We start from the raw sequence: 57671 nt of genomic DNA on the forward strand, positions 1-57671 counted from the left end.
GATTTTGAGCCAGTTTGCTTTTGGTATGAAGGTTGCCTTTGACGATGTAGCCCACAAGGGAATCCGTAACATCACACCAGAAGACGTAGCTGTAGCCCAAGACCTTGGCTATGTAGTGAAATTGGTTGGTTCTATCGAGGAAACTCCTTCAGGTATTGCTGCAGAAGTGACTCCAACCTTCCTTCCTAAAGCACATCCACTTGCCAGTGTGAATGGGGTAATGAACGCAGTCTTTGTGGAGTCTATCGGCATCGGTGAATCGATGTACTACGGACCAGGTGCGGGTCAAAAACCAACTGCAACAAGTGTTGTAGCAGACATTGTCCGTATCGTTCGTCGCTTGAATGATGGTACTATTGGTAAAGACTTCAACGAATATAGCCGTGAATTGGTCTTGGCTAATCCAGAAGATGTCAAAGCTAATTACTACTTCTCAATCTTGGCTCCAGACTCAAAAGGTCAGGTCTTGAAATTGGCTGAAATCTTTAATGCTCAAGATATTTCCTTCAAGCAAATCCTCCAAGATGGCAAAGAGGGTGACAAGGCGCGTGTAGTGATTATCACTCATAAGATTAATAAAGCACAACTTGAGAATGTTTCAGCTGAGTTGGCCAAAGCTTCAGAATTTGACCTCTTTAATACCTTCAAGGTGTTAGGAGAATAGGATGAAGATTATTGTACCTGCAACCAGTGCCAATATTGGGCCAGGTTTTGACTCGGTCGGTGTAGCTGTTACCAAGTATCTTCAAATTGAGGTCTGTGAAGAACGGGATGAGTGGTTGATTGAACACCAGATTGGTAAATGGATTCCCCATGACGAGCGTAATCTCTTGCTTAAGATTGCCTTGCAAATTGCACCTGACTTGCAACCGAGACGCTTGAAAATGACCAGTGATGTTCCCTTGGCGCGTGGTTTGGGTTCTTCTAGCTCGGTTATCGTTGCTGGGATTGAACTAGCTAACCAGCTGGGCAAGCTCAACTTATCTAACCACGACAAATTGCAGCTGGCGACCAAGATTGAAGGGCATCCTGACAATGTGGCTCCAGCTATCTATGGTAATCTTGTTGTTGCGAGCTCTGTTGACGGAGAAGTTTCTGCTATCGTAGCAGACTTCCCAGAGTGTGATTTTTTAGCTTATATTCCCAACTATGAACTGCGTACCCGAGACAGTCGTGGTGTCCTTCCTAAGAAATTGTCCTACAAGGAAGCTGTTGCAGCTAGTTCTATCGCCAATGTGGCCGTTGCAGCCTTGTTAGCAGGAGATATGGTGACTGCTGGGCAAGCAATCGAGGGGGACCTCTTCCATGAGCGCTATCGTCAAGACCTAGTGAGAGAATTTGCGACGATTAAGCAAGTAGCCAAAGAGAATAGTGCCTATGCAACCTATCTCTCTGGTGCCGGACCGACAGTTATGGTCTTGGCTTCTCACGACAAGATGCCGAAGATTAAGGCAGAATTGCAAAAGCAGTCTTTCAAAGGCAAACTTCATGATTTGAAAGTTGACACCCAAGGTGTCCGTGTCGAAACAAAGTAAAGAAATAGAAGATAGGATGGGGAAACTCTTGAACAGAGGGCTTCCTATCCTTTTTTTGAAAAAAAGTCTAGTTAAAAACTTGATAAAGGAGAAATAAAGATGTCAGAAATTTATCTAGCAGGTGGTTGTTTTTGGGGCCTAGAGGAGTATTTTTCACGAATTTCTGGAGTGCTAGCAACCAGTGTCGGCTACGCTAATGGCCAAGTCGAAACGACCAATTACCAGTTGCTCAAGGAAACAGACCATGCAGAGACTGTTCAAGTGATTTATGATGAGAAGGCAGTGTCACTCAGAGAGATTTTGCTTTATTATTTCCGTGTTATTGATCCCTTGTCTATTAACCAACAAGGGAATGACCGTGGTCGCCAATATCGAACGGGGATCTATTATCAGGATAAAGCAGACTTGCCAGCTATCTACACAGTGGTGCAGGAGCAGGAGCGTATGCTGGGTCGAAAGATTGCAGTAGAGGTGGAGAAACTTCGCCACTACATTTTAGCAGAAGACTATCATCAAGACTATCTCAAGAAAAATCCTTCAGGTTATTGTCATATCGATGTGACGGATGCTGAGAAGCCATTGATTGACGCCTCTAACTATGAAAAGCCTAGTCAAGAGGTGTTAAAGGAAAGCTTAACTGAAGAGTCTTATCGTGTTACGCAAGAAGCTGCTACAGAGGCTCCATTTAGTAATGCTTATGACCAAACTTTTGAAGAGGGAATTTATGTAGACATCACGACAGGGGAGCCACTCTTTTTTGCTAAGGATAAGTTTGCCTCAGGTTGTGGTTGGCCAAGTTTTAGTCGTCCGATTTCTAAGGAGTTGATTCACTATTACAAGGACCTGAGCCATGAAATGGAGCGAATCGAGGTTCGTTCTCGGTCAGGAAATGCTCACTTGGGTCATGTTTTCACAGATGGACCTCAGGAATTAGGTGGCCTGCGGTACTGTATTAATTCTGCATCCTTGCGCTTTGTAGCCAAGGATGAGATGGAAGAAGCAGGATATGGCTATCTATTACCTTACTTAAACAAATAATACTCTTCAAAAATCTCTTCAAACTACGTCAGCGTCAGCTTGGATTATATATGTGACTGACTTCGTCAGTTTTATCTACAACCTCAAAGCGTTGCTTTGAGCAACCTGCGGCTAGCTTCCTAGTTTGCTCTTTGATTTTCATTGAGTATAAAACTGAGAGGGTGGGCGCTTCCCACTTTCTTCATTTCCAGAATATGAATAGAAGAGATTTATGAAACATTTACTATCTTACTTCAAATCCTATATCAAGGAATCCATTTTAGCACCCTTGTTCAAGCTACTTGAAGCTGTTTTTGAGCTCTTGGTTCCCATGGTGATTGCTGGGATTGTTGACCAGTCCTTGCCCCAGAGAGATCAAGGGCATCTCTGGATGCAGATTGGCCTGCTCCTTATCTTTGCAGTGATTGGCGTTTTAGTAGCCTTGATTGCTCAATTTTATTCAGCAAAGGCAGCGGTAGGTTTTGCCAAAGAATTGACAGACGATCTTTATCGTCATATTCTTTCTTTACCCAAGGACAGCAGAGACCGTTTGACAACTTCTAGCTTGGTGACTCGCTTGACTTCGGATACCTACCAGATTCAGACTGGTATCAATCAATTCCTGCGTCTCTTTTTACGAGCGCCTATCATCGTTTTTGGTGCTATTTTTATGGCCTATCGCATCTCAGCTGAACTGACTTTCTGGTTCGTGGTCATGGTTTTCATTTTGACTCTTGTCATTGTAGGACTCTCTAGACTGGTCAATCCTCTCTACAGTGATCTCAGAAAGAAAACAGACCAACTGGTTCAAGAAACGCGCCAGCAATTACAAGGGATGCGAGTTATTCGTGCCTTTGGACAAGAAAAACGTGAATTACAGATTTTTCAAACCCTTAACCAAGTTTATGCTAGATTACAAGAGAAAACAGGTTTCTGGTCTAGTTTATTAACACCTCTGACCTATCTGATTGTGAATGGAACTCTCCTCGTCATCATCTGGCAGGGCTATATTTCGATTCAAGGAGGTTTACTCAGCCAAGGTGCTCTCATTGCCCTTATCAACTATCTCTTGCAGATCTTGGTGGAATTGGTCAAGCTAGCTATGTTGATCAATTCTCTCAATCAGTCCTATATCTCAGCTAAGCGAATCGAGGAAGTCTTTGCTCAAGCTCCAGAACACATCCATTCAGAGTTAGAACAAAAACAAGTTACCAGCAATCAGGTTTTACAAGTTCAAGAACTGACCTTTACCTATCCTGATGCAGCCCAGCCTTCTCTAAGAGATATTTCCTTTGATATGACTCAAGGGGAAACCCTTGGTATCATTGGGGGAACGGGTTCGGGTAAGTCAAGCTTGGTGCAAGTCTTACTTGGTCTTTATCCAACAGATAGAGGAAGCATTTCCCTTTATCGAGATGGATCTAGTCCTCGTAATTTGGAGGAATGGCGGTCATGGATTGCCTACGTGCCCCAAAAGGTCGAACTCTTTAAGGGAACTATTCGTTCCAACTTGACTCTGGGTTTTAATCGAGAGGTGTCTGACCAAGAACTCTGGCAGGCCTTGGAAATCGCGCAAGCTAAGGATTTTGTCAGTGAAAAGGAAGGACTCTTAGACGCCCTAGTTGAGGGAGGAGGGCGAAATTTCTCAGGCGGACAAAAACAAAGGCTGTCTATTGCACGTGCAGTCTTGCGCCAAGCTCCATTTCTCATCCTAGATGATGCGACCTCGGCCCTCGACACCATTACCGAGTCCAAGCTTTTGAAAGCTATCCGAGAAAATTTGCCAAATACAAGCTTAATCTTGATTTCTCAACGAACCTCAACTTTACAGATGGCAGACCAGATTCTCCTCTTGGAAAAAGGGGAGCTCCTAGCTGTTGGCAAGCACGAGGAATTGATGCAAACTAGTCAAGTCTATCGCGAAATCAATGCATCCCAACATGGAAAGGAGGACTAGCATGAAACGACAAACCGCAAATCAGACGCTCAAATGTTTGGCCATAGATTTAGCAAGCGATCCCTTCCTCCTTTTCCTAGCCTTTCTAGGAACTATTGCCCAAGTTGGCTTATCAATTTACCTACCTATCTTGATTGGACAGGTCATTGACCAAGTTCTAGTGGCTGGTTCTTCACCAGTTTTTTGGCAAATTTTCATCCAGATGATCTTGGTAGTCATAGGAAATACTCTGGTACAATGGGCCAATCCTCTCCTTTATAATCGTCTAATTTTCTCTTATACCAGAGACTTGCGAGAGCGAATCATTCATAAGCTCCATCGTTTACCGATTGCTTTTGTGGACCGGCAGGGCAGTGGAGAGATGGTCAGTCGTGTGACCACAGACATAGAACAGCTGGCAGCCGGCTTGACCATGATTTTCAATCAATTTTTCATTGGCGTTTTGATGATTTTGGTTAGTATTCTAGCCATGCTCCAAATTCACCTCCTCATGACCCTCTTGGTCTTGCTGTTGACGCCCCTGTCCATGGTGATTTCACGCTTTATTGCAAAACGGTCTTATCATCTCTTCCAGAAACAAACAGAGACCAGGGGGATTCAGACTCAGTTGATTGAAGAATCGCTTAGCCAGCAAACTATTATCCAGTCTTTCAATGCTCAGACAGAGTTTATCCAAAGACTGCACGAGGCGAATGCCAACTACTCAGGCTATTCTCAGTCAGCTATCTTTTATTCATCAACGGTTAATCCTTCGACTCGCTTTGTCAATGCGCTCATTTATGCCCTTCTTGCTGGAGTGGGAGCCTATCGTATCATGATGGGGTCCACCTTGACCATTGGGCGTTTAGTGACTTTTTTGAATTACGTCCAACAGTACACCAAGCCCTTTAATGATATTTCTTCAGTACTAGCTGAATTGCAAAGTGCTCTCGCTTGCGCAGAGCGCGTCTATGCTGTCTTAGAAAGTCCAGAGGTGGCTGAAACAGGTAAGGAAGTCTTGACCAGTGACCAAGTCAAGGGAGCCATTTCCTTTAAACAGGTCTCTTTTGGCTACAATCCTGAAAGGATCTTGATTAAGGATTTGTCTATCGATATTCCAGCTGGTAGTAAGGTGGCCATCGTTGGTCCGACAGGTGCTGGTAAATCAACCCTCATCAATCTCCTCATGCGTTTTTATCCCATCAACTCGGGAGATATCTTGCTAGACGGTCACTCGATTTATGACTATACCCGAGCATCATTGAGACAGCAGTTTGGCATGGTGCTCCAAGAAACCTGGCTCAAGCAAGGGACCATTCATGACAATATTGCCTTTGGCAAACCGGATGCCAGTCGAGAGCAGGTGATTGCTGCTGCAAAAGCAGCCAATGCCGACTTTTTCATCCAACAGTTACCCCAAGGCTATGATACCAAACTGGAAAATGCAGGTGAATCTCTCTCTGTCGGTCAGGCTCAGCTTTTGACCATCGCGCGTGTTTTTCTAGCTATTCCCAAAATTCTCATCCTAGACGAGGCGACTTCCTCTATCGATACACGGACAGAAGTGCTGGTACAGGATGCCTTTGCCAAACTCATGAAGGGGCGAACAAGCTTTATCATTGCCCACCGCTTGTCTACCATTCAGGATGCGGATCTGATTCTAGTCTTGGTGGATGGTGATATCGTGGAGCATGGCAATCATCAGGATCTCATGGCCCGAAAGGGCAAGTACTACCAAATGCAAAAAGCGGCAGCATTTAGCTCTGAATAAGTCATTCCTATCCATTTTAAAATATTAATGACACTAAAAGTTGCCTTCGGGTGACTTTTTTGTTACAATAGCTAGAAAAAATCAAGGCCTTAGAAGGAGAAAAATAATGAAAGTCTATCAGCATGTAAATATCGTGACTTGTGACCAAGATTTCCATGTGCATCTGGATGGTATCTTGGCTGTTAAGAATTCTCAAATCTTCTATGTTGGTCAAGAGAAGCAAGAGATTCTAGATCAAGCTGAGCAGATTATAGACTATCAGGGAGCCTGGATGATGCCTGGTTTGGTCAATTGTCACACCCATTCAGCTATGACAGGCTTGAGAGGGATCAGAGATGATAGCAATCTCCATGAATGGCTCAATGACTATATCTGGCCAGCAGAAGCAGGCTTTACTCCTGACATGACTACCAAGACGGTCAAAGAGGCTCTGACAGAGATGCTCCAGTCAGGAACAACAACCTTCAATGATATGTATAATCCCAATGGTGTGGATATTGAAAGAATTTATCAGGCAGTCAAGGCATCTAAGATGCGTTGTTATTTCTCACCGACCCTCTTTTCTTCAGAGACAGAAACGACTGCTGAGACTATAAGCAGAACACGATCCATTATAGAAGAAATCTTAGAATATAAAAATCCAAATTTCAAGGTTATGGTAGCACCCCATTCTCCATACAGTTGTAATCAAGACTTGCTGCAAGCGAGTTTAGACATGGCAAAAGAGCTGAATATTCCTATCCATATCCATGTAGCGGAGACCAAGGAGGAATCAGGAATTATCCTCAAACGATACGGTAAACGCCCCCTCGCCTTTCTAGAAGAACTAGGTTACTTAGATCATCCGTCTGTCTTTGCTCACGGGGTTGAACTAAACGAGAGAGAAATTGAACGCTTGGCAACTTCTCATGTGGCTATCGCCCACAATCCTATCAGTAATCTAAAACTGGCCTCAGGAATCGCTCCAATCATCCAACTCCAAAAAGCAGGAGTAGCAGTGGGAATTGCGACTGACTCGGTTGCTTCCAATAATAATCTAGATATGTTTGAGGAAGGACGGACCGCAGCTCTCTTACAGAAAATGAAGAGTGGAGATGCCAGCCAGTTTCCAATCGAGACAGCCCTTAAGGCACTGACAATCGAAGGGGCTAAGGTTCTAGGAATGGAAAAGCAGATAGGAAGTCTAGAAGTCGGCAAGCAGGCAGATTTTCTGGTTATTCAACCTAAGGGAAAAATCCATCTTCAACCTCAGGAAAATATGCTTTCTCACCTCGTATACGCAGTTAAATCCAGTGATGTTGATGATGTCTATATTGCAGGAGAGCAGGTTGTCAAGCAAGGCAAAGTTTTGACAGTAGAAATTTAAAAAAATTTTAAAAAAGTTTGCAAAAATCTTGCATTCTTTTTTTGTCTATGCTATACTTATATACGGTTTGAAAAAACTGCCTAAGACAGTAGGGGAGCTCGACTCGTAAAGATCCTACCGAGGACAAAACGTATCATGTAAAAAGAAGCGTATTGTACTTTCGTGTCTAGGTTTGGGCGCGTTTTTCTTTTGAAAAAATTCCCCAAGCAAAATAATTACGGAGGTGAACACACTAATGAGTGAAGCAATTATTGCTAAAAAAGCGGAACTAGTTGACGTGGTAGCTGAAAAAATGAAAGCTGCTGCATCTATCGTCGTTGTAGACGCTCGTGGTTTGACAGTTGATCAAGATACAGTTCTTCGTCGTGAGCTTCGTGGAAGCGAAGTTGAGTATAAAGTTATTAAAAACTCAATCTTGCGTCGTGCAGCTGAAAAAGCTGGTCTTGAAGAACTTGCATCAGTATTTGTTGGACCATCTGCAGTAGCATTTTCTAACGAAGATGTTATCGCACCAGCGAAAATCTTGAACGATTTTGCTAAAAACGCTGAAGCACTTGAAATCAAAGGTGGTGCAATCGAAGGCGCTGTCGCATCTAAAGAAGAAATCGTTGCTCTTGCAACTCTTCCAAACCGCGAAGGACTTCTTTCTATGCTCCTTTCTGTACTTCAAGCACCAGTGCGCAACGTTGCTTTTGCAGTCAAAGCGGTTGCAGAAAGCAAAGAAGACGCAGCTTAATCTTAAGCTACGCAGTGTAGCCTAGCTACGAAAAAAACTATTATAAAATTTAAAACTTATTTGGAGGAAATAACAATGGCATTGAACATTGAGAACATTATTACTGAAATTAAAGAAGCTTCAATCCTTGAATTGAACGACCTTGTAAAAGCTATCGAAGAAGAATTTGGTGTAACTGCAGCTGCTCCTGTAGCTGTAGCTGCAGCTGGTGCTGCTGACGCTGGTGCTGCTAAAGACTCATTTGACGTTGAATTGACAGCTGCTGGTGACAAAAAAGTTGGCGTTATCAAAGCTGTACGTGAAATCACTGGTCTTGGACTTAAAGAAGCTAAAGAACTTGTTGATGGTGCACCAGGTGTTATCAAAGAAGGCGTTCCAACTGCAGAGGCTGAAGAAATCAAAGCTAAATTGGAAGAAGCTGGAGCTTCAGTTACTCTTAAATAAGAGGCATATACCAATTAGAATTCGGAATACTATAGTATCAGCCTTTTAGAATCGTGAACACATTTTAGAAACTGATAAATTAATTTAGTTTCCTGCCAAAAACCCTACCAAAAATTAATTTGGCAGGGTTTTTCTTTTTAATAAAAATATTTTGGAGAACAGTTGAATATTGTTCTCCTTTTTTTATTTTCTGGAGGGAAAATGACAAAAGAATTACAATCATCACGCTATATCGTCATTTCATTTTTAGTACGTGAAATGGGAATTGACATTGTTGAAGCCATCTCTCTTATGGCTGAATTAGAAAAAAGTGGCTTGGTTCGCTTGGAATCAAATGGCGATTTAATACTCAAAGAACTTGGAGGAGAGCTATGAAACGAATTACCGCAAATCAATACCAAACTTCAGAACGGTATTATAAATTACCTAAAATTCTTTTTGAGGATGAGAAATATATGGATATGAAACTAGAAGTAAAGGTGGCTTATTCTATTTTAAAAGATCGTTTAGAATTATCTCTCAGTCGTGGTTGGATAGATGAAGAAGGCGCGGTCTATTTAGTATTTTCTAATTCTAAACTGATGAGGCTGTTAGGTTGTTCGAAGTCAAAATTACTGTCCATCAAAAAAACTCTTAAAGAATATGACTTAATTGATGAAGTTCAACAGTCTTCAAGTGAGAAAGGAAGACTAGCTAATAAGATTTATTTAGGGGAATTATCTTCTACCCCAGTAGGTAATTCAAACAGGCCTAGTGTTAAAAAAAGACTAGGGCAGGTTGAAAATCAAACGGCCCCCGTCTCACATTCAGCCCCTAGTGAGACTGAAGTTAGTGAGACTAAATATAGTGAGACTGATTCTTTATTTATTGAGGATGAGGAGGATAGGAATACTCAACCTATCTTGAAAAGAAAAGTAGAAAAGGTCACAAAATATGATCGAGATTATATTTGGGGATTGGTACAAGATCAATTTAGACGCGAAGGTTTTTCTGAAACAGCCAGTGAAATTGCTATGACTGATTTTGAGAAAATCTATCAGTATGCTCTAGATAATGTCCGCTTTGTTAGACGTGCGGAAGTGCTTGCTGAATTTGTGTTTAACGGCTTGTATTCTGTTTGGAATAACCGTGTTAGAAAAGGAGGTGGTTAAATGTCGCCAATCGAGTGGATATTAGTTATGCTCATTTTCATTTCAAGTGGTTTGACTCTTTGGACATTAATAGTCGATCAGAAAGGGGTAATCAAGAAATGAAATTTATTGATTTATTTTCAGGTATCGGTGGTTTTCGACTAGGAATGGAAAGTGTCGGACACGAGTGTATTGGATTTTGTGAGATTGATAAATTTGCTAGAGAATCTTATAAATCCATTTTTCAAACGGAAGGAGAAATAGAATTTCATGACATACGAAATGTTTCAGATGATGAATTTAAAAAACTTAGAGGGAAAGTCGATATCATCTGTGGGGGATTCCCTTGTCAAGCATTTTCAATCGCAGGAAGACGATTGGGATTTGAAGATACTAGAGGAACTTTGTTCTTTGAAATTGCTCGGGCGGCCAAACAAATCCAACCACGTTTTCTTTTTCTTGAAAATGTTAAAGGCCTACTCAATCACGATAAGGGACGGACGTTCACCACAATCCTTACCACACTTGATGAGTTGGGGTTTGATGTTGAGTGGCAGGTGCTTAACAGTAAGGATTTTGGCGTTCCCCAAAACAGAGAGAGGGTGTTTATTATCGGACATTCTAGAAAGAAAGGTACCAGACTCTTATTTCCTTTCAGACGAGAAGGTCAAGCAACTAACTCTGAGATTTTAAAAACATTAGGAAATTTGAATCCATCAAAAAGTGGAATGAGCGGTAAAGTTTATTATTCAGAAGGTCTTGCGCCAACCTTAGTTCGTGGGAAAGGAGAAGGATTTAAGATTGCGATTCCTTGTATGACACCAGACAGATTAGACAAGAGACAAAATGGTAGACGCTTTAAGGAAAATCAAGAGCCGATGTTTACTTTAAATACTCAGGATCGTCATGGCATTGTCGTTGTTGGAGATTTACCCACTAGCTTTAAGGAGACCGGTCGCGTCTATGGAAGTGAGGGCTTATCTCCAACACTGACTACGATGCAAGGAGGAGATAAAATTCCCAAAATACTGATTCCAGAACCAATCCAATTTTTAAAAGTCAGGGAAGCAACTAAAAAAGGATACGCTCAAGCAGAGATTGGAGATTCAATCAATTTGGAAAGACCAAGTTCTCAGTATCGGCGTGGTAGAGTTGGAAAAGGTATAGCGAATACGTTAACAACTAGTGGTCAAATGGGAGTAGTGGGTAGCTATGAAGGAGAAGATAAACAAGTTTATCATGTAGCTGGTGTCTTGATAGATGGACAATTTTACCGTCTGAGGATACGACGAATCACTCCTAAAGAGTGTTTTCGCTTGCAGGGCTTTCCTGATTGGGCTTTTGAAGCTGCGAGAAAAGTCTCTAGTAATAGTCAGCTCTATAAACAAGCTGGTAATAGTGTAACCGTTCCTGTGATTGCCGCGATCGCAAAGAAATTAAAAGAAATAGAGGAAAAAGATGAAAGCATTAAATAAAGAATCAATACTAGATTGTGATGAATTAGAAACAGAATTACATGATGCAGAAATCAAACAGCTGGATGAACAATTATTTTTGATGCCCAATTATCCATGTGAGTTTGAAGTAACATTTTTAGATGATTACCATAAAAAACACAACTACCCACTATTTTACGAGTCCTATCTTCAAAACGTTATGGAATTCCTTGAAAGTCAAGACATAAAGAATGGGGTTGATGCCTTTGTAGATGATAATCAGAATCTTGTTTTTGTTTTATATGGACAAGGCTATCGAGCCGAGGGAAAAGAAGGAATACTTACAACCCAAGTAACTGTAAAAGCTTATGATGAAGACAAGAAATCGATTAACTTCTCAAATTCATTAGATTCCTTAATCGTCTCAGAATATCAAATGGAACCGAATCTTTGGGAGGTCTCCCATGATTGATCTCTATCTAAGTAAAAATAGCCAAAGAAATCAACTTCTTTTGGATTTCTTTCAAAAGTATGGCATCGAGGTGTCTTGTCATTCGATTTCTGAAATGACAAAGGATAAATTAATTGAGATGATGAGCTATTCTTCAGATTGTTTTGAGTTTCTATCTCCCAATTTATTACGATTTAAGAACCGTGACAATCTAAGATTAACGGATTTCATTGAAATGATATTAAAAAATCCTGAACTATGCATCAGGCTTCCTCTTGCGGTTTCAAATAAGAGAGTTTATCCAAATCTGAATTTGGAAGAGGCTAGAGCTCTATTGCCAAGAGATACGAAACAATTGATTTACATGGCACAAACACATTATTTATCTAGTTAAAGGAGAAGCAATATGGCTGAACGATTTTGGGAGAACTTGTCCATTATTTTGGCTGAAAGAAATATTAGCTGGATTGAGTTAACCAGAAAAATGTTTGCGGGAGAGTTTCACTATCCAAGTGAATTGAATCGTTTGTATCAAAAAATACGCCACTACAAGATGGAACAACGAATGCCTCAAAGTCCATGGGTAGAAAGGATTGTGCAGGTATTAGATTTAGATTATGAAGATTTATTTCGGAGGTAACTATGAAAAGAATAATTCCAGTTTATATATTCCAACAAGTAAATGTCTTATTGGTATCCCTATACTTACTGAAATTGCTTTGTATTGGTGAGTTAACCATACTACAGATTCTCTATTGTGCGTCGCTCATTTCTTTTTTATGGATGTATGGCCAACGAAAACAAGTGGTCAAGGTCAATATGAAAACTAGGATGAAATGGCTTGGTATTGGATTCGTTAGCCTACTGATTATAAGCCTATGTTTTAGTCTGATTCATGCTCAAGGAACCACGAATCAAGCAAACTTAATTGGACTTCAACATCAGGTTCCTTGGTTTTCATTTTTATTGTTCTTAATCAATGCGAGTATGGTTGAAGAATTTCTGTATCGAGAAATTTTATGGAACCTGGTCAGAAAATTAGATATTCGAGTTGCTTTGACAAGTGTTTTATTTGCCTTAGTACATCATCCAGGAACCATTCTAGCTTGGTGTTTATATGTTTCACTTGGGATCTTTTTAGGGATGGTGCGCTATAAATCGGACTTATGGGGAAGTATGGGTCTACATTTGGTGTGGAACCTACTAGTTTATAGTTTGCTGCTTTTTTAGACAAACAAAGTATAAATTTCTAATTATCTTTTTATATTTTCTTAAATGCTCGTAAAGCCTTATTCTATGTGCTTTCGAGTATTTTTACTGTAGGAAGATACTTCACGTTTCTTTGCATATTTCCTCATGTCTTAGCTGTCAGAAGTGGTAAATAAGTAGTAAATTCATTTGTACTACTAAGCAACAAGACGCTCCTGTTGCTTCTCTTTATTCAAGCGTTTCATTTCTGCCATTGCAGAATCGAATGTTGCATGTGCGTAATAGTTCAGCGTCATGGCTATATTAGCATGTCCCATAATGTACTGTAATGCCTTTGGATTCATTCCTGCATTTGCATAGTTGGTACAGAATGTATGTCGCAAACTATGTGGAGTGATGTGTGGCAATTTATCCTCGTTATACTTATTGTATTTCTTAACAAGACCTTTCATCATGCCGTTGTAATCACTTGCCACTTTTGGATAGTTCTTTCTATTAAGAAAGAGGAAATCACTATATCCATCAATCTCAACACGCTTATCATTCTTTCGATTCGCTAACACTCGCTTAAATGCTTGATAGGCTTCTTCAACCATAGGAACTTGACGTTCGCCACTTTTGGTCTTTGGTGTTTCAATGTAGTACCCAATTTCAGTATCTCTCAATAGCTGATGGTCTATATTGACAAGACGATTCTCAAAATCTAAATCTGGAAGTGTCAAACCACCAAACTCTGAAATACGAAGACCTGTTTTTAAGAGTATCAGAATTTCATCATAATTTTTGCTGTAGGTTTTATCAGCTTTTGCAAAGGCTAACAGTTTTTCTTCCTGTTCTTCTGTTAGTACGGTCTTAGGGACAGTATCATCATCAAGAACTGCTTTCAGTTGAAAGTCAAATGGATTCTTCCGAACACAATCATCTTGTATAGCAATATAGAATGAAGCCTTTAAAGAACGTTTGTAGTTATTGATGGTTTGATAAGCATAACCATTTTCACTCATTCTAATAGCCCATTCTTTAGCGTCTGATGGCTTAATACTGTCAATACTTCTTACACCTAACTTGTCTTTCTTCAAAATATCCATAAGATATTTGCGTCCAGTTTCAGTGTTTTTTCTAACCTTTGGTCTTTGAGCGTTCTGTTTTGCGTAAAGCTGGCAGAGTGTCATTTTCTTTCCTACAACATCAATACCATCATGAATGTCTTTCTGTAACTCTGCGATTTTCTCTCTAAGTGAGATACAATCACGCTTTCCTGCTGGTACTCGGTCTGTAGCCACAAGTTTCCACGAGTAAACAAATTGCGGTTCTCCAAATGAATCTATATATTTGTATAAGTATCTTCCGTCTTTTCGTTGGCTCTCTCCAGTCTTTAAGATTCGACCTTTATTGTCACGTCTTTTTTCTGACATGGCATTTGCTCCTTTCCTTTATGGAAAGAGCCTTGATACGACTTAATACTATTTTATCATATACAAGACCCTTTGGCGACGCTAGATTGCGTCCAATGTATCTATAATTTTTTCAAATTGTTTTCGTTTAATCTGAATACGATTGCCATTCATAATCAGCCAATTTGCATTTTTATTTTCCTCTGCCAAGCGTCGTAGCTTGTTTTCGCCAATACGAAAATATTTTGACGCTTCTTCAATGGTTAGGGTATAACGTTCCCAAATAGGAATGTCAGTCTGCTTCATAAAATCCTCCTTTCCAAATCACTTATTTGGATTTCATAAAAGTTGTTTTACCAGCAATCGAACAGCTTTAGCAAAGCTCACGGGAGTTCCACCCCTGCATGGTTCTCATGTAGCCATACTCATTGCCTGCGACGGTTTTATCACGCTCGGACTATTGACTGTATGGGAGTATCATTATCACGATAAGAATGTCGTTGCAGGCAATCCTGCTAAAGATTGCTTCTCGGATCACTAACATGAATCGCTCGCTATCTTTATAAGATAGGTCATGGCGGTTAGTTCCGTTGGCTCTTTTCTTATCGAAACGTATTCGATTACTTTTATTCAGTTTTCAAAGAACAATGGCTCGTTAGCCTATCAAAACACATTGAAAGCTCAATATGCTTTGGTGGAATAACAAACCTCCCTGTTCGGGAAGCGTGGAATGGTTTAGCACGCTTCCACGAAAGGAGAGAGGATATTACTTAATTTCAAATGACAAAATCTTTGTAATCAGTCTGGTTTCCATTCTTCCACGTAAGACTTCATCAACGACCATACTTTGATTGCCATATTCATCTTTCATAAGTCGTAGGGAACGCTTCGTTATGTACCCTCTGTAATGATGTAGAATCTGGTTAATCGCTTCGGTATCGCCATCTGTTGCCTTTACAATGAGAGGAAAGGGAATCATAGGATATTGTGTTTTCATTCTTCAAATTCCTCCATAAACTTTTTAATTAAGGCTAGTCCACTGGTTCTATGCCGATAGACAGTAGAACGGTTCAATTTCAACAGGTCTGTAATTTCTGAATCGCTCATGTCCATAAAGTAAAACAGCAGTAGAATTTCACGTTTCTTGTCTGGCAACTCACGTAATGCTTCACTCAACAAATCATTTTCAACGCCTACTGATAACCCATTGAGTGTAAAAATCTGAAAGTCAGTTGAATAGTTATCTGTTGTCGCAAACTGGCTAACAAGATAATCGCCAACATCCGAAAAGGACACCTCACGCTTTGCAATCCTTGAAAGATAAAGCATATAATTCTTTCGCTCGTCTTCCATAGCACGTTTACAGATATAGTCAAACTGATTTTCTATTGTGGTCTGAAAAGAAGATGGTTTCATGTTTCTCACCCCCTTTCTGTCTAGGAAAGGAAGTGAGCCTTGCTCGTTTATCTCCTTTCACTCTTAGTCCCAATGTGAAAGGGGGATTTGTTGCATTACTGATAAATAAACTTTGTAAAAAAGTTCTGAATAGCCAAAAAAGCATATAAACAGATTTATTTCTCTGTTTACATGCTTCTGTTATTCTATCTATATGATTTATAAAACCACATTGGTGGACGTACTTATCTATTGCAGATAGACGACTTTTTTTGACAAGAACCCAATGTAAGGAAATTTATTGTATATGATGTACTTCATGGCGACGTTGACCTCCAACAAACCGCCATTTGGAAGTAATATACAATATTTTAACAGCGTAAATAGCACTACCATATAACGGTTTTTTTATTGGCGTTTAGTAGTGCTTTTTATTAAATATAAACCTATAAACCATATAACACGTTTTTCTATACCTGTTTTTAATTCAGTAGGAACAATAAAATGTATAGAGGTGGTCTACTATGCGTAAAAAAGAAGATAAATATGATTTTAGAGCCTTTGGTTTAGCCATTAAAGAAGCTCGATTGAAACGAGGTTTAACTCGTGAACAAGTGGGAGCATTGATTGAAATTGACCCACGGTACTTAACTAATATTGAAAATAAAGGGCAACACCCCAGCATACAAGTTCTTTATGACCTTGTATCGTTACTTCATGTTTCCGTTGATGAATTTTTCTTACCTGCTAATAACTTGGTAAAAAGCACCCGACGATTACAGATAGAGAAATACATGGATAGCTTTACAGACAAAGAACTATCCTTAATGGAATCTTTAGCCAGCGGTATCAACGAAGCAAGAAACATCGAAGACTAATTAAAAGAATCCATACATAACGGAAAGAGCCGATAAAATGAGATTGTATTAATCTCATTTTATCGGCTCTGCGTCTTTGCGTCTGGCTCTGTAATCACAGTTACTTTGAACTGCTTTATTTCAATTAAATTTTCTTGTCTGCATTTCGGACAATAGAGGGGGAATTTTTTTAATTCAGTATCTTCCCTTATCTTTAATCGTGTTTTATTTCCACATACAGGACATGTTGAGGCGGTAAGTTTGCTAGTCAAGGAGTAAAACGACGAAGATTAGCATTTACTTCCGCCCATGCGATAGCTGTCCGTGATTGACAAGTGCTAGCACGCAGACAGAACGGAGATAGCGAACCGCTGAGTGTGTCGCTCTGCTCGTAAAAGCTTAGAAACCTTTGAACGAAAGGGATAATGAAAGCCTTGATTGCAAGGCTTTTTGCTTTATGGTGGGTAAGTATCAGAGTGAGAAAATTTTTGGAATGAGTAGAAGTGATAGCTAGAAATTATCAGTTTCTATTTCCATTTACCCTGTGGGTACGTGTTTGTTTCCATTGACAAGGAGTTTGTGGGAATAGAAATGTACCCACCTTGTTTGAATCAAGTGAAGTGTAGTTGAAGGAAATCTGTTGAAAGCAATACTTCATTTTACCGAATAAGTAATAATTTAGGCAACTTCAAATCGATTAAAAAAAACTATTTTAAAGGTTAAGAGTAGACAAAAATTGTCCACTCTTTTTTGCAAACTCAATTTATCAATAAATGAAATGAGGGAATGTAAAATGAAATATTTTGAGGTTGAGTTAGAAAATCCTGATGAATTTTTAAAACTACAAACAGAAGATTTTGTGAAAGCTAATCGCTTGCTACTAAGGAAGATAATCCAGAGCGTTACAGTCTATGAAGAAAACTTCGTCATATCCTTTAAATCTGGCATCGAATTGGAAGTATGAGTCTCATTCCATAACTTTTATATTGAACATATCATCTTGTTGTGTTATACTATAAATTGATATAAACAAAGATGTAGGAGGAACCGAAACTATGACAGCCTCAATGCGTTTAAGATAAGCTGGCAATAAAAAAAGCAGAATCTATACCCGATGATAGGCTTTTTTGTTGTGCTTATTTATACGATATTGAGCATTCATTAGTTACGGTGAGGATATTGGTTATTTAACTATACCTTTATTTAACTATGTCTTTAATATGAATGTTTCCAAATTGTATGTATGCAGACCAAAAGCCACATTGTGGGGTTTGGCCTGCATTTTTTATTGCCTAGAATGCTATTCAAAATAGAAATTCAAGCAAAATAATATGCAGGAGATAATATAAATGGAAAAATACAACAATTGGAAACGAAAATTTTATGCAATATGGGCAGGGCAAGCAGTATCATTAATCACTAGTGCCATCCTGCAAATGGCGATTATTTTTTACCTTACAGAAAAAACAGGATCTGCGATGGTCTTGTCTATGGCTTCATTAGTAGGTTTTTTACCCTATGCGATTTTGGGACCTGCCATTGGTGTGCTAGTGGATCGTCATGATAGGAAGAAGATAATGATTGGTGCCGATTTAATTATCGCAGCAGCTGGTGCAGTGCTTGCTATTGTTGCATTCTGTATGGAGCTACCTGTCTGGATGATTATGATAGTATTGTTTATCCGTAGCATTGGAACAGCTTTTCATACCCCAGCACTCAATGCGGTTACACCACTTTTAGTACCAGAAGAACAGCTAACGAAATGCGCAGGCTATAGTCAGTCTTTGCAGTCTATAAGCTATATTGTTAGTCCGGCAGTTGCAGCACTCTTATACTCCGTTTGGGATTTAAATGCTATTATTGCCATCGACGTATTGGGTGCTGTGATTGCATCTATTACGGTAGCAATTGTACGTATACCTAAGCTGGGTAATCAAGTGCAAAGTTTAGAACCAAATTTCATAAGGGAGATGAAAGAAGGAGTTGTGGTTCTGAGACAAAACAAAGGATTGTTTGCCTTATTACTCTTAGGAACACTATATACTTTTGTTTATATGCCAATCAATGCACTATTTCCTTTAATAAGCATGGAACACTTTAATGGAACGCCTGTGCATATTTCTATTACGGAAATTTCCTTTGCATTTGGGATGCTAGCAGGAGGCTTATTATTAGGAAGATTAGGGGGCTTCGAAAAGCATGTATTACTAATAACAAGTTCATTTTTTATAATGGGGACCAGTTTAGCCGTTTCGGGAATACTTCCTCCAAATGGATTTGTAATATTCGTAGTTTGCTGTGCAATAATGGGGCTTTCGGTGCCATTTTATAGCGGTGTGCAAACAGCTCTTTTTCAGGAGAAAATTAAGCCTGAATATTTAGGACGTGTATTTTCTTTGATCGGAAGTATCATGTCACTTGCTATGCCAATTGGGTTAATTCTTTCTGGATTCTTTGCTGATAAAATCGGTGTAAATCATTGGTTTTTACTATCAGGTATTTTAATTATTGGCATTGCTATAGTTTGCCAAATGATAACTGAGGTTAGAAAATTAGATTTAAAATAAACAATATTGGAGGAATATTTATGTATCTTATTTTCATGTAACTCTTCCTGCTAAAATCGCAGGGTTTTCCCTGCATACAAGCAAATGAAAGCATGCGATTATAGACAGGAGGAAATGTTATGGAATTAATATTAAAAGCAAAAGACATTCGTGTGGAATTCAAAGGACGCGATGTTTTAGATATAAATGAATTAGAAGTATATGATTATGACCGTATTGGTTTAGTAGGAGCAAATGGTGCTGGAAAAAGCACTTTACTCAGGGTACTTTTAGGAGAATTAACTCCCCCAGGATGTAAAATGAATCGTCTGGGTGAACTTGCCTATATTCCCCAGTTGGACGAAGTAACTCTGCAGGAGGAAAAAGATTTTGCACTTGTAGGCAAGCTAGGTGTTGAGCAATTAAATATACAGACTATGAGCGGTGGTGAAGAAACAAGGCTTAAAATAGCACAGGCCTTATCGGCACAGGTTCATGGTATTTTAGCGGATGAACCTACGAGCCATTTAGACCGTGAAGGAATTGATTTTCTAATAGGACAGCTAAAATATTTTACAGGTGCACTGTTAGTTATTAGCCATGACCGCTATTTTCTTGATGAAATAGTAGATAAAATATGGGAACTGAAAGATGGCAAAATCACTGAGTATTGGGGAAACTATTCTGATTATCTTCGTCAGAAAGAGGAAGAACGTAAGAGCCAAGCTGCAGAATACGAACAATTTATTGCGGAACGTGCCCGATTGGAAAGGGCTGCGGAGGAAAAGCGAAAACAGGCTCGTAAAATAGAACAGAAGGCAAAAGGTTCTTCAAAGAAAAAAAGTACTGAAGACGGAGGGCGTTTAGCTCATCAAAAATCAATAGGAAGTAAGGAAAAAAAGATGTATAATGCTGCTAAAACCCTAGAGCACAGGATTGCGGCCTTAGGAAAAGTAGAAGCTCCGGAAGGCATTCGCAGAATTCGTTTCAGGCAAAGTAAAGCATTGGAGCTCCATAATCCATACCCTATAGTCGGTGCAGAAATTAATAAAGTATTTGGGGATAAGGCTCTGTTTGAAAATGCATCTTTTCAAATTCCGTTAGGAGCAAAAGTGGCGTTAACTGGTGGTAATGGAATCGGAAAAACAACTTTAATCCAAATGATCTTAAACCATGAAGAAGGAATTTCTATTTCGCCTAAGGCAAAAATAGGTTACTTTGCACAGAATGGTTACAAGTACAACAGTAATCAGAATGTTATGGAGTTTATGCAGAAGGATTGTGACTACAATATATCAGAAATTCGTTCAGTGCTAGCATCTATGGGGTTCAAACAGAACGATATTGGAAAAAGTTTATCTGTTTTAAGCGGTGGAGAAATTATAAAATTGTTGCTTGCTAAAATGCTCATGGGTAGATATAACATCCTAATAATGGATGAACCCAGTAACTTCCTTGACATACCAAGTTTAGAGGCTTTGGAAATACTAATGAAGGAGTACACCGGAACTATCGTGTTTATCACCCACGATAAACGATTACTCGAAAATGTAGCAGATGTAGTTTATGAAATTAGAGATAAGAAAATAAATCTGAAACATTAAATTTAAGGTAGTCGCTGGTCAGTATAGTCTGTTCTGGTTGGCGACTCCATTGTTAAAGAGTATAAAGACTTTAGATTTTATGAATATTAAAAATAGGAACAGTCAATTGAACTGCTCCTATTTTTCTGCTAAATATATTGTAGTTTTCTTATATGTATAATGATAGATTAGCGGATTCTCATCTACGGTACTTACTTCAAATATGAAGAAGTGATCGCGGTTATCTCTGGACTTTTCCTTATTGAGGACAAAGTAATTCTTACGTGAAGTCGCCATTGTTTTTAGGATATCATCAGTTAGGAAGGTCAATGGAATATTCATGTTAGAGTAGCGGTAGAAGTCACGTTCAAAATCTTGGTAGCTCTCGCTATAATAGTCCATTTGTAGGTGATTACGCTGAAACTCAAGCTGATTCATAGAGCACCTCCTCGACAAGTTCAATACTAATAATGTCTTTTAATTTCAAATTGATGTGACCTGTTGTAGTTTTTATCAAAATGAAATCTTTGGTCAGACTTGGTATTGTTCCAGTGTAGGAAACACGCTTGTTTTTTTCAATCACTTGAATGCGTGTGCGTAGCTGCCCGGCGTATACTTGACTGAGGAGTAATAATTTCTTCTCTAGTGATAAGTCAGACATGTACGTTACTTTGTTTGTATCATCAGAGAGTGCTGATGCATGTTCAGATAGGAAAAAGCCCATCCATTTTTGCATCTTTGTATCCTGGTACTCTCTTGCTGATTGAAATGGTAAATATGAACGGTCAATCATATCAAATCCTTTCTATGCAGAGGCAAGGGTATTTTTATCAAATTGAATCGTAAAACCTTGAATTCCCCCACCTGTGTAACATTCTTTAAAGCGATTGATTACCTCAGTATAGATTATCACAGATGAGCTTGTTGGCTTAATGCTAAATGTAAATTCCAATGGTAATCGGTTTTCAGATTTAGCATGTACTAGTCGTATCGATATTTCAGTTGTTTTGAGTTTTCTCTGACGAAGTTTTGAAGTTGCTGTTTCAACGATTCCATGTAAAAATCTTTCAAGCATTTCAATATCATTACATCCTTTGCTACGGATTTCTGAAAATTGTACTGTATTTTTTTCTTGTTTCATTTTAATCCCTCCAATCCACCCGCGGAATGACCACCGATAAGTTTACTGCGTTCAATATTTCTGGAACCTTCAGTTAGGACGGTTCCTTTTTGTATGGCTAAAAAACCAAACTGTTCTCTGACAACATCAATAGCTGTCTGAAGTCTATTATCTTTTTCAATTTGTTCTACATCATCAAAGAGTGATAGTAGAGTATAGCTTTCATCTACGAAGCCACTATAAGATACACCAATTTGTCTCACTGCACCAGAGGTGTATTTTTTCGGAATAATACAAGTACATGACTCACCATTGTTTTGGGGAGATTTGCGGGTTCAATTTTATTCTGAGCATTTATAGATTTTTTCATCTCAGTCCTAGAATAGCCAATATGAATAGAAACGACAGTAGTCAATACTAGGGCTACTGTTCCGTTCCACAGTATCATTTAAAAATCATTTTCACACCCTTTCGTCTATTAGTATAGAAGAAAGCTCTCAGCACACAATATCCACTTGTAGTTTATAATAACTATCTCCTCCTTTACACTTTAATTCAAATCTTTATTAAAAAATATTTCATCTTATTTAACAAGAAACCATATTTATATAACAACATAAAATACACTAAGTTATTTTATTGAACATATATCGTACTTTATCTATCCGACTATTTGGACGACGGGGCTGGCAAACAGGTTCACCGGTAGTAACATGGTACCCTTTTAACTCTGTTAAACAAACACTACGTCCATTTGTAAAGAAAGTTAAATCACTACGATATTCTTGAATACACCGAGCAGGGATTTCTCCACTAAGAATGACCTCATTATTTTTCAATTGAGTGTCTACGATGTTCGCACAATATTTAGGAGCATCGGTGTATGCTCGTGAAAGATATTCCTGTGGCGCATAAATTTTAAAACTAAGATATGGCTCTAACAATTCTGTTCCAGCTTTTTTTAAGACTTGTTCCAATACAATAGGAGCAAGCATCCGAAAATCTGCTGGGGTACTAACAGGGCTATAGTATAAGCCATACTTAAAACAGATTTTACAGTCCGTCACATTCCAACCATACAATCCTTGTTCACAGCCATAGCGTATCCCTTCCATAACTGCATTTTGAAATGATTGATTTAAGTATCCAAGAGAAACCGAGCTCTCATACTGCATTCCACTTCCCAACGGAAGCGGTGATACAGATAAACCAATGGAAGCCCAGAAAGGATTCGGTGGAACTTCGATGTGAATGGTATACTCTGCTTTTTTTAACGGTCTTTCCATATAAATGACTGCAGGCTCTTTTATTTCTATCTCCACATGATACTTTTCTTGCAGCAGAGCACAAGTCACTTCCATTTGTACTTTCCCTAAGAAAGAAAGTATGATTTCATGTGTCGCAGAATCCACATAATATCGCAGAAGCGGGTCACTGTCGGAGATTTCTAAAAGTGCATCAAGTAACATTTCCCTTTGTTGAGGTTTGCTCGGTTCAACAGTCGTTTGCAGCAGAGGGAGGGGATTTTCAATTCTCTCTCTCTGTGGCAATAGCTTTGTATCTCCAAGAACACTATTTAACTTCAAAAACTCATTCTGCAAAATAACAATTTCCCCGGAATAAGCCTTATCGATTTTACATAATTCACCATTTATTGAAGTATACATTTCTGTAATTTTTATTTTTTCCTTTTCCGATATTCTAACCGAATCTCGCAAATGCAGTACGCCACTATAAAGACGTATATATGCAAGACGCTGTCTTTTTTCCGAATACTCAATTTTGAAAACTTTTCCGCAAAGTTCAGACTGACCTCGATGTGTTGATGAATAAAATTTATTCGTAATCACTTCTATAAGGTTATCAATCCCTATATTGTTTTTTGCACTTCCGTGATAAACAGGGAACAGAGAACAATTCTGAAATCTTATGCTTTCCTCTTGTTCGAGTTCCAATGCTTCTAATGATTTACCGGACATATATTTCTCTAAAAGGTCATCGTTTCCCTCTATTACCGTATCCCATTGTTCAGATTCGGTAAAGTTCGTCACACACATATTAGGATACAGTTCTACCTTCTGTTTGATTACAATTTCGGCAGAAAGTTTCTCTTTAATATCCTGATAAACCGTTGATAAATCAATTCCATTTTGGTCAATCTTATTGATAAAAAAGATTGTGGGAATCCCCATTTTCCTAAGTGCATGAAATAATATACGAGTTTGTGCTTGTACGCCATCTTTTGCAGAAATCAGTAGAATTGCCCCATCTAAAACTGATAATGAACGATATACTTCTGCTAAGAAATCCATATGTCCTGGCGTGTCTATGATGTTCACCTTCGTATTTTCCCACTGAAAAGAGGTTATTCCTGTCTGAATTGTAATTCCTCTCTGACGTTCTAAAAGCGTATTATCCGTCCTCGTTGTACCTTTGTCCACGCTTCCTAATTCTGTAATCGCTCCACTGTTATATAATAAGCTTTCTGTTAAGGTAGTTTTTCCTGCATCAACATGAGCTAAAACTCCAATATTAATAATTTTCATGTGATTTTCCTCCATTCAAAAACCCAAAAGGGCATAAAAATCCCAGTGATAAATACTTTTATCACTGGGATTTTTATGCATAACCATAGGTATACAAAGCATACAGATATTCTCTGGATACTTTAGAATCACATGATAAAGGTATTCTTAAACTGGGTACAAAAAACTAAGCCCTCCTAAAAAAGGACATCCAATTATTTGTTCCCACTATCAAATTGACAGTTTATTTAAGAATACCTTGCCGCATATTTATTAACTCCTTTTAAATAGATACTTAAATTATAGCACGTAAGAGCATATTTGTAAAGGAATCTCCAATTTTTTATCAAAGAGAGTACGTGATTACAAAATAGCTGTAATAATGTACCAATATTTGTTATTCTATAATCTTCCAATTACTCCCGTTCTTTTCAAGTACCAAATCAAATTGAGATACCTGCGTTGCTTTGGTCTGCTGGTCGATATACTCCACTGTCAGCGATACCGTGACTTGATTATCCTTACGATTGTGAATAGGATTTACCAGTTCTTGAAAGATGTACTCTTTTCCGATTGGTTTTAATATCCCGTCATTCACATAGTAGGAAAGTTCACTGGCTGTCGCTGTAGGATAGAGCTTGAAGAACGTCGTTAAAAACTCATTGATTTCATTGGTTGTAATGGAATCAACCGTCCCCTCACTTTCAATGGCTTTTGGTTTATAACTTGATTTCTTAGGTATGTTGGTAATGGTCGGATTCTTAACCAGTACCATATTTCCAGAACCATCTACATAGACACTCACTATATAAGCAGAGTGGACGGTCTTTGTATTTTCTCCCTCTGTAATGAGCTGGTCTACACTGTAGGTTACATTAAACTCATTGTCGCCAGTTGGCTCTACCGTCCATATCTGAAATCCTCTTACAGAAGACGATACAGGAATATCTTTGCGTACTGTATCAACATTGAGAGCTTGAAGTTCATCTGTCAGATAGCCTTTTAGACTTTCCATTCGATTATCAATGGACTTATCGGATTGCTCCCATGAATAGTAGACTTTCGCAAAGTTCTCTACAAAATTTTCTACATGATGAGTATCAACGTATTCCTTTTCTATGATAGTTGTTTCGTGAATAGTATGAGTATCTATAGCTGTAAAGTGCTTGAATATCGCAAAGCTGAAACTAAGCCCTAAAAGTACCCACAAGGCAATCACAACCTTTTTATGAGGATTGACCTTATAGTAGACACGAGGTTTCTTTTCCTTTGGTATCTGTTTTTCTTTATTCTGATTTTTTCTAAATTTCATCATTAAATCTTCCTTTCTCATTGTTTGATTCGTCCTGCTCCCACTAAATGCTGTTGCCAGTAGGGGCTTGTTAAGTCGGCATAACCGATTGGGTCGCCTGCATGAAACATACGGTTATTGCCAAGGTATATCCCAACATGAGTAATATAAGAGCCAGCGTTATAGGTAGAATGAAAGAAAACCAAATCGCCAGCTTGTGCTTCCGATAGTGGGATATGCTGGGTCACATCATATTGCTGTTGTGCGGTTCGTGGTAAGTTAATTCCAGCTTTTCCATACGTCCATTGTGTCAGTCCGCTACAATCAAAAGAAGTAGTCGGGGAAGCTCCACCGTAAATGTATCGCCAGCCCTCATATTTCAGTGCTTCGTCCATGATGGCTTGTACCGTATCATCATCAAACTCTGTTGTGACAAGATACTGCGTTACCAGTTGCACATAAAACATATTGCCATAGTTGTATCGCCAGCCCCCATTGATAGGTATGGCTATGGGATTGGGGTAAGACACTTTTTCGCCACCTGAATACTCTTTTGAGAAACTTTGAGCCAGTTCAAAGGTATATTTATTTCCACGATTAGCCACATACCCTAAGAAACCACCACCATAATTGTAGGACTGGATAACCGATTCTAAATCTACACTGAGCCTTTCGCTACTGGCTAATAATTCACTGAAATACTTCACACCTTGCTTAATGGATTCTTCTGTACTCAATGAATTAGGTGGAAGACCGAGGGATTCCGAGGACTGCATAACATCTTCCGCAGTACCGCCCGATTCCACCTGTATAATCGCAAGAAGTATGTTGACATATTCTTCAACGCCATATTCTTTGGCATATTTTTCTACCATAGGCTTATGAGCCAGCACTTCTGCGGAAACATTCACACCTCCATAATGAATATTGGAAATTCCGCTGTCCTGTTCATCTGAAAATAAAATGGCAACAAACAGAAGCAGTGAGAAGACCATCAAGAATAATCCAGAACCACCAATCACTAAAGTTTTCAACTTCATGGTTTCTTACCGACTTTCTTAATGGTGGCGGTTTTGATTGGTGGTCTACTTCTTGTATTTTGTAGTGGTACTCTTTGAACAGTAGACGGACGTTCTTTTGTGATTGGACGTTGTGAAGTTCTATCTGCTGTAGTGGTTGAAGTTGCTGGCTTTTGAACGGTTTTTTCTTGAACGGTATTGCCTTGGCGTTCCACTTTTGGACTTGAAAAATCGGACTTAACTGCTGGACGCTCTTGTTTGGCTTGTTGAGATTCCTTATATGAAGTCTGAATATTAGACTGTTTTGAGGTCTGTTCATCATGATATTGTTCTTGTCTTGTAGTCGGTCTTTCATGAACAGAAGAAGCAGGCTGTTTTTTCTGTTTGACCTGTTCCATTTCAGAGCGACGCTTCGCAATGGTTTTTCGCCTTTGTTCCTGCTGTTCCTTGCGTCCACTGGCTCTGTCCGCTTTGGTTTGAGAAATACTACTGGTTAAATCACGGACATTCTCTTTTACTTTGGATTTTCCTTGATATACTGCATATCTTGCATTGGTCGGCAAATCTTTAACCTGTTCTTTCAAACCACTAGCAGTGTCTACCATTCTGTCTTTGGTATCAGCTACTGTACCGATGGTTTGACCGATACGTTTTCCAAGTGTTGATTTTTCCTTTCCGTCTGGTCGGGAGTGATCTGCTTGTGTCCTTGCAGAACTCCCCGAACCCGACTGTCCTTTTTTACCTGTAACAATGGCAGACCCAGCCCCTAGAGTAGTCATGGAACGTCCAAGTTTCCGCTGTAGACGGTGCATGTGAGCGTGCATAAGCATACGAGGTTTTCTCATCACACGACTTCCCACACTTTGAGAATCGTTACTCTGTAGAGAAAACATACTCATTAAATCGCCCAGCTTGAAGTAGATTCCTGCAAAGGTCACAATCTGTAGAAAAGCAATCAAAAAGAACGGATAACCAGCCGATAAGGTATAGAGCATGGTTGAAATACTAAATGCTGTCGTAATAATCAATGTGATTCCAGCTCGTGTCAAAATGGTATTAAAGAGCTTTGTTATGGCTCGTTTTGACATACCATCAAATGATGGAATCATGCTTAAAATAAAGCTCACAGGCAGAAACATAGCATAGATGATAAAAAGTACCTGCGAGAAAATCATGATTCCTGTTAATAGGAATACAAATATGGAAATCCCAATATTGAAGACAAATAGGAAGAAGACTGTACCTAAACGGTTAATGGTCTTTGTAATGGTTAGATTGGTATTGCTTCTGTCTTCAATTTCTTCCGCAACAATTTTTTCTCTGTCTTCGCCATTGTTGGAATCTGGGCTGGTGGAGAGCAGGCTTTCCACACGGTCAATACCGATACTTTCAATGTCTGAACTGTTGTATTGAAGCAGTAGCCACGGTTGCTGAACCTGTATGGAAAACAGGCTATCTCTGATTAAGTCCACTCTGTCCTTGCCTTGACTATCGGAATGGGGCATGACAATCTTCGTGCCAAGTGATAAACTGGCATTACTGATGTCTGATGAAAAGTCATTGATTTTTTTAATGTAGTCGGGAGCGTAGGCAATAAAGGAAGCCGATAGGATAAACACCAGCACAAAATTCATAATGGCATGAATTGCCTTTGTGGTTTCTCTCTTTATCAGTCCCGTATAGGCAACATAAACCCCAAGAACCAAAATCAAGAGTAAGAGGAATCCAACATAGAAACCCTCTGTTGAAAATCCGTTTGCACTCACACCAGCTAAGGTCTGCATATTCTTACCAATGGAATCTGCTGTAGCGGAAATGAAGTCTAAGGAATAGGCTTCCTGTACTAAGTAACCTGTCGCATTGGAAACATACAAACTGATTGTCCAAATAAAATTGGTAATGGCATATAGTCCATACATGACCTGTTTTCCAATCCCGTCCGACCAGTTCCACGGAAGCCAGCCCCAGCTATTATCCACATAAAAATCCAGTTGATAGTTTTCAAGTGGGTATCGGCTGTATTCATTTGCCACATTGACCGTATCATCTACCAAGCCCGCAGCTTGAACCACCGTTCCCAGCATGGCTAAAAGAAAAATGGCAATCACAAGTGTGAAAGCCACTGTCATTGCCACTTTACCTAGACGTTTCAGCGTCCAGTTTGATTTTATTCTGTTTACTATTGATGGTTTCACATTTACACCTCTTTTCGCACAGGTGGTCTGGTATCAAAGGCATGGAGCAGTTCTTCAAATACAGGGTGGAACTGTATCACACCGACACGACCATATAAATCACTGATAAGGCATTGCCCGTTTTCCAAATCACGCAATCGCTTCTGATTGTTTTCGTCCTCTGGGTCTACACCAAAAAAGGCTAAGGTCTTTTTAATCTCGTTAAGGTCAGTGGAACGAAATGCAAATTTTAAGCCGAGGTTATTTTTCAGTTTTTCATCTAAGAGGTCGTCTGTATTTTGGGTCACGAAATATACCCCAGCGTTCATAGCACGACCAGCCCGAACCAGCTTCATAGATAGTGTTTTTCCTTGTGCTACCTGTAAAAAGCTCCATGCTTCGTCTAAATCTACAATCTTGAAAATGCTTCGGTCTGTATGGATAAAGTCTAAAGCAAAGGTACTAATGACAATCAGCATAGCAACGGATAAAAGCTCCATAGTGGTATATTCCTCAAAGGAAGTTTCCTTGTCGGGAAGTACCAAGTCCGCAACCTGTATAATGTTCAGTTGTTTTTCTAAGCTGATAGACTGCTCCACATAACCATTACTGAATAATAAATGTGCAAAGTCATAGTCTGTAAAACTTTCGATATGGTCGGCTATACTGGTACTTAGTGGCGTATTCTCAACCCGTAATTCCTCAATCACTTTCATCAACCCTCGTACTTCACTATTGGTTACTGCACGAATGGCTTTTCTAAGGATTGGGAAGCGTTCCCCATCACGAGAGGAAATCCCCGTAAGGAATGTCAGAATATCAATAGCCAGTGATTCAGAATCTTTGGGATTTTTCATAATCACATAAGGGTCAAGTAAGCCTTTGTTTTTCTCATCAGAAGTCAGAGTGACGATATTGATTTCATGGGAAATCTCTGGCAAGGTTTCTTTCCATCTGCCACGTTCTGCTTTTGGGTCTACAATCACTGCTTGTGCCCCATAAAGCACCGCATAATAGACGATAAGGTTATTCGCAAAGGATTTACCACCACCCAGCGAACCAACAAAAGCCGACGCTAACGCATTGGTTACTGAACCCTTAACCCCTTGACTGGCAAGAGCAGGTTTCAGATAGACATTGCGTCCAGTATCTAAGCTGTAGCCAACATAAATCCCCTCATTTTCCCCCAGCATTTGAGTAGCACCAAAACCTAAACCAGCGAGGAAATCAGAGGTCACGTATTGAATATAATCATTCATATAACGCTTTCTGGCAGGTAAAAATTCTTCATGTAAGCCGAGCATATCCCCAAATGGTCGTACCAGTTTTACGCTTAAATCGTCATAAAAATCTTTCACTTCATTACAACGACGTTTGAGTTCGTCAAGATCATTTGCTGATACCCTTACCACATAAGACAGCTTGTACATAGATTCCTTGCTTTGGTCTAAATTGGTTTCCAGCTCATTCACACTTTCCAGAGCTTCCGCCACATTGGAGCTGGTTTCATTATCACTTTGCCAAGCGTGGTTATCCAAGTCTTTCAGTTCTTTCTTTTTATTGCGGACAGTAGATAGGGCTTTACGATTCGCTACAATTTCCACATTCATTGACGTATCAATCGGGAATGTAAATTGCTGTTGCTGGTAGTAGAAGATTTCAGAGGACGGGAAGTCCAGTTCTCCGACAATGCTGTTAATGGTAAAGTAAGCTACATAGACGGTTTCATCTTCCTGCTGGATTTTCAAATATCGCTGTTTTTCTTCCACCAAACAGCGAGTAGGCTTAATCAAGTCATAGTATTTAATCAGCGTTTCATTATCCAGCTTTTTCTTTGATAGATGGTACTCATACTCTTCATAGGCAGTGCCTGTCTGTCCGTAAAGGTGTTCAATCAGATAGCCGAAGTCGTCCTTATCTAACCTGCGGATTTTGAAACGACGAGAGATTTTATTTTCTAAGAGCTTTTCCATCTTCTGAAAACGCAGGATTTCATCATTACTCATACTAACAAAATCGTCCATCAGCTTATGGTTCACATCATAGACAAAATCAGACAAAGCATTTTTTGCTTCAACGGTAAGACTTTTCATAGAAAACTCCTGATCGTTGAGAAGCAACTTAAAGCCGATAAAGAAACGGTAGTTCACTTGATTTTCGCCAATCATGGATATTAAAGCGTCTGTCTGTTGGTCGATTTTGTCATAGGCAACCGCTTTGAGCTTGCCAGTGACTTCATTTTTGGAACGCTCTTGTGCAGAACGTATGCTGGATTCTGTACTGATTTGTAAAGCATGAATTTTGCCATCACGATTTTGTGTGATAAGCTGTCTGAAAGAATCATGCACTTGTATTTTCTGTTCTGGACTTAGAAATGAGTAATTGTAAGGAACAAGCTCATAGTAAGCATAACATTCCCCGTCTTTATTCCAGACGAGATTGTTTTCAATGTATTTAATTGGATATGCCATAAAATTCACTCCTAACTGCTGTAATGGCTTCTTGTGGCTGGTTTCTGCCAAGCGTTACTTTTTTTCCTGCATAGGTCAGCTTTGGTCGCAGTGCATAAGCAATGACAGACTTCAAAAATCCATAAGGCTTTTTACCATCAAAAGTTTTTGTAGACATAAACCATGTGAAAGCCACAGGAATCCCAAAGTATTTGAGAAATGCTCCCTCTATCATGGAAAGAGGGGGCAAGTTGCCAAGTATCATCACTGCAAAGAGTGACACGACAAACCATGTCATTTGCGTAAAGGTTATGGGAAACGGAAGTCTAAAATCATTGATAGAATACAGTACCTTTTCCACAGACCAGATACTGGTATAGCTTCGTATTTTCTTCATGTAATCAATCCTTTCATAAAAAATAGGGGTAGCTGATTGAGCCACCCCGTAAAATAGAAAATCTGCCAGTAGTAATGTACCGACAGATTTAATAGACGATTTCAAAAATCCCATGATTGGTTGAGATAAACGTTCCTGAAAGGTCTAAATCCCGACCATAGGCTTGATAATCAATATAGTTTTGAAGACTAGCTGGTACTTCGCCTAAAGCACCCGTTTCTTCAATGTAGTAGCGTGCCACGTCATACATATCATCACAATCGGAATGAATGATAATATCCTCTTGATGTTCGCTTAGTTCTTCAATGCTTGAAAAATGAGTGAGCAGAGCAGATAGCTCCGATTGTAATTCTTCGGGTAATTCCGATACCATTTCCCATAGTCGATTGAGTTCGCCAATGGAAGTGTATTCGTCAACCGTAAAGGGTAACTCGTAGTCATGAATGGCGTATTCCTCATATTCATCATTCAAGCCGATTTTCTCTTTGACTTCCTCAAAGTCAATGGGAAAGGTAAACCACGCACCGACCAATTCGCCCTCATTGTATTTGCCTAAATTCGCAATATAGACTTGCATATCGTCCATATATTCACGTCCTTTCTTTGTAGAGATTCAAAAATCCCTACCGCACTTCGTTTGGTGTACCATTCCTTTGCGGAACATAAGAAAACCACTTATATTCCACAAAAGAACGGTTTTATTTAAGCACCAATAATGCGATTGAATAGCTCTAGTAAAATGTCTTTTACTCCAGCAGCGTTGAAGACTAAGCCAACCGCAATAATCGCAATAATTAAAAAGCCAATCAGTTTGCTAAACTCACGCTTGAAGCCAAGATACAAGCCAATCACAACGATTGCTAAAAGCACCAGTGATTGAGCGTTTGATAGAAACCAGTTATAAAGGTTTTGTCCAAAATTCATAAAAATGTTCTCCTCTCTATATTCAATGAATTTGTATTTGAGTTATTTTTTTGTTGTTATCACGTCCTGTTCTTTTACTGACTGTTGCTTCAAAATCTGCTTGTGTCGGTCTGTCAGTTTCGCATGGTCGAGAATGTCTTTTACAACCTGCGTCTGGTTGATTTCATCAAGTTTAATCGCAACCTTTAAGGTCGGGGCAACTTGATGAGATAGCCAGTTCAGCGTCCTTTGGAAGGAGTAAGGCTCTGGTTTTGTGGTTAGTTTTAATCGTTCACGATTGTTCCCAATAAACCAAGCCCATTCTTCATTCAGTTTCCAATCAGAACGAGGTTTGGAATCGTCTTTATCTACAAAACGGATATACCGATTGATAATTTTAAAGGCGGTATGCTCTGGATTGTCATAGACGAGTAAATCACGGACTGCATAATAGCACGCTCATTTTTCAATCGAATCTCAAAACGGTTTTTTACTTCTGCGTCTTCAATGGGAATATCATTTTTCTTGTACTGCTCGTAGTCCTTTTCATAGATACAGAAATAAACTTCACTTTGTAATGAACCGATATAGAGGGTGTTTCCCATACATTCCTTTTCCTCTTTGCGTACCAGTTCGCCACTGCGATAGCTTTTAAAACTGCGGAAGACGGAGATACATTCTTCCTGTTGGCACTTTTCAGTGAGTACAGGGATATTTAAAATCCCTGTCTTATCGTTAATGGCAAGGTCAAGGCGTTTCATCACACCGCCAGCCACCAAAACGTCCATAAAGAACTCATACCAGCTTCTTTGTTGTGCCAGAAGATAGCTTTCAAATTGTCTGCACCCACGACCTTTCAATTCCACCAGAACTCCTTTGTCCAGTTCATGGGAGCAAAGGACGAATATGTCGCCTAAAGCATAATGCTCTGAATAAGAATAGAAACCATAGTCCTCATGAAGAAAATAGGACAGTTTCAGTTGTAAGATGTTTTCGACCACCTGCTGTACGTCTGTTGTCGGAAAGCGAATTCTTACATAATCAAACAGCATTTCAAGGGGAGCGTCGGGATTGAAGCGTTCCAGAGCTTCCCAAAGGGACTGCTGTAAATCCTCTGATGGCTTGACTTTTCCTGTTTCAATATCGCTTAGATACTGCCTTGTAATACCAGTCGCAACAGCTAAACGGTTTTGAGATAGTCCATAAGCCAAGCGTTTTTCTTTTAAATGCTGTAACCAAGTTTGTTCATTCAGTAAAAATCCCTCCAATCAAAAAGGCGTATGTCAACTTTTAAAGCCCATTTGACATACGCTGAAATTTTGTAAATCCCTTGTAACCAAAGGATTTTCTAATGTTTTTTTGACTGTTTCCTGTCGATTTGTACCCCCCTGTTAGATACGGGGGGTTAAGTGCTGGCGTGGCTATTGCCACACCAGCCAGCAAGATCAGTCCACACCTGCGACTTCCGCTTCGCACGTCGCCTGCGTGGACTGTCTGCTGTTGGATAACTTTTTAATTTCCTCCAAGAAATCATATCCTTTTGGTACAAGGGGAGTATAAAACTCTGATATGACACTTGTTCCTACATCAACATAGCCACGACCTTTGATTCGCTTTAAGAAGAAATCCTTTTGTACGTCACTGCCAAACATCATGCCATAGCCCATTTCAGACATACGACCTAAAGCCACTCTGAAATTAAACTGATCACGGATTCCGTCGCCTAAATATTTTGCGTCTGGACGTTGACAAGCCAGTATTAGAAAGAAGCCAGCTTGACGACCTAACATGACAATCTGTTTCAGCTTATTCATAACTGCGGTGTTTTCTTTTGTTCCCAGCATTTCCATGAAAGCGACGTATTCATCAAAGATTAAGAAGTGTGCCGGGAGACCTAAGTAAGCATAATTTTTGCCAGTCTTATAGTTCTTCATCTGCTTCATTTCCTCACTACGTTTCATCATTTCTTCATAGAATGTTTCAATGCAAGAAAGCAAGTCTTCTTTTCTATAGTAGACATTTGCCATCACAGAACCTAAGTCCGCAAGATCAGCATTTTTCGGGTCAAGAATATACAGTTTTGAATCTGTATGAAGCAAGGCTTCAATCAGTGTCAGTATAAAGTAAGTTTTACCGCCACCTGTACCACCAGCAATCAACATATGAGGGAGCTTATCATATTCCCACCATACGTTTTTCATTAAGCGAAGTTTACCATCTTTAGCTTCTACTTCATCAATAGAAATACGACTGGCTATGGTGTCATAGAGCAAAGTATATTCCACATAGGAATCCTTTAACTCTTTATCCGTCAGCTCACAGTACAAGCCACTCTCTAATTTCTTTTCCAAGTGTAAGAGTTGGTCTTGATATTTTCCCAGCGTGATTTCCACCCGTATCTGTATCAAGCCATTTTTAAGTCGATAATACATTTTAGGGAAGTAGGTTATCTTTTCCTTTGTACGACCAGCACTATCTTTAAAGAAACCCTCTGTTTTGACCTGTTCAGATTCATACCACTTGTTTTCAAGTATCATCTTTGCCAGTTTTTGACGGTGGTAAAGTTGTTTAACCGTATCATAGCGAACCCGTTTGAATACAAACGCTACCAGCAAGCAGATAAGAATTGCGACACTGAAACTGATAATTAAATAGGGAATGTCAATCTTATCTGCTTGTGATAGGTTAAAATCCTGCCAGTTGATCTGCTGGATTGTCTTCACATGAAACAGTCCGACAACCAGCAGGAAAACAGGCAGGAGTGACGCTATCGTAAAATGAAAGACTAAATCTTTACCAGATGGGCGAATCCTTTTACCACGCTGTTTCATGCGAAAAAGTCTCCTTTCTACCTAGCGACTATTTGTCTTGTGTCGGTTCTTTCTTTGCTTGTGGTTGAGCTTTGAATGAACTAGAATCCTTTGTCAGCACAATATCGTCTGCCTTGATATACCAGTCAACATCTGCTCCTTGATAGGTGGCAGTAGCAACGGTGTCCGCAATGGGATTGATAAGTTCCACCCGTGCGTTATAATCAAACTCTTTCAAAGGCACGCTGGCAGGAATACTTACTTGAATCATGCGTCCTTGTCCTTTGGATTTTAAGTCATAGGTACGTTCCTTGATTTCATCTGAAACCGACCCGTCTTCATTTTGGATTCTCACTTCACGACGTAGAGCAGAGAATTTCAATTCTCCAAAAGTCGTGTCTTTATCTAATACAATGCCATTTGCTAATCTCATCATTTTTCCTCTCTTTCTTTATTCTTTTATCATGTCGTCAGCATGTAAAAGGTAATTTGTAAAACCACGAGTGCCGATTTTGTAGCCCTCTGCGGTAATACGTGGATTGACTAACTTCACACGTTCCTCAAAGCCGAAATGTTTTTCGCCAGCTTCAGCAGGAAGCACCACCACAATATCATCTGCTCTTTGAACATCAGAATAGAGATTATAGCTTCTTGATAAGACAGTTAGCCGTCCGTTGATTCTTCGCTGAACGACTTTATCCTCGCCAGCAAATTCTAAATTGCCGAATGTTTTTTCCATGTTGGGAATCACAAATTTAAGTTCCATATTTTTACCTATCCTTTCTTTTTTATTGGCTGAATGAATGTTTGATGGTCTTAAAGAGTGGGGAACGACCTTTTGATTCTTGATTTTTTGTTTTCATAAGTTCACTTCCTTTCAAAATCGGGTAAAAAAATAGACACCTCATTTTTTGAAGTGTCTACCTATTAAATATTCAAATTTTATTGGAAGTATCTTTATATCTTCACTTTTCAAGGATAAATCGTCGTATCAAAGCTCATTCATAAGTAGTAAATTAGTAGTAAATTGAGTGGTTTTGACCTTGATAAAGTGTGATAAGTCCAGTTTTTATGCGGATAACTAGATTTTTATGCTATTTTTTCTGGTAAAAATTAGCTTATTTTAGGGAAATGAAATGCTAACGTTATGTAACAATGTTAGTCTTTTATTTCAAAATCTTTGTTTAGTATGAATTTAGCTCTACAGGAAAATAAAAAATGTGATAAAAATTTCAACTACTCTTATCTATAATAAAGCTACCTGTTCTTTGAAAATTGAATTCACTCCGTCTTGATTAGCGTGCCTGTGTAAGTAGGGACTGAGAGTATTTCCCTGTGAAGGGCAACTGGCACAAGACGTGTGTGAGAATTTTCTAACAGACACGGAGTTTATCGTTACCAGACTTAAACGATGCGACAAACTAGATAAAGGAGTTAATCATGAAGGTAGTAAACTTGTATGATTTGAAACAAATGGGAAATAAAGGTGGTTGTACCATCCAATTGATTCATCACTTTCCTTTTGGTATGGGCTTAGGACATCTCAAAAAAGACTACATTGAATTTAAACGTGTTGGTATCTTTGATGGAAAAGCAGTAGAAGTTACTCTTCGAGAACCTTATTCGAGAGATCTACTGCAGGTTGTCAAGTCGATTAAGCAACGTCAGAAATTGATAGCTTATCGTTATAAAGAAGGAAAGCTGCTATTTGTGAAGAAGGAGGCCTCAGATGTCCTCTGAACAACAGGAACGAATGGCAGTTCAATATGCAGAGCGTAGTCTTTTATTTACTGTAAGAAGTCTCTTAAAGATTCTAGAATGGTCTAGACGTCAGGCTTTAGCACAGGATTCCGCCTATAAGATAGGGGTGCAGAAATTAGAAGAATTGCTACAATCTCCTTATTCGATTGACACGATTAATCTGAAAAAAGATTTTTTAGACAAACCAATTGATATAGAGAAATTTAAAGCTTTTTTAGAAAAAGAAGAGATTCCTTTAGCCATCGCTTGGCAAGGGGATTCTCTACATTTCTATACGAAAGACCGTTCGATTCTAGACAATCATTTAGACCATCTGCTAGAAAAAATGGTTAATGATCCGGAGAAATTAGCTGATTTTACTATGGATAAGTCATTAGACGATGCAATTGATGAGGCGAAATCCCAAATTACCTTTAGACAAGAAGGGGCCGTCAAACAGAAAGAGATGGTGAGATGATGTACAGTGGAAAGAAATTCCTACTATTCTCACTGTTAGGCATCTTACTAGGCTATCTTTTTCATCGTTTGACGCTTTTGTATGATTCCTATACTGGAAATAGCTTAAATAAATGGACTCATCTTCTGATGGAGGGTCAAGATGAAGTTCTTCAGTCGCCATGGAATATTTCTTTTACTGGAAAATCAAGTGCTTTTTTTCTACTAGGCTTTGTGATGATGCTGCTGGTTTATCTCTATTTAGAGACTGGAAAAAAACAATACCGAGAAGGGGTAGAATACGGGAGCGCCCGTTTTGGAACTCTAAAAGAAAAGAAGCTCTTTTACGGTAAGGAATTTTCTCATGATACGATCTTAGCACAAGATGTTCGTCTGACATTATTAGATAAAAAACCAGCCCAATATGATAGGAATAAGAATATTGCGGTGATTGGAGGTTCAGGAAGTGGGAAGACATTTCGCTTTGTGAAACCCAATCTGATTCAGATGAATAGTTCTAATATTGTAGTTGATCCTAAAGATCACTTGGCCGAAAAAACAGGCAAACTCTTTTTAGAACATGGCTACCAAGTAAAGGTGTTAGATTTAGTCAATATGAAGAACTCAGATGGCTTCAATCCTTTTCGCTATATAGAGACAGAAAATGATTTGAATCGCATGCTGACGGTTTATTTTAATAACACCAAAGGTTCTGGCTCCCGTAGTGATCCATTTTGGGATGAAGCTTCTATGACTCTGGTTCGAGCTTTAGCCTCCTACTTGGTTGATTTCTATAATCCACCCAAAACAAGAGAACAGCTCATAGAAGAAAGTCGTTTAAGTCAAAAGGAATACCAAAACTTGTTGAAACGTCAAAAAAAAGAAGTGGAAGAGCGAAAAAAACGAGGGCGTTATCCAAGTTTTGCTGAGATATCAAAACTCATTAAACACTTATCCAAAGGTGAGAATCAAGAAAAAAGTGTCTTAGAAATTCTATTTGAAAATTATGCTAAAAAGTATGGGACTGAAAATTTTACCATGCGAAATTGGGCAGATTTCCAAAATTATAAGGATAAGACTCTGGATTCTGTCATAGCTGTAACCACCGCTAAATTTGCCCTCTTCAATATTCAAAGTGTCATGGATTTGACCAAAAGAGATACCCTTGATATGAAGACATGGGGCAAGGAAAAATCAATGGTTTACTTAGTTATCCCAGATAACGATAGTACCTTTCGCTTTCTTTCAGCCCTCTTTTTTTCAACAGTATTTCAAACTCTAACAAGACAAGCAGATATTGATTTTAAGGGGCAATTACCTCTTCATGTGAGAGTCTACTTAGATGAATTCGCAAATATCGGAGAAATCCCAGATTTTGCTGAACAAACCTCAACAGTCCGTTCTCGGAATATGAGTCTCGTTCCTATTCTGCAAAATATTGCTCAACTTCAAGGACTCTATAAAGAAAAAGAAGCTTGGAAAACTATTCTTGGGAACTGTGATAGCTTAGTCTACTTAGGTGGTAATGATGAAGATACTTTTAAATTTATGAGTGGGTTACTCGGTAAACAAACCATTGATGTTCGAAATACTAGTCGTTCCTTTGGCCAAACAGGTTCAGGATCCCTTTCTCATCAAAAGATTGCTCGTGATTTAATGACACCTGATGAAGTCGGAAATATGAAACGGCATGAATGCTTAGTTCGAATTGCCAATATGCCTGTCTTTAAAAGCAAAAAGTACAATTCAACTAAGCATCCAAACTGGAAGTACCTTGCCAATCAAGAAAACGATGAACGGTGGTGGAACTATCAGATCAATCCTTTGAATCAAAGTCAGGAAAATCATCTTGAAGGCCTTAGAATTCGTGATTTAACTTTTGAATCTAGTTTAAAATAAAAATAGAAAAGAGGAAATAGATGATTACGCATTTTAAAGGTTTTGTTTATGGAGTAGACGCAAGTGCTATGTTTGCACAAGCTATGTCTTTGTTACAGAAGGGATTGATTGCGGTTGGTGCCTTTCTCGTTGTTGTTGGGATTGTCAATCTTGCAACCAACATTAAAGACGGTGGACCAGGTGTTCGAAATGCCATTCTTGAAATTGTCGGTGGTGTTATGGTCGGGGCTGCTGGAGCCTTTGTAACTCAAATTTCAATTTAGGAGGATAAACAATGACATGAATCTTAGTTTAGTCTCACCCTTTGTTTACCTTGCATCTGAAAAAATATCAGCTGAAAATTTATTTGAAGGATTTAATGTGGATTTACAATCTACGGTAGATCTGATTAAATCCCTATCTAGCTACAATCCAACAGTTTGGACTTATATGTCTAGTATTACTAAAAGTGTCATGCAGCCCCTTGGAGTTGCGATTTTATCAGTTGTTCTCATCTTAGAATTTTCGAAGATGGCAAAGAAAATTGCTAACTCAGGAGGAGCGATGACCTTTGAAGCATTAGCACCGATGTTGATTAGTTATATTATGGTCGCAGTTGTAATTACCAACACTACCGTTATTGTAGAAGCTATCATCGGGATTGCGAGTCACGCCATTGAACAAGTGGCCTCGATTGTGGCTCACGGTGGGTCAAAGTATGATACCATCTCTGGATTAAAAGGTTCAGGCTTTATTGGCCGGATGATTGTGGGCTTTTTCGCCCTCCTCATTTGGCTTGTTCGGATAGTAAGTGCAGCCATGGTTAATCTTTTGGTATCTATTCGATTTATTCAACTCTACCTTATGATCCCATTTGCCCCTCTTACGATTCCAACATTTTTAAGTGATGAATGGAAGTCTATTGGTATTGGCTATTTAAAAAATATTATGGTCTATGCGGTACAAGGGGTTCTTATTTTTCTGATTGTTTCTCTTGTTCCTTTGTTTGAATCTGCTGGGAAAATAGCTGTTTCAAATGGTGCAGGAGTCCTGCAATCTCTTGCGATTATGTTTGGTAGTTTAATACAAGCTATCTTACTGATTATTGCCCTCGTTGGTTCTCAACGTACGGCTCGCTCAATCTTAGGTATGTAATTAGATAAAGGCTAGGAAGTGGTTGCTTCTTAGCCTTTTTAGAAAGGAAAGTCATGAATACACGTGTCTTTAAAGACATCTCAAAATACCAACACAGGGCTTGGTTAGGTTTCACCACAAGACAAATCATCTTTGTTTTACCAGCCTTTATTGTCACAATTATTGTTTTGGGCTTGAATCTCTTTTTCTGGCAATTTGGAGATTGGTTTGTTTACGGTTTTGTGTTTGCTTTTACCATCCCCCTCTTGCTTTTTGGAGTCTATAAACCCAATGATTTATATTTTGAACATTATTTGAAATACCGTCTTCATTTTGAACTAACGGTTCCCCTACGCACAATTACAGGAAAGAAAGGACTTGAACATGAAAAGAAAATTAAATACATTAAAGAAACAAAAAACTTCAACGACTAATAAAAAGGAAGAAGTTAAAGATAAAAAAGAGGAAGTGTTACCATCAACGGCTAATACTCTTTCCTATCAAGCCTTGTATCAAAATGGTCTGATGCAGGTGAAAGAAGATTATTTCTCACAAAGCTATTTACTTGGTGATGTCAATTACCAGACCGTTGGTTTAGAAGATAAGGGCGCAATCATTGAGAAGTATTCTGATTTGATTAACTCTTTAGATGACCAAACCAACTTCCAATTGACCATCTTTAATAAAAGATTGAATTTAGAAAAGTTTAGACAAAGTGTTTTGTATGAGGAAAAAGAAGATGGGTACGATAGCTATCGTAAAGAATTGAATCGGATGATGAATCAAAATTTAGATAGTGGTGAAAATAACTTTTCGGCTGTGAAACTGATTAGTTTTGGTAGAAAGGATTCTAATCCCAAACAAGCCTATCGTTCCTTGTCTCAAATAGGCGAATATTTCAAGAGTGGTTTCTCAGAAATTGATGCTCGATTTGGATCCTTGACTGGAGAAGAACGGGTGAACTTGTTGGCAGATATGCTTAGAGGAGAACACCATCTTCCTTTTTCTTATCGTGATTTAACGAGATCTGGCCAGACAACTCGTCACTTCATAGCACCTAATCTCTTGGATTTTAAAAACAAGAATTACCTACAAATCAATGACCGCTTATTACAGATTGTCTATGTGAGAGACTACGGTATGGAATTAGGGGATCAGTTTATCCGAGACCTCATGCAAGGAGATCTGGAATTGATTGTAAGCCTTCATGCTCAAAGTTCGACCAAGGCAGATGCCATGAAGAAACTACGAACAAAGAAAACCTTAATGGAATCCCAAAAGATTGGGGAACAACAAAAACTAGCTCGTACAGGTATCTATTTGGAAAAAGTAGGTCATGTATTAGAAAGCAATATCGATGAAGCTGAGGAACTCTTAAAAACCATGACCGAGACAGGAGATAAACTATTTCAAACGGTCTTCTTGATTGGGGTCTTTGGTCAGGATGAAGAAGAACTCAAACAAGCCCTAGACACTATCCAACAAGTGGCCGGCTCAAATGACCTAATGATTGATAAACTTCCATATATGCAAGAAGCAGCCTTTAATAGCTTGCTGCCATTTGGTTGTGATTTTTTAGAGGGCGTATCACGGAGTTTATTAACATCTAATGTAGCAGTGAACTCACCTTGGACTTCAGTAGATTTACAAGACCGTAGTGGGAAATATTACGGTATCAATCAAATATCAAGTAATATTATTACCATTGATCGCAGCCTATTAAATACACCGTCTGGTTTGATTTTAGGAACATCTGGAGCTGGGAAAGGGATGGCAACCAAGCATGAAATTATCACGACTAAAATCAAGGAATCTGGTGAAAATACTGAAATTATCATCGTGGATCCAGAAGCAGAATACAGTGTCATTGGACGGGCTTTTGGGGGAGAAATGATTGATATTGCGCCCGATTCCCAGACTTATCTCAATGTACTTGACTTGTCTGAGGAAAATATGGATGAGGATCCTGTAAAGGTAAAATCAGAATTTCTTTTATCCTTTATCGGTAAGTTATTGGATAGAAAAATGGACGGAAGAGAAAAATCGATTATCGACCGAGTCACCAGACTCACCTATCAGTCATTTAAAGAGCCTTCTTTGGAAGAATGGGTCTTTGTCTTGAGCCAACAACCAGAAGAAGAAGCGCAGAATTTGGCACTTGATATGGAACTGTATGTCGAAGGTTCTCTTGATATTTTTTCTCATAAGACCAATATTCAGACAGGATCTAATTTCTTAATCTATAATGTTAAAAAGTTAGGAGATGAGCTGAAACAAATTGCTCTTATGGTTGTTTTTGATCAGATATGGAATCGTGTCGTTCGGAATCAAAAATTAGGGAAGAAGACCTGGATTTATTTTGATGAAATGCAGCTTCTCTTATTAGATAAATATGCCAGTGATTTCTTCTTTAAATTGTGGAGTCGTGTCAGAAAATATGGAGCTAGTCCGACTGGGATAACCCAAAATGTCGAAACCTTATTGTTAGATCCAAATGGTAGACGGATTATTGCAAATAGTGAATTTATGATTCTCCTCAAGCAAGCAAAAAATGACCGAGAAGAACTGGTTCAACTCTTAGGCTTGTCAAAAGAACTCGAAAAATACCTTGTCAATCCAGAAAAAGGGGCAGGACTGATAAAAGCTGGTTCAGTTGTCGTACCCTTTAAAAATAAGATTCCTCAAGGTACTCAATTGTTTGATATCATGAGTACAGATCCTGATAAAATGGCTTCTAATTAAGGGGAAGGTAAATGAAGGATAAAAGAGAAATCATACGTGCCCGAAAGGCATTTAGAAGAAGTCTAAAAGATGAGAAGAAATTCTTGAAACAAGGAAAGAAGGAGGTGAAGAAACAGAAAAAAGATTCTGCTGTGCTGGATGAAAAAGCATGGAAAAAAGAGATAAAAGAAAAGCTAGAGGAGATGAGAGAAGCTTCAAAGGCTAGAGTAAAACAAGCAAATGAAGACTACAATCACATCCTTCAAAATACTTCTCCATCTCTTTTGAATCGGAAAGAATTAAGAGACAGACGATTGCCTCATGCTAGGAAACGATTGAAAATAGCCAAGAAGCAATTTAGAGAAGTCAAGGTACAAACAAAAGAAGAAAGAAAAGAGAGTCGTAAAGAAAGAAAAACCAATCCAAAATTTCTCTACGGTCAGGAAACAAAAGTAAAATCCAATTTTTTCTTTCAAGGGAAGAGTGTAGAAGAATTAAAAGCTAAGAAAGAAGTCAAGGCCGCAAAAAAAAATCTAAAATCTACTAAACAAGCCTATAAGTCCAAAAAAGTCAGTAGGAAAGCCAAAACTTTTCTTTATGTTCTTGGACGTGAAGGAGGAGAGTTAGCTTCAGAAAATGAAAATTTAGAAGGCTATCGCACGCTTCAAGAGACTATCAGAAAAGGGAAACGGTACAGTCGCCTTTCTTATAATCTCGGAAAAGCTAGTGTCAAAACAGGACAAGCAACAGGTCGTTTTACCAAGAAAAGACTGACCAACACAAAAGAGCGATACCATCATTTTAAGGATGGAAAAGGATGGAAACTAGCGAAAGATAACCCAAGTTCCTTTAAAAATCGGTTTCGAAAATTAAAGAAACAAGGTCTTACAAGTGTTCGAAATATCTATCAAAAACTAAAAGCAGCCTTTTCCTTCTTTACATTTGCGACTGGGAATCCTGTAACCTGGATAGTTGGAGGAATAGTCTTTCTTCTTTTACTTATAATGAGCTTCTTTTTAGGATTTTCATCTTCTAGTTTGATTCAACAAGATGAATTTGAATTAACAAAAGCTTATACCCACCTAACTTGGGAAGATGCAGAACATACTCGCACAAATGACAAAGGAATTACCTATTACACAAAAGTTGATGATGTGATGGGGTATATGAACTTTAAATTCCATGACTATGAGTTACACAAACCAGTTCACTTATTTAGTACAGAAACTTACAAGGATTATCTATCTACTTTGTGGCATGATTTAAACGATGGGGAAGATTTGAAATCCATGCAAGACCTCTATGAAACTCCTAAGTATAAACTATCGAAAGACGATCAAGAGGAAATGAAGGAACTAAAAGAAGAAGGTGTGTATGCTTCCATGCAGGAATTGGACAATCCATTTGAGGGGAAAAGCAACGAAGATAGTCTAACCATGACTTATCGTTATGGATACTATGATTTAGACGGAAAACCTACCCTTCAGGAGTACATTCTACTAGAAGCAAAGGCTCACCAAACGATTGTCGCACCAATGGATGGAGTTGTATCTCTAGATGGCGACAATGTTATTCTCACTAACGGAAAAGGAGAGAATGAGAGTAGATTGACCTTGTATTCTATTCATAATGGCCGTGCGATTGAGGGGACAAGAGTCCTAACGGGTGATATTATTGGTGAAACACCAGACGATACAGGTTTGAAAGTTTCCTATCAAAAGTATAAGAACAAGAAAGAAAAATTGGTGTATGTCAATCCGCAATTTTATTTTCCAAAGGTCATTCAACTTCAGACCACTATCTTACCTGCCATTGGTCAGTTTGGTGGGGATGAGTTTGAACGTGCAAAACATATTTATGATTTTTTGAAATCTCAAGGGGCAAGTTCCCAAGCCATTGCGGCTATTTTAGGAAATTGGTCGGTAGAATCTTCTATCAATCCAAAACGAGCTGAGGGAGATTATTTATCTCCTCCTGTTGGCGCTACCGATTCCTCATGGGATGATGAAACCTGGTTAGCAATTGGAGGTCCAGCCATTTATAGTGGTGCTTATCCTAATATACTTCATAGAGGTTTGGGGTTAGGGCAATGGACGGATACCGCAGATGGTTCAACACGTCATACAGCCTTGTTAAATTATGCACGCACCCAAAATAAGAAATGGTATGATTTAGACCTCCAACTTGATTTTATGCTTCACGGTGATAGTCCTTACTATCAAAGTTGGTTAAAGGATTTCTTTGGAAATACGGGCAGTGCAGCCAATCTAGCCCAACTCTTCCTTACCTATTGGGAGGGAAATTCTGGTGACAAACTACTGGAAAGACAAACCAGAGCAACGGAATGGTATTACCAAATTGAAAAAGGCTTTAGCCAAACAAATGGAGGACAGGCAAAAAGTGACCCGCAATCCCTTGAAGGTGTTCGTGGAGACTTGTATGATCATTCTGTTCCTGGTGGTGGAGATGGTATGGCCTATGCCTATGGACAATGTACATGGGGTGTTGCGGCTCGTATGAACCAGTTAGGCTTGAAATTAAAAGGAAGTAATGGAGATAAGATTTCAATCATTAATACTATGGGAAATGGTCAGGACTGGGTTGCGACAGCTTCAAGTCTTGGTGGGGAAACTGGCTCTACACCAAGAGCAGGTGCTATTGTTTCTTTTGTGGGAGGAATACATGGAACACCAGCAGACTATGGTCATGTGGCTTTTGTAGAGAAGGTCTATGATGATGGTTCTTTCCTCGTGTCCGAAACTAACTATGGTGGTAACCCTAACTATACCTTTAGAAAAATCTCGCAAGCAGATAGCGCCATTAGTTTTGCCTATACTACGAAATAGAAGAGTTTACACTTGAAATTTTAGCTATTTTCAGGTAAAATAAATAGTGTAGATGAGTGGTCGGCTCATGGTCAATCTGATAGTAATCTTGGACATAAGGGCCAAGCGGTGGCGGACACCAGAACGAAATCCGATAGCAATCTTGGACGTAAGGGCCAAGCGGTGGCAGACACCAGAATAAACCGACTGACTAGGTGGCTTACAGACTCTGTAAACCACCTTTTTTGTGAGGAAAATATGGCAAATTCTAGAGATTATCGTAATCCAAATTACACCGAAAAAATAAAACTTCAGCGTTTTTTTACTCAGTTACAAATTGCGGCTTCTTTTTTTAAAGAGCACTTCGTTGGCAAAATCATGTATTATGAAACTGAAATAGAAAGTGTTGAACTTCATTTTTCACCTACTAATTTCATGCACCTATGTGGTGTTGATTACCGAAAAGGTGCAGGCAGTTTCTTTGACGATTGTTTAAATAGACATGTCATAATTGATGAGTTGAAGATAAAAAAAGATGGAACCACGATGCAAAAGTTACAAGTTTTAGGATCCATTGAGGAGTTATTGGGAAAGCATGTTCATCTAACTGGTTCAGGACGTTATTTGTATTTGGAGTTTGATTATGCTCTACGTACAAGAAAACAGATACTAGCATTAACATTGAAAGAAACATCAAGGAAAATTGTTCCTCAATCTTTATTAGATTTGAAGAGAAAGACAGTATTTCCAAAAGGTCAAAAAGTAATTTCAATTTACTCAAAACATTTACAAACGTCGGAACTTTTTTATTATTCAAAAGATTAGTTTACATATCTTTTGTGGCATAAAATATATTTTTATCATTTTCAGGAGAACGCAGTTTTGGCTCGTTCTCTTTTTTGTTGTGATACTTCTTTCAAGGAATATTTGGTAGGATTGGAGTGAAAAAAGATTAACTAGGAAAGAAGGAAGTATATGGAAGCCATTTATCAACGTGATTCGGATCAAGATGGACTGACTGATGCTCAAGAATTTGCGCTAGGAACCAATCCTCTTAGCGCAGATTCTGATGGTGATGGTCGTTCAGATTTAGTGGAAGTAGAAGAAGGAACCAATCCCTTAGAAAAGGATTTACAAAACATAGATCAAATAAGTATAACTGAACCGTCTTCAGTATTTATGGAAATGAAACAAAAGATTTCAGATATGATGGAGAGTCACTATAAGGAATTTATACAGGCTCTGATTAGTATTGAAACAGGGATTGAAAACCAACAAGACCTAGAAGACTTATATACTTACTACATGAGAACAGATGCCGTTTCTCTTTTGTCTAGTGATTTAGAAACCAGTCCTCAAGAGGTGGAAATGGAGATAGAGTTGTAGGGGAATCATGTGATTCTCCTATTTTCGTATAGATGAAAGGAGCAAGTATGGAAGTAATGCAATTATTGGCTATGTTTCGTGGAACAATTCCAAAAGATAGAGAGAAAATGGCCCTATTTCTTCGTTATCAAGCGCAACATTTTGATGAGAAATGGCAGGATTTGGTAGAGAGTTTTTTGACTGAAGAGGGGAAGATAGAAGAGATACCTCATGTCTATTCGTTTCATCAAGATATTGTTTCTTTTCTAGAGGCCAGTTCTGAAAATAATGACCAAGATCTAGAAAGTTACACAAGAAATTTTGGACAAGTAGGTTTAGATAAATTATCTCAATTAAGTAATTGGGAGAAAAACTTGGTGCTAGAAGTCGCAACCTATAACCTTTCCACTCGATTTTACATCCAATCTGAAAAAGAGAAGCTAACACCATTAAGTGAGCTTGTATTTCATCAGAATCAGGATGTCAATTTAGTCAATGTCTATCGAGTTGCAAATAATCTATCTGACCGCATTAGTAGAGATATAGAGGAGTTTATTCTAATGGTTGATTCCAAAGAACTAAAAAAAGAAGTTCTTGAGATTCATTTTGAAGAAAAAGAAGGAGATGTTCTAGCCTATTTGGGTTCAGAATTGATGGCTACTTTAGATATCGTTACGAATCTTATCCATCATGAAGAAAACTACACACAACTCCCACTGACACAAAAGCTGAAGATTATTACTCATTTTGATGAAGTAAAGGCTATAAGAGAAAAGTCTAAGCAAGTAGAGGAATCCTTATCTCCTTCAAGTGATATTGAACAGGAAACGGAAGAAACTAACTCCTTTTCTAATGTCGATAAAATTGTAGAAGAAGCTTTGAGGGAATATCCAATCGGTTCACAAGTAAGTTATAAAGGACAAGTATTTCAGTTGGTTTCGATTGAAAATGCACAGTTAAATGACTTAGTTCGCCTAGAGCTATTCAATGATTCCAACCAGTTATTTGAAGAGAATCCTATCTTATACTTGAACAGTTTGGAAGAGATTGAACAAGTATTGTCTCTTGTAGAACTTGAAAAAGAAAATTCAGAGATTGAGATTGATTCATCAAGTGAAAGCCAGGAAATAGATTTGTTTTCCTATCTGGAAGAAGATAATGAAAAGGATAAGGAAACAGAAACGCTTATTGTAGGCATAGAAGAGACGGATGTCCCTGTTCTAGATTTTGTTTTTCCAGATGATTTAGAGGACTTTTATCCTAAGACAAATCGAGAAAAAATTGAAACGAATATCGCCGCAATTGAACTTGTTAAAAGATTAGAAAAAGAGGGACGACAAGCGAATCCAGAAGAACAAGAGCTACTAGCCAAGTATGTCGGCTGGGGCGGTCTTGCCAATGAATTTTTCGATGAACTCAATCCAAAGTATGAAACAGAACGTTTAACTCTTAAGAGTTTAGTAAGTAAATCAGAGTACTCCACTATGAAACAAAGTTCTCTCACAGCCTATTATACAGACCCAATGATTATTCGCCAGATTTGGCAAAAATTACTGGATGATGGTTTTGAGGGAGGAAGGATATTAGATCCTTCTATGGGAACTGGGAACTTCTTTGCGGCGATGCCTAGAAGTATACTAGATAAATCAGAACTCTATGGGGTTGAATTAGACAGTGTGACAGGCGCAATCGCAAAACAACTCCACCCCAATACCCATATTGAAGTGCGAGGATTTGAAGATGTTCCCTATCAAAATAATAGTTTTGATTTAGTCTTAACGAATGTTCCTTTTGGAAATTTTCGCATTGCCGATAAAAACTATGATAAACCTTATATGATTCATGATTACTTTGTCAAACACTCACTTGATTTAGTAAGAGACGGAGGACAAGTGTCGATTATCTCATCTATCGGGACAATGGATAAGCGGACAGATAATGTCTTACAAGAGATTAAAACCAACACTCATTTTTTAGGGGGAGTTCGTTTGCCGGATACGGCTTTTAAAAAGATTGCAGGTACTCGAGTGACCACAGACCTCCTCTTCTTTCAAAAGGATCAAGCAAAGAATCTTAATGAAGATGAGCTTGTCTTTGGTGGCTCTATTCCCTTTGAGGAGGATAAGCGTGTCTGGATCAATCCTTATTTTGATGGGAAATACAATACACAAGTTTTGGGTGAATATGAGATACGTAATTTTAATGGAGGAACTCTCAATGTTAAGGGAGTATCAGAAACATTAGCTACTGAAATAATGAAAGCATTCGAGAATGTGGAAGCACCTAAACAAATTGACAATTCTTTGAAAGCACCTGTTTTTATCAAAGAAGAAGTGGATAATTCTATCCCAAGTCGTATACGTGAGGACTTAGCGCTCTATTCTTTTGGATATGAGGGAAATCAAATTTATTACCGAGATACGCATGGCATTCGGAAAAGTTCAAAAGTAGACGAAATTAGTTATTATGTAGATGAGAAGGGAGATTTTAAAGCTTGGGACAGTTCTTTGTCTGAACATAAAATAGATCGATTCGTGCAACTTCATTTGACAGATGAGGAAGCACTAGATGTATACAAGTCAGAAGAAGCGAGTAAAAGAGGGAAATATAAGGGACTGTTCAAAAAAACTGTCTTTTATGAAAGCCCCTTATCGGATAAGGATATTAGTCGTATTAAGGGCATGGTTGATTTGGGAGAGACCTATCAAGCCTTAATTGAAATTCAACGTCATCCAGATTATAGTCGAACAGATTTTCAGGTATTACTTAGTAAACTCAATCGTGACTATGACCGCTTTGTAAGTCAATTTGGATACTTGAATGCCTCAGTCAATCGAAACTTATTTGATAGTGACGATAAGTATTCTTTACTTGCAAGTTTAGAAGATGAATACATCGATTCTAAAGTTCAGAAAGTAAAATATAAAAAATCTTTAGCTTTTGAGAAAGCATTGGTTAGGCCAGAGAGAGTGATTACAAGAGTATCAACGGCTTTAGATGCCTTAAACTCCAGTTTATCGGATGGTAGAGGGGTTGATTTAGACTATATGGTATCAATTTACCCTGAACATAGCCAAGCTGCTATTTTAGATGAGTTAGGTGACCAGGTTTTAATGGATCCAGAAAGCTATTTAAGAGGAGAAAGAAAATATCTTTCTAAGAACCAATTTTTATCAGGAGACATTCTCAACAAGATAGAAGTAGTTCAACTATTAGTGGAGGAAAACAACCAAGAATGTGACTGGTCCCATGCTTTAGATTTGTTAGAATCTGTTCGCCCTCCAAGGATTCATCTGGCAGATATTGAGTTTAAAATAGGGTCACGTTGGATTCCTCAATCCGTTTATGGTAAATTTGCCTTTGAATGTTTTACTAATCGTAAATTTGAATTGTCTTCGCCAGATGTTGAACAAGTCATTGAAGTGAATCCTGTCGATGGCCAGGTTCATTTAAGGACATCATTTGCTTATCGCTATCCAAGTGCCAAAGATAGTAGTCTTGGAGTCAGTGGGTCACGTTATGATACAGGAAGAAAGGTTTTTGAGAATTTACTAAATTCAAACCAACCGACGATTACTATGACTGTTACGGAAGGAGAAAAGAAAAAGACCATCACAGATTTGGAAAAAACCTCTGTTCTAAGAGCAAAAGAGCAGCATTTACAAGAGCTCTTTCAAGACTTTGTCTCACGGTATCCAGAAGTCCAACAAGTCATTGAGGAAAGCTATAATCGTCTTTATAATCGAACGGTTAGTCGAGAGTATGACGGTAGCCATCTAGTCATTGATGGCTTGGCACAAAACATCAGTCTTCGTCCTCACCAAGAGAATGCTATTCAAAGAATCGTAGAAGAAAAAAGAGCCTTATTAGCTCATGAGGTAGGTTCAGGAAAGACCTTGACCATGCTTGGTGCTGGTTTTAAATTAAAGGAGTTGGGAATGGTTCATAAGCCCTTGTATGTGGTGCCCTCTAGTTTGTCTGCTCAATTTGGCCAAGAAATCATGAAATTTTTCCCTACTAAAAAGGTCTTTGTGACCACTAAGAAAGATTTTGTGAAGGCGAGAAGAAAACAATTTGTGTCACGTATTATTACAGGAGATTACGATGCTATTGTCATTGGGGATTCTCAATTTGAAAAAATCCCTGTCAGTAAGGAAAGACAGATGAACTATATAGAGGATAAACTCAATGAACTACGAGAGATTAAAACACATTCTGAAAATAAGTATACTGTTAAAGAAGCAGAGCAATCAATAAGTGGTCTAGAGAAACAATTGGAAGAACTCCAACGCTTTAATCGTGATAGTTTTATTGATTTTGAGAACTTAGGAATTGATTTTCTCTTTGTGGATGAAGCACATCACTTTAAAAATATTCGTCCAATTACTGGACTTGGGAATGTAGCAGGAATTACCAATACAACTTCTAAGAAGAACGTGGATATGGAAATGAAGGTTCGACAGATTCAGGAAGAACATGATTTTAAAAATATTGTCTTTGCGACAGGAACACCTGTTTCCAATTCTATTAGTGAGTTGTACACTATGATGAACTACATTCAACCGGATATCTTAAAACGCTATCAAGTTGATTATTTTGACTCTTGGGTAGGTGCTTTTGGAGAAATTCAAAACTCTATGGAATTAGCTCCTACAGGGGATAAGTACCAACCTAAGAAACGATTTAAAAAGTTTGTCAATCTACCTGAGTTGATGAAAATTTATAAAGAAACAGCCGACATTCAAACACAAGATATGTTGGATTTACCTGTTCCAGAAGCCCATATTATTCCTATTGAGAGTGAATTAACTGAAAACCAGAAACTCTATCTAGAAGAATTGGTTATGCGTTCAGATGCGGTTAAATGTGGAACAGTTGATCCGAGCCAGGATAACATGTTAAAAATTACGGGTGAGGCACGAAAACTAGCAATTGATATGCGTTTATTGGACTCTAGCTATAGTCTAGCAGACAATCATAAACTACTTCAGGTAGTGGATAATGTTGAAAGAATTTATCGTGAGGGAATGGAAAATAAGGCTACTCAGATGATTTTTTCAGATATTGGAACACCTAAGAAAAAGGACAATGGCTTTGATGTTTATTCTGAGGTTAAGGCTTTATTAGTTGATAGAGGAATCCCTAGTAAGGAAATTGCCTTTGTACATGATGCCAATAGTGATGAAAAGAAGAATAGTTTGTCTCGAAAGGTCAATGCAGGAGAGGTGCGGATTCTCCTTGCCTCAACTGAAAAAGGAGGAACAGGTTTAAATGTTCAGAGCAAGATGAAAGCAGTTCATCACCTGGATGTACCGTGGAGACCAAGTGATATTCAGCAACGCAATGGACGTATTATCCGACAGGGAAATGAAAACAAGGAAGTGGATATTTACCACTATATTACCAAAGGTTCGTTTGATAATTATCTATGGGCAACTCAGGAGAACAAACTCCGTTATATTAAGCAAATTATGACTTCTAAGGAGCCAATTCGTGCTGCAGAAGATATTGATGAACAGACTATGACAGCTTCTGATTTTAAGGCACTAGCAACAGGTAATCCTTATCTCAAACATAAGATGGAATTGGAGAATGATCTAACCCTATTAGAAAACCAAAGACGCGCCTTTCAACGCAGCAAGGATCACTATCGTCATACAATCTCTTACTGTTCGGAAAATATACCCATTCTTAAGAAAAGATTAAGCAAATATGATGGAGATATCCAACAGTCTAAAATGTCGAAAGATCAGGCATTTACTATGACAGTAGGTAAGCAAGCTTTTGAGCAACGAGCTGAAGCAGGTGAATCCCTACACCGTCTTATCCGTCATAATCAATCTGACAGCAAAGAATTCCGTACTCTAGGCAGTTATCGAGGATTTGACATTAAAATGCTTAGTCTTCCAACGGATCAGCCTCTTCCTGAAAACTTCTCTGTTAAGATTGTAGGAGAAAATCAGTATTCTGTCAGTTTAGATTTGTATTCTCCTTTGGGGACAATTCAAAGGCTTCAGCATACGATTGATCACATTAAAGAGGATCAAGTGAAAACTCAGAACTTATTGGATGAATTAAAGGATAAATGGACTACTGCTAAGGTAGAAATTGAGAAAAATTTTCCAAAGGAAGAGGATTATCAAACTAAAAAGGCCGAATACGATGTACTCGCGCCATTGATTGAAACAGAAACGGATTTAGATATTATTGATCAGGCCTTACGACAATTCCACGAAAAAGGAAAAGAAAAGCAAGAACAACTTTCTTTTGAATTAGATTAAAAAATATATATAAATAGCGGACAAGAAAAGAAAAGCGCGGTAGAATAAAGATAGAAAGAAACGAGGTAACGATTATGATGGAAGATACCTATTATCAATTAGAAGAGGCTTTGGTACAGGGATTTCAAACACCTGAAGAATACCAAGCCTACAAGGAGTTAAAGGAATATTATGAGGAAGTGACAGGCGATTACAGCTTTTCTATACGAGAACTTACTAGTCAATTGGAAATCGCTCTTCAGAATCATCGAGGTGTGGACTTTGAAGAACATGAGAAAGAGGAGTATTTGGACTTAGTTCAAAAATTAGAAGAGTTTGATTCCTCTCTTGCCACCCATTATCGTCAATTGATTGACTAGAAAGGAGAAAGTCATGAATGATTTACTCCTTATCCCAGTAATTTTTTTAGCAGTAGGAGGAATTTTCATTCTTTTTTGGAGACTCTTTCTTATTGCCAGTGGACTTTTCCTGATTGGTTTTATCAGTTTTCTTATTTTCGTGGAGGTCTATGGAATTTATCTGTTCTTTACTGAACCGACTTTATACTTTGATGATATCAGACAACATGGTTTAACTAGTTTTACGGCTGTGTACCTTTTCATCAATCTGATGTTGGTTCTAGGATTCAGTTGGCGTTTCATAAACTCCAAAACTAAGAAAAGTATGTAAACTTGTTAGATGGTTAAAAAACTTTATCTGAATCTAAATTCGGATAAGGTTTTTTATTAGCCTTGATTCTTTCATATACTTCATAGCTAAATTGGAGCAGTAATTTATGAAAATCATTATCCTCACTGTTATTACTTGTATTTATGGCTTGTTTATGTCGTTCAATATGAGAAAGAGCTCTTCTCAAATTTTCTTCTTTTGAATTTTTCATAGTTACATTATAAGCTGAAGACAGATAGTTTTGATATTTTTCTCTGAACTGTACGATTTTGCTTCTTAAATGTAGGAATGACCTTTTATTATGGTGTGATAAAACTTACAAGTCCTTTTTGTTATTCTTGACCTAGTTTTTATAGAAAGAAGGTCTAAGATGTTAAATAAAGTCAAAACTAAAGCCTTAATTAGTGTTGGAGCAGTGGCTGCAACTAGCTTTATTCTCATGATGGGATATACTGCTGGTCAACACTCGACTGCTAAACAAAGTCGTAAAGAGATTGAATTGGCTGCAGCTAAACTTGTAGAGAATAAACAAGCAGAAGATAAAGCCAGCATTTTGTCATCGGATACTGTAAAAGAATTTTTGACGCAGTACTATACGAAAGAGAAGCTCGGAGAAAATAATACACGTATTCAACCTTATATGACTGAATCGGCTTATTCTCAAGAATTGTCAAGTCAAAATGATGCCATGAACCAAGTGTATAAGGATTATATTTTAGATTATCATTTTGAAAAAGCTGATATCTTTGTCAATCAGACTACGAATCAAGCCATTGCCATGGTCTCATATAATGTAACCTATGTATCTGATTTAAAGAATGCCAACCAATCAAAGACCAATCAGACAGAAACCAGAACGGTTAAATTGTCCTATTCTAAACTACCTGGTAAGTTATTGGTCAATCAAGTACAGGTTTGGAAATCTGGGTTAGATGATTTAGATAATGCAACTCCTAAAACTTTAGAAGAATCATCATCAATACCATCACTGCCAAATACTACGACAAAATGATGATATTGCATGGGAATAGAAGAATGTAAGCAAATTTCAATTCTTGATGTAGCCAATCGTTTAGGTATCTCCTTTAAACAAGTTTCGAGCAGTGTCTATGAACATCCTGAACACGATTCATTTCGGATTTTTTCAACTACCAATACTTTTAAATGGTTTTCAAGAGATATTCAAGGTGATGTCATTGATTTTGTTCGACTTGTTAAGGGAATTTCCTTTAAAGAAGCTCTAGCCTTTCTTTCTGAAGAACCTTTTCAAAAAGAAGCTATTCAAGAAAAAAGAGAGAGACCATTTTATTATCCTTTAAAGAGAGTAGAAGATTCTAACTGCAGTTTGACTAGATATTACTTAACAGAATGTAGAGGAATCTCAGAAGAAATCATACAAAAGATGATTCAACAAGGTTTGATAGCACAAGCTAGTTGGAAAACAAATGAAACAGTTGAACCTGTTAACGTTTTTAAAAGCTTTGATCATCGCCACAAGCTGCAGGCAGCAAGCTTACAAGGAATTTATAAGAATCACTCTCTTCCTAGAGAAAGGTTAAAAACGATTCTAAAAGGAAGCCATGGACATGTTGGAATATCCTTTGACATTGGTAAACCAAATAGACTGGTCTTTTGTGAATCGTTCATCGACTTGATGAGCTATTACGAACTTCATCAACAAAGTCTAACTAATGTTCGTTTGGTATCTATGGAAGGATTAAAAAGGTCTGTTGTTGCTTATCAAACTTTACGACTAATAGCTGAAGAAAATCAGAAGTTGGAATTTTTAGATACAGTAACACCTTCAAAGTTATTGCATTTGATCAATACAATTCGTGATACCACCACCTATTTCGATAATCATCCTGATTTATTGACACTTGCGGTAGATTGTGATGATGCAGGAAAAGATTTTTCTGATAAGTTATCTCAATCAGGATTTCCTGTTTTACTGGATTTACCTAATAATGAATCTGGGAAAGAAAAAATAGACTGGAACGATATTCTTAGAGAAAAGAAATCAGATTTTCAATTTAAGCTTGAAACTGTAAAAGAGACATTTGGAAATCCACCAGTAAGACAAAACTCTCAATGTTTAGAATTGTGATAACAAAATCAAGATGTTTTAGCTAATATTAGAATGAAGGAGGATCGTATATGACCATAATCGAGCGCTTAGAAGAAAAGGTCACTAGGCAAGAAAGCAAGGTAGCAAGAGAGACAGAAAAACTCGCTGCTTACAAAGAGCAACTGGAGACAGCGATGTTTGCGACGTTCAAAAGGCGTCAAAGCATCAGTCACATGAGTTTTGAAGAAGCTCTTGACCATGCCTTTGGTAAAGAAAGACAATTCGATGATTCTGAATTTAGAAAGGATGAAATGAGTGAATGACAAAAGATTGGAATTTTAATCAACCATTAGAAAGTAAATCAGAAAATCAAGGGGATTCAGATAAAATTGCGGCCTTATTTGGAAATCATCAAGGAGGTAATGATGTAAATTATGAAGCAGCTTTTCAAAAGCGAAAACAAGCGCCTGTGACGGAATCAAATTCTAGTTCTAAACCTAAAGTTACAGAGGTTAGAACAGGAAAAGAGACAGATATCACTACAAGTTATCAGCAACATCTTAAAAGACTTATTGCGGATAACAATAGCGATATTCAAAGCAGTCAAAAGAAAATTGAAGAGCTACATACATTTATTGACACAAAGAATAAAGACAATAAGAAATTACAGTCCATTTATGATGCGATTTCGGAATTACACTAAGCAGTCCTGATAGGCTGCTTTTTTTGAGAGGTTATAGATGTTTACAACATTTTTTAAGAAAAATCACGACAATAGTGATGTATTTAAAAAGCTGATTCATAGACTATCTGATATGTCTGTCCAAGATCTTGAAAAAATAGACCGACTGTTAGATATCATTTTCACTCCAGATCAAGAATCAGAACAAGTAAAAACAGAATCAATTTATAGGGAAGAAACTTTGGACGACACATTAAAGGAAGCTAAAAATCAACTTCATAAGGAACAATTGGAGAAGAATTTAGAGAGATTTAGGAAAAACAGCCAATAATGCACCAAAAATGGTGCATTTGCTTT

The 57671-nt window shown here is 38.3% G+C and carries 61 protein-coding genes, 2 pseudogenes and 1 other annotated feature (1 of these 64 running past the window's edge); of the genes and pseudogenes, 38 read left to right on the plus strand and 25 right to left on the minus strand.

The window, feature by feature from the left end:
* The 15 genes from STO1_RS03475 to STO1_RS03550 all read left to right on the plus strand — a co-directional run.
* Positions 1-664: the 3' portion of a homoserine dehydrogenase gene (locus STO1_RS03475; RefSeq protein WP_096421985.1), read on the plus strand. 623 nt of this gene lie to the left of the window's left edge; only the last 664 of its 1287 coding nucleotides appear in the window; its start codon lies beyond the left edge, outside the window; the stop codon is at positions 662-664.
* A gap of 1 nt (position 665) precedes the next feature.
* Positions 666-1535 (plus strand): homoserine kinase, encoded by an 870-nt coding sequence (gene thrB, locus STO1_RS03480; protein ID WP_096421987.1) that lies wholly within the window; start codon positions 666-668, stop codon positions 1533-1535.
* 99 nt (positions 1536-1634) lie between these two features.
* On the plus strand, positions 1635-2573 hold the full coding sequence (msrB, locus tag STO1_RS03485) for a peptide-methionine (R)-S-oxide reductase MsrB (protein ID WP_070534598.1): 939 nt from the start codon (positions 1635-1637) through the stop codon (positions 2571-2573).
* Positions 2574-2784: 211 nt separating this feature from the next.
* Positions 2785-4509, plus strand: a complete 1725-nt coding sequence (locus STO1_RS03490) for an ABC transporter ATP-binding protein (protein WP_096421989.1) — start codon at positions 2785-2787, stop codon at positions 4507-4509.
* A gap of 1 nt (position 4510) precedes the next feature.
* Positions 4511-6259 carry an ABC transporter ATP-binding protein gene (locus tag STO1_RS03495; RefSeq protein ID WP_096421991.1) on the plus strand — a complete coding sequence of 583 codons (1749 nt, stop codon included), beginning with the start codon at positions 4511-4513 and terminating at the stop codon, positions 6257-6259.
* Between the two features lie 106 nt (positions 6260-6365).
* Positions 6366-7625: a TRZ/ATZ family protein gene (locus STO1_RS03500; protein ID WP_096421993.1), complete on the plus strand. Its 1260-nt coding sequence runs from the start codon at positions 6366-6368 to the stop codon at positions 7623-7625.
* 61 nt (positions 7626-7686) lie between these two features.
* Positions 7687-7822: a sequence feature (ribosomal protein L10 leader region), on the plus strand.
* A 38-nt stretch (positions 7823-7860) separates the two neighbouring features.
* Positions 7861-8361 carry a 50S ribosomal protein L10 gene (gene rplJ / locus STO1_RS03510; protein WP_045617357.1) on the plus strand — a complete coding sequence of 167 codons (501 nt, stop codon included), beginning with the start codon at positions 7861-7863 and terminating at the stop codon, positions 8359-8361.
* A gap of 75 nt (positions 8362-8436) precedes the next feature.
* Entirely contained in the window at positions 8437-8805 is a 369-nt protein-coding gene (rplL, locus tag STO1_RS03515; RefSeq protein WP_096421995.1) for a 50S ribosomal protein L7/L12, read from the plus strand.
* Between the two features lie 201 nt (positions 8806-9006).
* Positions 9007-9180, plus strand: coding sequence for a hypothetical protein (locus STO1_RS03520; protein ID WP_000159606.1), 174 nt, complete (start codon positions 9007-9009; stop codon positions 9178-9180).
* Complete coding sequence (locus tag STO1_RS03525; RefSeq protein WP_000822774.1) at positions 9177-9956, plus strand: replication initiator protein A; 780 nt, start codon at positions 9177-9179, stop codon at positions 9954-9956. The genes STO1_RS03520 and STO1_RS03525 overlap by 4 nt, the downstream gene beginning before the upstream one ends.
* A 98-nt stretch (positions 9957-10054) precedes the next feature.
* Positions 10055-11410 (plus strand): DNA (cytosine-5-)-methyltransferase, encoded by a 1356-nt coding sequence (gene dcm, locus STO1_RS03530; RefSeq protein ID WP_000668587.1) that lies wholly within the window; start codon positions 10055-10057, stop codon positions 11408-11410.
* Entirely contained in the window at positions 11394-11843 is a 450-nt protein-coding gene (locus STO1_RS03535; RefSeq protein ID WP_000645892.1) for a hypothetical protein, read from the plus strand. The genes dcm and STO1_RS03535 overlap by 17 nt, the downstream gene beginning before the upstream one ends.
* Complete coding sequence (locus STO1_RS03540; RefSeq protein ID WP_000566534.1) at positions 11836-12216, plus strand: thioredoxin domain-containing protein; 381 nt, start codon at positions 11836-11838, stop codon at positions 12214-12216. The genes STO1_RS03535 and STO1_RS03540 overlap by 8 nt, the downstream gene beginning before the upstream one ends.
* 12 nt (positions 12217-12228) lie before the next feature.
* On the plus strand, positions 12229-12462 hold the full coding sequence (locus tag STO1_RS03545; protein ID WP_000840776.1) for a hypothetical protein: 234 nt from the start codon (positions 12229-12231) through the stop codon (positions 12460-12462).
* A gap of 2 nt (positions 12463-12464) precedes the next feature.
* A complete protein-coding gene (locus tag STO1_RS03550) occupies positions 12465-13052 on the plus strand; it encodes a CPBP family intramembrane glutamic endopeptidase (protein WP_000821303.1) in 588 nt (195 codons plus the stop codon).
* A gap of 176 nt (positions 13053-13228) precedes the next feature.
* Here STO1_RS03550 and STO1_RS03555 read toward each other — a convergent pair whose 3' ends face one another.
* Both STO1_RS03555 and STO1_RS03560 read right to left on the minus strand, forming a co-directional pair.
* Positions 13229-14446 carry a tyrosine-type recombinase/integrase gene (locus STO1_RS03555; protein ID WP_001291561.1) on the minus strand — a complete coding sequence of 406 codons (1218 nt, stop codon included), beginning with the start codon at positions 14444-14446 and terminating at the stop codon, positions 13229-13231.
* 81 nt (positions 14447-14527) lie between these two features.
* Positions 14528-14731 (minus strand): excisionase, encoded by a 204-nt coding sequence (locus tag STO1_RS03560; RefSeq protein WP_000814511.1) that lies wholly within the window; start codon positions 14729-14731, stop codon positions 14528-14530.
* Between STO1_RS03560 and STO1_RS09880 the strand changes: the two genes are divergently transcribed.
* The gene (locus tag STO1_RS09880; protein WP_001845478.1) at positions 14715-14966 is read left to right on the plus strand and encodes a hypothetical protein; all 252 of its coding nucleotides are present in this window, start codon (positions 14715-14717) and stop codon (positions 14964-14966) included. The two genes, STO1_RS03560 and STO1_RS09880, sit on opposite strands and share 17 nt — an antisense overlap.
* A gap of 225 nt (positions 14967-15191) precedes the next feature.
* On the opposite strand, the gene STO1_RS03570 is transcribed toward STO1_RS09880, so the two are convergent.
* Both STO1_RS03570 and STO1_RS03575 read right to left on the minus strand, forming a co-directional pair.
* Entirely contained in the window at positions 15192-15422 is a 231-nt protein-coding gene (locus tag STO1_RS03570; RefSeq protein WP_000857133.1) for a helix-turn-helix domain-containing protein, read from the minus strand.
* Positions 15419-15841, minus strand: coding sequence for a sigma-70 family RNA polymerase sigma factor (locus STO1_RS03575; RefSeq protein ID WP_016399599.1), 423 nt, complete (start codon positions 15839-15841; stop codon positions 15419-15421). Before STO1_RS03575 ends, STO1_RS03570 begins: the two co-directional genes overlap by 4 nt.
* Positions 15842-16344: 503 nt before the next feature.
* On the opposite strand from STO1_RS03575, the gene STO1_RS03580 reads away from it, so the two are divergent.
* Positions 16345-16698, plus strand: coding sequence for a helix-turn-helix transcriptional regulator (locus STO1_RS03580; protein WP_001227347.1), 354 nt, complete (start codon positions 16345-16347; stop codon positions 16696-16698).
* Between the two features lie 59 nt (positions 16699-16757).
* Here STO1_RS03580 and STO1_RS03585 read toward each other — a convergent pair whose 3' ends face one another.
* Positions 16758-16949, minus strand: a complete 192-nt coding sequence (locus STO1_RS03585; protein WP_001860868.1) for a cysteine-rich KTR domain-containing protein — start codon at positions 16947-16949, stop codon at positions 16758-16760.
* Positions 16950-17470: 521 nt separating this feature from the next.
* Here STO1_RS03585 and STO1_RS03590 point away from each other — a divergent pair.
* The 3 genes from STO1_RS03590 (at position 17471) to msr(D) (ending at position 20827) form a co-directional block, all read left to right on the plus strand.
* Entirely contained in the window at positions 17471-17641 is a 171-nt protein-coding gene (locus STO1_RS03590; protein WP_000873143.1) for a hypothetical protein, read from the plus strand.
* A gap of 385 nt (positions 17642-18026) precedes the next feature.
* Entirely contained in the window at positions 18027-19244 is a 1218-nt protein-coding gene (gene mef(A) / locus STO1_RS03595; RefSeq protein WP_000417519.1) for a macrolide efflux MFS transporter Mef(A), read from the plus strand.
* Positions 19245-19363: 119 nt separating this feature from the next.
* Complete coding sequence (msr(D), locus tag STO1_RS03600; RefSeq protein WP_000420313.1) at positions 19364-20827, plus strand: ABC-F type ribosomal protection protein Msr(D); 1464 nt, start codon at positions 19364-19366, stop codon at positions 20825-20827.
* Between the two features lie 117 nt (positions 20828-20944).
* On the opposite strand, the gene STO1_RS03605 is transcribed toward msr(D), so the two are convergent.
* The 18 genes and pseudogenes from STO1_RS03605 to STO1_RS03695 form a co-directional block, all read right to left on the minus strand.
* Positions 20945-21244, minus strand: coding sequence for a DUF5960 family protein (locus STO1_RS03605; RefSeq protein ID WP_001072467.1), 300 nt, complete (start codon positions 21242-21244; stop codon positions 20945-20947).
* Complete coding sequence (locus STO1_RS03610; protein WP_000567222.1) at positions 21231-21599, minus strand: hypothetical protein; 369 nt, start codon at positions 21597-21599, stop codon at positions 21231-21233. The genes STO1_RS03605 and STO1_RS03610 overlap by 14 nt, the downstream gene beginning before the upstream one ends.
* A 12-nt stretch (positions 21600-21611) precedes the next feature.
* The gene (locus STO1_RS03615) at positions 21612-21947 is read right to left on the minus strand and encodes a DinB/UmuC family translesion DNA polymerase (RefSeq protein WP_000806926.1); all 336 of its coding nucleotides are present in this window, start codon (positions 21945-21947) and stop codon (positions 21612-21614) included.
* Positions 21944-22189, minus strand: a complete 246-nt coding sequence (locus STO1_RS03620; RefSeq protein ID WP_001813542.1) for a hypothetical protein — start codon at positions 22187-22189, stop codon at positions 21944-21946. Before STO1_RS03620 ends, STO1_RS03615 begins: the two co-directional genes overlap by 4 nt.
* A 363-nt stretch (positions 22190-22552) precedes the next feature.
* Entirely contained in the window at positions 22553-24472 is a 1920-nt protein-coding gene (tet(M), locus tag STO1_RS03630; protein ID WP_096421997.1) for a tetracycline resistance ribosomal protection protein Tet(M), read from the minus strand.
* A gap of 15 nt (positions 24473-24487) precedes the next feature.
* Positions 24488-24535, minus strand: a pseudogene (locus STO1_RS09995) (hypothetical protein); the annotation flags it as partial.
* A gap of 313 nt (positions 24536-24848) precedes the next feature.
* Complete coding sequence (locus tag STO1_RS03640) at positions 24849-25784, minus strand: conjugal transfer protein (RefSeq protein WP_001224320.1); 936 nt, start codon at positions 25782-25784, stop codon at positions 24849-24851.
* Positions 25781-26782, minus strand: a complete 1002-nt coding sequence (locus tag STO1_RS03645) for a bifunctional lytic transglycosylase/C40 family peptidase (protein ID WP_000769867.1) — start codon at positions 26780-26782, stop codon at positions 25781-25783. Before STO1_RS03645 ends, STO1_RS03640 begins: the two co-directional genes overlap by 4 nt.
* Positions 26779-28956 (minus strand): CD3337/EF1877 family mobilome membrane protein, encoded by a 2178-nt coding sequence (locus tag STO1_RS03650; RefSeq protein WP_006146375.1) that lies wholly within the window; start codon positions 28954-28956, stop codon positions 26779-26781. Before STO1_RS03650 ends, STO1_RS03645 begins: the two co-directional genes overlap by 4 nt.
* Before the next feature lie 2 nt (positions 28957-28958).
* Positions 28959-31406, minus strand: a complete 2448-nt coding sequence (locus tag STO1_RS03655; protein ID WP_070527126.1) for a conjugal transfer ATPase TcpF — start codon at positions 31404-31406, stop codon at positions 28959-28961.
* Positions 31390-31782 carry a conjugal transfer protein gene (locus tag STO1_RS03660; protein WP_000723888.1) on the minus strand — a complete coding sequence of 131 codons (393 nt, stop codon included), beginning with the start codon at positions 31780-31782 and terminating at the stop codon, positions 31390-31392. The genes STO1_RS03655 and STO1_RS03660 overlap by 17 nt, the downstream gene beginning before the upstream one ends.
* A gap of 88 nt (positions 31783-31870) precedes the next feature.
* The gene (locus tag STO1_RS03665; protein ID WP_000342539.1) at positions 31871-32368 is read right to left on the minus strand and encodes an antirestriction protein ArdA; all 498 of its coding nucleotides are present in this window, start codon (positions 32366-32368) and stop codon (positions 31871-31873) included.
* 116 nt (positions 32369-32484) lie between these two features.
* The gene (locus STO1_RS03670; protein WP_001009056.1) at positions 32485-32706 is read right to left on the minus strand and encodes a hypothetical protein; all 222 of its coding nucleotides are present in this window, start codon (positions 32704-32706) and stop codon (positions 32485-32487) included.
* 42 nt (positions 32707-32748) lie between these two features.
* Positions 32749-33953 (minus strand): annotated as a pseudogene (mobT, locus tag STO1_RS03675) (MobT family relaxase).
* Between the two features lie 22 nt (positions 33954-33975).
* The gene (locus tag STO1_RS03680) at positions 33976-34128 is read right to left on the minus strand and encodes a hypothetical protein (protein ID WP_000879507.1); all 153 of its coding nucleotides are present in this window, start codon (positions 34126-34128) and stop codon (positions 33976-33978) included.
* A 2-nt stretch (positions 34129-34130) separates the two neighbouring features.
* The gene (locus STO1_RS03685; protein WP_000813488.1) at positions 34131-35516 is read right to left on the minus strand and encodes an FtsK/SpoIIIE domain-containing protein; all 1386 of its coding nucleotides are present in this window, start codon (positions 35514-35516) and stop codon (positions 34131-34133) included.
* Positions 35517-35544: 28 nt separating this feature from the next.
* Positions 35545-35931 carry a YdcP family protein gene (locus STO1_RS03690; protein WP_000985015.1) on the minus strand — a complete coding sequence of 129 codons (387 nt, stop codon included), beginning with the start codon at positions 35929-35931 and terminating at the stop codon, positions 35545-35547.
* Positions 35932-35946: 15 nt separating this feature from the next.
* The gene (locus tag STO1_RS03695) at positions 35947-36261 is read right to left on the minus strand and encodes a YdcP family protein (RefSeq protein ID WP_000420682.1); all 315 of its coding nucleotides are present in this window, start codon (positions 36259-36261) and stop codon (positions 35947-35949) included.
* A gap of 674 nt (positions 36262-36935) precedes the next feature.
* Between STO1_RS03695 and STO1_RS03705 the strand changes: the two genes are divergently transcribed.
* The 8 genes from STO1_RS03705 to STO1_RS03740 are packed head-to-tail and all read left to right on the plus strand — an operon-like array spanning position 36936 to position 46270.
* Positions 36936-37235 carry a hypothetical protein gene (locus STO1_RS03705; RefSeq protein ID WP_000869753.1) on the plus strand — a complete coding sequence of 100 codons (300 nt, stop codon included), beginning with the start codon at positions 36936-36938 and terminating at the stop codon, positions 37233-37235.
* A complete protein-coding gene (locus tag STO1_RS03710; protein WP_000093687.1) occupies positions 37225-37713 on the plus strand; it encodes a hypothetical protein in 489 nt (162 codons plus the stop codon). The genes STO1_RS03705 and STO1_RS03710 overlap by 11 nt, the downstream gene beginning before the upstream one ends.
* Complete coding sequence (locus STO1_RS03715) at positions 37713-39590, plus strand: VirD4-like conjugal transfer protein, CD1115 family (protein WP_025170820.1); 1878 nt, start codon at positions 37713-37715, stop codon at positions 39588-39590. Before STO1_RS03710 ends, STO1_RS03715 begins: the two co-directional genes overlap by 1 nt.
* Before the next feature lie 20 nt (positions 39591-39610).
* On the plus strand, positions 39611-39853 hold the full coding sequence (locus STO1_RS03720) for a hypothetical protein (RefSeq protein WP_000627865.1): 243 nt from the start codon (positions 39611-39613) through the stop codon (positions 39851-39853).
* A gap of 16 nt (positions 39854-39869) precedes the next feature.
* Positions 39870-40724, plus strand: coding sequence for a VirB6/TrbL-like conjugal transfer protein, CD1112 family (locus tag STO1_RS03725; protein WP_096421999.1), 855 nt, complete (start codon positions 39870-39872; stop codon positions 40722-40724).
* Between the two features lie 53 nt (positions 40725-40777).
* Entirely contained in the window at positions 40778-41137 is a 360-nt protein-coding gene (locus STO1_RS03730; RefSeq protein ID WP_096422001.1) for a PrgI family protein, read from the plus strand.
* The gene (locus STO1_RS03735) at positions 41088-43445 is read left to right on the plus strand and encodes a VirB4-like conjugal transfer ATPase, CD1110 family (RefSeq protein WP_096422003.1); all 2358 of its coding nucleotides are present in this window, start codon (positions 41088-41090) and stop codon (positions 43443-43445) included. The genes STO1_RS03730 and STO1_RS03735 overlap by 50 nt, the downstream gene beginning before the upstream one ends.
* A gap of 11 nt (positions 43446-43456) precedes the next feature.
* Positions 43457-46270 (plus strand): phage tail tip lysozyme, encoded by a 2814-nt coding sequence (locus tag STO1_RS03740; protein WP_096422005.1) that lies wholly within the window; start codon positions 43457-43459, stop codon positions 46268-46270.
* Positions 46271-46300: 30 nt separating this feature from the next.
* Here STO1_RS03740 and STO1_RS09755 read toward each other — a convergent pair whose 3' ends face one another.
* Complete coding sequence (locus tag STO1_RS09755) at positions 46301-46489, minus strand: hypothetical protein (RefSeq protein ID WP_071788347.1); 189 nt, start codon at positions 46487-46489, stop codon at positions 46301-46303.
* Between the two features lie 18 nt (positions 46490-46507).
* On the opposite strand from STO1_RS09755, the gene STO1_RS03750 reads away from it, so the two are divergent.
* From STO1_RS03750 to STO1_RS03770, 5 genes are all read left to right on the plus strand, one after another.
* Positions 46508-47074, plus strand: a complete 567-nt coding sequence (locus STO1_RS03750; RefSeq protein ID WP_000013901.1) for a PBECR4 domain-containing protein — start codon at positions 46508-46510, stop codon at positions 47072-47074.
* A gap of 150 nt (positions 47075-47224) precedes the next feature.
* Positions 47225-47635 carry a thrombospondin type 3 repeat-containing protein gene (locus STO1_RS03755; protein ID WP_000387505.1) on the plus strand — a complete coding sequence of 137 codons (411 nt, stop codon included), beginning with the start codon at positions 47225-47227 and terminating at the stop codon, positions 47633-47635.
* Between the two features lie 47 nt (positions 47636-47682).
* Positions 47683-53895, plus strand: coding sequence for a helicase-like domain-containing protein (locus STO1_RS03760; protein ID WP_231870006.1), 6213 nt, complete (start codon positions 47683-47685; stop codon positions 53893-53895).
* A gap of 74 nt (positions 53896-53969) precedes the next feature.
* Positions 53970-54254: a DUF5962 family protein gene (locus STO1_RS03765; RefSeq protein ID WP_096422009.1), complete on the plus strand. Its 285-nt coding sequence runs from the start codon at positions 53970-53972 to the stop codon at positions 54252-54254.
* 13 nt (positions 54255-54267) lie between these two features.
* Positions 54268-54564, plus strand: a complete 297-nt coding sequence (locus STO1_RS03770) for a DUF5966 family protein (RefSeq protein WP_096422011.1) — start codon at positions 54268-54270, stop codon at positions 54562-54564.
* Between the two features lie 13 nt (positions 54565-54577).
* Here STO1_RS03770 and STO1_RS03775 read toward each other — a convergent pair whose 3' ends face one another.
* Entirely contained in the window at positions 54578-54775 is a 198-nt protein-coding gene (locus STO1_RS03775) for a hypothetical protein (protein ID WP_096422013.1), read from the minus strand.
* 159 nt (positions 54776-54934) lie between these two features.
* On the opposite strand from STO1_RS03775, the gene STO1_RS03780 reads away from it, so the two are divergent.
* Genes STO1_RS03780 through STO1_RS03800 form a run of 5 tightly spaced genes read left to right on the plus strand, consistent with a single transcriptional unit; the run spans position 54935 to position 57645 of the window.
* Positions 54935-55576, plus strand: a complete 642-nt coding sequence (locus tag STO1_RS03780) for a peptidylprolyl isomerase (protein WP_096422015.1) — start codon at positions 54935-54937, stop codon at positions 55574-55576.
* 9 nt (positions 55577-55585) lie between these two features.
* Complete coding sequence (locus tag STO1_RS03785; RefSeq protein WP_000510561.1) at positions 55586-56671, plus strand: thioredoxin domain-containing protein; 1086 nt, start codon at positions 55586-55588, stop codon at positions 56669-56671.
* Positions 56672-56721: 50 nt separating this feature from the next.
* Positions 56722-56955 carry a DUF5965 family protein gene (locus STO1_RS03790; protein ID WP_000152419.1) on the plus strand — a complete coding sequence of 78 codons (234 nt, stop codon included), beginning with the start codon at positions 56722-56724 and terminating at the stop codon, positions 56953-56955.
* Complete coding sequence (locus tag STO1_RS03795) at positions 56952-57335, plus strand: DUF5945 family protein (protein WP_096422017.1); 384 nt, start codon at positions 56952-56954, stop codon at positions 57333-57335. The genes STO1_RS03790 and STO1_RS03795 overlap by 4 nt, the downstream gene beginning before the upstream one ends.
* A gap of 37 nt (positions 57336-57372) precedes the next feature.
* Entirely contained in the window at positions 57373-57645 is a 273-nt protein-coding gene (locus STO1_RS03800; protein ID WP_045773570.1) for a hypothetical protein, read from the plus strand.
* The last annotated feature ends 26 nt before the right edge of the window (positions 57646-57671 follow it).

It is taken from the genome of Streptococcus oralis subsp. tigurinus (assembly GCF_002356415.1).
GTDB classification, from domain to species: domain Bacteria; phylum Bacillota; class Bacilli; order Lactobacillales; family Streptococcaceae; genus Streptococcus; species Streptococcus oralis_F.

What these genes read in the sequence shown, in the direction of transcription:
- thrB (WP_096421987.1), top strand. Translation starts at nt 666, where the DNA reads ATGAAGATTATTGTACCTGCAACCAGTGCCAATATTGGGCCAGGTTTT.
- msrB (WP_070534598.1), top strand. Translation starts at nt 1,635, where the DNA reads ATGTCAGAAATTTATCTAGCAGGTGGTTGTTTTTGGGGCCTAGAGGAG.
- STO1_RS03490 (WP_096421989.1), top strand. Translation starts at nt 2,785, where the DNA reads ATGAAACATTTACTATCTTACTTCAAATCCTATATCAAGGAATCCATT.
- STO1_RS03495 (WP_096421991.1), top strand. Translation starts at nt 4,511, where the DNA reads ATGAAACGACAAACCGCAAATCAGACGCTCAAATGTTTGGCCATAGAT.
- STO1_RS03500 (WP_096421993.1), top strand. Translation starts at nt 6,366, where the DNA reads ATGAAAGTCTATCAGCATGTAAATATCGTGACTTGTGACCAAGATTTC.
- rplJ (WP_045617357.1), top strand. Translation starts at nt 7,861, where the DNA reads ATGAGTGAAGCAATTATTGCTAAAAAAGCGGAACTAGTTGACGTGGTA.
- rplL (WP_096421995.1), top strand. Translation starts at nt 8,437, where the DNA reads ATGGCATTGAACATTGAGAACATTATTACTGAAATTAAAGAAGCTTCA.
- STO1_RS03520 (WP_000159606.1), top strand. Translation starts at nt 9,007, where the DNA reads ATGACAAAAGAATTACAATCATCACGCTATATCGTCATTTCATTTTTA.
- STO1_RS03525 (WP_000822774.1), top strand. Translation starts at nt 9,177, where the DNA reads ATGAAACGAATTACCGCAAATCAATACCAAACTTCAGAACGGTATTAT.
- dcm (WP_000668587.1), top strand. Translation starts at nt 10,055, where the DNA reads ATGAAATTTATTGATTTATTTTCAGGTATCGGTGGTTTTCGACTAGGA.
- STO1_RS03535 (WP_000645892.1), top strand. Translation starts at nt 11,394, where the DNA reads ATGAAAGCATTAAATAAAGAATCAATACTAGATTGTGATGAATTAGAA.
- STO1_RS03540 (WP_000566534.1), top strand. Translation starts at nt 11,836, where the DNA reads ATGATTGATCTCTATCTAAGTAAAAATAGCCAAAGAAATCAACTTCTT.
- STO1_RS03545 (WP_000840776.1), top strand. Translation starts at nt 12,229, where the DNA reads ATGGCTGAACGATTTTGGGAGAACTTGTCCATTATTTTGGCTGAAAGA.
- STO1_RS03550 (WP_000821303.1), top strand. Translation starts at nt 12,465, where the DNA reads ATGAAAAGAATAATTCCAGTTTATATATTCCAACAAGTAAATGTCTTA.
- STO1_RS03555 (WP_001291561.1), bottom strand. Translation starts at nt 14,446, where the DNA reads ATGTCAGAAAAAAGACGTGACAATAAAGGTCGAATCTTAAAGACTGGA.
- STO1_RS09880 (WP_001845478.1), top strand. Translation starts at nt 14,715, where the DNA reads ATGTCAGTCTGCTTCATAAAATCCTCCTTTCCAAATCACTTATTTGGA.
- STO1_RS03560 (WP_000814511.1), bottom strand. Translation starts at nt 14,731, where the DNA reads ATGAAGCAGACTGACATTCCTATTTGGGAACGTTATACCCTAACCATT.
- STO1_RS03570 (WP_000857133.1), bottom strand. Translation starts at nt 15,422, where the DNA reads ATGAAAACACAATATCCTATGATTCCCTTTCCTCTCATTGTAAAGGCA.
- STO1_RS03575 (WP_016399599.1), bottom strand. Translation starts at nt 15,841, where the DNA reads ATGAAACCATCTTCTTTTCAGACCACAATAGAAAATCAGTTTGACTAT.
- STO1_RS03580 (WP_001227347.1), top strand. Translation starts at nt 16,345, where the DNA reads ATGCGTAAAAAAGAAGATAAATATGATTTTAGAGCCTTTGGTTTAGCC.
- STO1_RS03590 (WP_000873143.1), top strand. Translation starts at nt 17,471, where the DNA reads ATGAAATATTTTGAGGTTGAGTTAGAAAATCCTGATGAATTTTTAAAA.
- STO1_RS03605 (WP_001072467.1), bottom strand. Translation starts at nt 21,244, where the DNA reads ATGAATCAGCTTGAGTTTCAGCGTAATCACCTACAAATGGACTATTAT.
- STO1_RS03610 (WP_000567222.1), bottom strand. Translation starts at nt 21,599, where the DNA reads ATGATTGACCGTTCATATTTACCATTTCAATCAGCAAGAGAGTACCAG.
- STO1_RS03615 (WP_000806926.1), bottom strand. Translation starts at nt 21,947, where the DNA reads ATGAAACAAGAAAAAAATACAGTACAATTTTCAGAAATCCGTAGCAAA.
- STO1_RS03640 (WP_001224320.1), bottom strand. Translation starts at nt 25,784, where the DNA reads ATGAGAAAGGAAGATTTAATGATGAAATTTAGAAAAAATCAGAATAAA.
- STO1_RS03645 (WP_000769867.1), bottom strand. Translation starts at nt 26,782, where the DNA reads ATGAAGTTGAAAACTTTAGTGATTGGTGGTTCTGGATTATTCTTGATG.
- STO1_RS03655 (WP_070527126.1), bottom strand. Translation starts at nt 31,406, where the DNA reads ATGGCATATCCAATTAAATACATTGAAAACAATCTCGTCTGGAATAAA.
- STO1_RS03660 (WP_000723888.1), bottom strand. Translation starts at nt 31,782, where the DNA reads ATGAAGAAAATACGAAGCTATACCAGTATCTGGTCTGTGGAAAAGGTA.
- STO1_RS03665 (WP_000342539.1), bottom strand. Translation starts at nt 32,368, where the DNA reads ATGGACGATATGCAAGTCTATATTGCGAATTTAGGCAAATACAATGAG.
- STO1_RS03670 (WP_001009056.1), bottom strand. Translation starts at nt 32,706, where the DNA reads ATGAATTTTGGACAAAACCTTTATAACTGGTTTCTATCAAACGCTCAA.
- STO1_RS03685 (WP_000813488.1), bottom strand. Translation starts at nt 35,516, where the DNA reads ATGAAACAGCGTGGTAAAAGGATTCGCCCATCTGGTAAAGATTTAGTC.
- STO1_RS03690 (WP_000985015.1), bottom strand. Translation starts at nt 35,931, where the DNA reads ATGATGAGATTAGCAAATGGCATTGTATTAGATAAAGACACGACTTTT.
- STO1_RS03695 (WP_000420682.1), bottom strand. Translation starts at nt 36,261, where the DNA reads ATGGAACTTAAATTTGTGATTCCCAACATGGAAAAAACATTCGGCAAT.
- STO1_RS03705 (WP_000869753.1), top strand. Translation starts at nt 36,936, where the DNA reads ATGAAGGTAGTAAACTTGTATGATTTGAAACAAATGGGAAATAAAGGT.
- STO1_RS03710 (WP_000093687.1), top strand. Translation starts at nt 37,225, where the DNA reads ATGTCCTCTGAACAACAGGAACGAATGGCAGTTCAATATGCAGAGCGT.
- STO1_RS03715 (WP_025170820.1), top strand. Translation starts at nt 37,713, where the DNA reads ATGTACAGTGGAAAGAAATTCCTACTATTCTCACTGTTAGGCATCTTA.
- STO1_RS03720 (WP_000627865.1), top strand. Translation starts at nt 39,611, where the DNA reads ATGATTACGCATTTTAAAGGTTTTGTTTATGGAGTAGACGCAAGTGCT.
- STO1_RS03725 (WP_096421999.1), top strand. Translation starts at nt 39,870, where the DNA reads ATGAATCTTAGTTTAGTCTCACCCTTTGTTTACCTTGCATCTGAAAAA.
- STO1_RS03730 (WP_096422001.1), top strand. Translation starts at nt 40,778, where the DNA reads ATGAATACACGTGTCTTTAAAGACATCTCAAAATACCAACACAGGGCT.
- STO1_RS03735 (WP_096422003.1), top strand. Translation starts at nt 41,088, where the DNA reads ATGAAAAGAAAATTAAATACATTAAAGAAACAAAAAACTTCAACGACT.
- STO1_RS03740 (WP_096422005.1), top strand. Translation starts at nt 43,457, where the DNA reads ATGAAGGATAAAAGAGAAATCATACGTGCCCGAAAGGCATTTAGAAGA.
- STO1_RS03750 (WP_000013901.1), top strand. Translation starts at nt 46,508, where the DNA reads ATGGCAAATTCTAGAGATTATCGTAATCCAAATTACACCGAAAAAATA.
- STO1_RS03755 (WP_000387505.1), top strand. Translation starts at nt 47,225, where the DNA reads ATGGAAGCCATTTATCAACGTGATTCGGATCAAGATGGACTGACTGAT.
- STO1_RS03760 (WP_231870006.1), top strand. Translation starts at nt 47,683, where the DNA reads ATGGAAGTAATGCAATTATTGGCTATGTTTCGTGGAACAATTCCAAAA.
- STO1_RS03765 (WP_096422009.1), top strand. Translation starts at nt 53,970, where the DNA reads ATGATGGAAGATACCTATTATCAATTAGAAGAGGCTTTGGTACAGGGA.
- STO1_RS03770 (WP_096422011.1), top strand. Translation starts at nt 54,268, where the DNA reads ATGAATGATTTACTCCTTATCCCAGTAATTTTTTTAGCAGTAGGAGGA.
- STO1_RS03775 (WP_096422013.1), bottom strand. Translation starts at nt 54,775, where the DNA reads ATGAAAAATTCAAAAGAAGAAAATTTGAGAAGAGCTCTTTCTCATATT.
- STO1_RS03780 (WP_096422015.1), top strand. Translation starts at nt 54,935, where the DNA reads ATGTTAAATAAAGTCAAAACTAAAGCCTTAATTAGTGTTGGAGCAGTG.
- STO1_RS03785 (WP_000510561.1), top strand. Translation starts at nt 55,586, where the DNA reads ATGGGAATAGAAGAATGTAAGCAAATTTCAATTCTTGATGTAGCCAAT.
- STO1_RS03790 (WP_000152419.1), top strand. Translation starts at nt 56,722, where the DNA reads ATGACCATAATCGAGCGCTTAGAAGAAAAGGTCACTAGGCAAGAAAGC.
- STO1_RS03795 (WP_096422017.1), top strand. Translation starts at nt 56,952, where the DNA reads ATGACAAAAGATTGGAATTTTAATCAACCATTAGAAAGTAAATCAGAA.
- STO1_RS03800 (WP_045773570.1), top strand. Translation starts at nt 57,373, where the DNA reads ATGTTTACAACATTTTTTAAGAAAAATCACGACAATAGTGATGTATTT.